Here is a 52179-nt window from a genome sequence, read left to right as displayed (position 1 = left end):
CGATGGCTTTGGTGGGTCGGTCAATGTTACCGCGTCTGTATACAGTTGCAATTCTTTGGGAGCAACGAGCGAGCTGCACTTTGACGGAAATGGGAGTTTTGCAACGTATACCCTTGATACCATAGGCCAGAATGCAACGTTTATGGGGAATGGGACCTATGCCATTGAAAATGGTCAGATTCGACTTAAAAACCCCAATGTCATTTCTTTCGATACCACAGGTGATGGAATTCCAGATCCGTTTGACGAGTTGAGCACGGAAGTCGTTGTGAAACTCGGGATGCTTGCGGGATTTCGTACGGTTCGCGACATTGCTGGACAACAGGTCGTGACTATTGAATGTGGCGCTATTGGTCACACTTTAGATCAAACTCCGCTGCAAGCCCGTTACGGATGTCCTCTCATCAATATTATTACGAATGGAAGAGAGATCGTCTATGATCAGCAGCCGAAGATTGAATTTGCTGCGGTTGATGCTGCAAATGGCAGTCCGACATTTGGTCGTCCGCAACCGGGATATGCCTTTGTCAGTCTTCAGGTGAATCAGAACACCAATAATGACTACCATGGAATTTATCGTCAGTCTGGAAACAATATTTGTATCTATGTTCCAAGTGTCAACACGCAACTCCTGGCTGTTATTTCAAGTGGTCCTCGTTTTCCAAACGAATTTTTAACGATCGACGATCCTGCCTTCCGGACAGGAAGAGCAGGGAATCTTCAATCATGCGTCATTGAATAGGTGAGCGGTCGACTTGTAGTATTCATAAAAAGGGGGAGCGATGATTCCTTTTGTTTCTTTGCGTCTCATTTTTCTTTTTCTTTTGGTTATTTCTTTTTCTCCTCCTGCAGTGGGACAAAACATTCAAGTTCCTCCAGCAGCATCACAATCGTTAACGACTCTTCCCCCTCAAACACTTCCCGGTCAGACGAAACCAGATCTGCTCTTTATTCTCGATTCTTCGGGAAGCATGGCGGAGATGCTGGAAGGTCAAAAGAAAATTGATTGGGCAAAAAAAGCGATTGCTCATGCAGTGGCTGGTCTTCCATCAGAAGCAGAGGTGGGACTGAGAGTCTACGCTCATCGAATTGACAAGGCCAATAGGGTTGAAAGTTGTCGCGATACGGAATTAATTGTTCCTCTTGGAGCAGGAAAGGCGTCGCAAATTTCTACCACCGTGCAACTCATGCAGCCCATGGGATGGACCCCGATTGCTTATTCTCTCCAGCAGGTTGAAAATGATTTTTCTGCTTTTAAAGAGCGCGAACATACTATTATCCTCGTAAGCGACGGAGAAGAAACATGTGGCGGAGATGCCGTCGCTGTCGCTCGGGATTTGCTCAATAAGGGCTACAAGTTCAAGATTTTTACGGTCGGCTTCAATGTTGATGATGTTGCCAGAAAACAGCTTGAGGCTTTGGCTCAACAATTTGGAGGATCGTATACGGATGCGCGCAGTGGCCTTGTGTTGCAACAGGAATTGACAAAACTCACCCAACAAAGTTTTTTGATTCAAAAACAGGAGAGCGATAATCGGATTCGTGGAGGTGACAGTATTGCAACTGCGGTTTCCATTGAACCAAACAAGCGCTATCGTCTGGATCATCATCAACGAAAAGGATACATCGATCACTTTAAGCTGACTCTTTATCCCTCGCAGCAGGTTCAACTCCATCTCACGCCGGTGAAGAAATGTTTGATTATTGCAGGAGAACAAAGTCAGGAAGACAGTAGCAGCAGCTTCTGTAATACGGAGGCGTTTCATCTTGCTTTGGTGGATAGTTCTCAAACAGAATTAATGTCATTGAAGAGTGATAGGGTTTCGGGATCCGATTCCAGCAAGCAGGTAAATATTGCCGGGGATAATCCAAACACATTTTATCTTTTAGTGGGAAGTCTTGTCGGTGATATGCATCGCGATCATGAATTTGTGGTGCAAGTTCAGAGTAATGGAGATGCGAATACGGATTACGATGCCGGGAATACTGCAAGCGCTGCACTCCCCATTACTCCAGGTCTCTATGAGAAAAACTCTCTCTCCATTCAGGACCCCATGGATTATTTCAAGGTACAGGTAACGCAAGGAGCAAGTCTCAAAGTTGTTGTCACCGCTCTTAAATCCGAGCTATGTGATGCTAAAGTAGAAATATTAGGAGAATTGGGAGAAATTATTCCCAAAGTTCCTCAGGCGCAGCCCGGGGTTCTTGAAACAACTTCTTTTTCCTCTCCCCAATCCGTTTATATTCAGACCAAGACGGAATCTTGTCGTGGGAGTCTGCAATATTCATTGGGCATCGCTCTGAGGCAGCCCGAGGGAGCTGTGTCAGGAATTGTCATGCAAGATGTTTCACCACCTCCAATGCCGGAAGAAGAGAAATTAACATTATCATCAACTGAAGATGCTCAAAAAATTCCACTGAAAAATTTCGTGATGGTGAGCGCTCTTCTTCTTTTCATAAGCCTGCTGATTTCCGGAGTCCTGCTTTGGAAAAAAAGAAGTTCGATTTCTTCTTTGGGAAAATCTTTAGGATGGTATCAGATTGTTGGAGGTGTTGTCGGCCTTGGTTTTGGAAATTATCTTGTTCAGTTGATCCCCACGGCATTTTTGCAAATTTTTCTCTATGCTATTTTTGTAATTATGTCTGTGTTGGGAATTGTGGGAGGAGGTCTTCTTCTCTCAGGTCGCTCTGATCGAGTGAGTCTCTGGTGGGGAATTTTACAAATCCCCTGGGTTGCGCTCAATCTGCACTGGGCGCAAGCAAGTTATAGCTGTGCAGTTCTCCTGGGACTGCCTGTTTATTTTATATGGGACGTGGCAGCAAAACTTTTTCGGGTCCACTTTGGATTTAATGTTGGCATCGCCTTTGAGGGAATGGCAACGATTACAACTCCCGGAGAGGGTTTCTCCATCGGAATGGGAATGAACCTGATCGCAGTCATCTTTACAGGACTCATTCTTTATTACAGGCGGAGAAGGGTAAGAATGGTTTAGAGGGAGTCTGCACTTGAACGAACAATTTCGGTTATATCAATATAATACGAACCGAGCTTTGGATGTTTTGTTTCAAACTTTTTGACCACTCCTTTTACATCATAAACATGACCGATAACGCCTGATTCACGAGGAGCGGTTGAATTGGCTTCACTCAAGCTCGAGTACTGCGCATCGATACCGAAAGGCGGACATTCTCGTTTTGCCACATAGATGGAGTTTCTTTCAAGAGCTGTGATGTCAGTGCAGATTAACGGCGTACTATCTTTTATCATCCCCATCCCTTTTCCTTGAGGATCATAAGACCGAAAGTCCGCTGTTCCTTCGTATAGGTTTTCGGTTCCAAGCTCCATGGAGTGCTGCGAAGTATCTGTCAAAAAGAGATAATGATATGCTGTGTCTGGGTTCGTAAGGCCATTCATAACGTGGCCGCCTCGTTCGATTGTAACAGAATAAATCCTAAAACTCATGAGGGCCTTTGTCGTAACTGCTTTATCCAGATACGCTTCGGGATTGCTCAATATTTCACTGATATGTAAAGTTGATTGCGGCGATTCGTCGAGCGTTGCGTTTCTTTTCCCATTTTCAGAAGTTAAAGATTGATCGCATGCAACAATGAAAATTGGCAGAGTGAGCAACAATATTTGTTTTGTTCTTTTTGTTATCATGGGTATTTATAAATACCAAAAGTAATTTTGAGTCAATCTCAATTCTTTCATCCCCCCGTTTACTCCCTTCGAACTTAAAAACGAACTTCGGTTGGAGAAACATGAAAGATCGGTCTCCCATCACCAAGCTCGCCATCATGATTCTCCCCCCAACAAAAGAGAGAACCATTGCTGCGGGTAATACACGTATTATTTTCACCGACTGCGATTGTCTGAATATTTTGAACACTTGAAATGGTAATGGGAGTTAAACTGAAACCACTTGTACTATTTCCAAGTTGCCCAAAGAGATTGCTTCCCCAACATTGGAAAAGATCTCCAGATGTAAGAACACAATTATGACTGACACCAACAGCAACAATTTTAACATCAGTAATTCCTGGAACTGCCGCCGGAATTGAAGAATTGGTGATCGTTCCATTTCCCAAAAACCCGTTGAGACCATTTTCACCCCAACATCGAAGCGTTCGATCTGATAACACAGCACACGTATGATTTCCTCCTGCTTCGATCTCAATAGCATTTATGCCTCCGGCCGTCGGAAGCCCGGCGACAACAACCGGTGTTGTTGAACTTGTTGTTGTCATATCTCCAAGTTGGCCTTCGTTGTTACGACCCCAACAACGAACACCGCCATTTACAAGAACGGCACAACTATGGGCTGCTCCCGCCGCAATGTCACCGACGCTCGTCAGATTCGTGACAAATACCGGCGTCAAACGAACAGTGTTGCGAGATCCGTCACCGATTTGACCATCAAAATTGAGTCCCCAACATTGGACCGTACCGTTGGCAAGCAGAGCACATGCATGGCTTTCTCCAAGAGCAATGTTACTTGCAGTCGAAATGGCGCTCACTGCCCGAGGAACCGTCGAAGATTGAGCTGTCCCGTTCCCGAGCTGTCCTGCATCATTTCTTCCCCAGCACTGTATTTGACCTGTGGTCAGAAGAACACATGTATACTCTTTTTGTGCTTTGAGAAAAAGTGTCCCACTCAATTGACCTGTAGTGTCAACCGGCGTTGTTGACCACTCCTCAGCAGTCCCACTTCTGCCATTTCCAAGTTGGCCATAAGAATTATATCCCCAACAATTGACGATACGACTACTCCCAAAAGAACAGGCATGATTACTGCCTGCAGCAATATGTGTAACACCGATGCCTGACACTTGAAGAGGTACGCTTGCTGCTAAAGGACGCCCATTTCCAAGTTGGCCAAGCTGGTTATATCCCCAACATCGAAGAGTATGGTCTGCGATGAGAGCGCACGCATGTTTATCACCTGCGGCCAAACCTGTTCCGGTAGAAATACCATCCACAAATTGCGGAGACCGCAAGAGTTGTGTTGATCCAATGCCTAACTGGCCATATTCATTCTCGCCCCAACATTGCACCCTGCCTGCAGTAAAGAGAACGCATGTAAACTCCGAACCAACGACTACACTGCGAATCGTTTCGGAACTGAGTCCGGAGACAGGAACGGGAACTGCTGAATCATTCCCCGTTCCATCTCCAAGTTGAGCAGATCCATTATATCCCCAACACCTTACGGAATTATTCGCGAGCACTACACACGTATGAGATTCACTACTCCCAAGAGATAAAGCAACGGCATTGGTGATCCCACTCACATTTACAGGTCGATCAGAATCAGTTGTATTTCCATTCCCTAATTCAGAATTGGTTCCACTTCCCCAACATTGAACAAGTCCGCTTGAAAGCAGAGCGCAGGTATGATTATCGCCGGCAAAAAGCGATACTGCATTTGTAATACCGGTAACTGAAACGGGAATGTCCGAATTATTTCTATTTCCATTGCCAAGATGACCACGACCGTTATACCCCCAACATCGAATCGTACGATCCCTTAAAAGGGCGCAACTGTGGGAGTTCCCCACAACAACGCTTGTTGCAGTCGTAATATTTGAAACTTCGACAGGAGTTGTGGAACGAATATTTGTTCCATTCCCAAGCTGGCCAGAAGCATTCTCTCCCCAACAATTCAGACGACCATTTTCCAAAACAACACAGACATGAAAACCTCTTACCGCAAGAGTAAGAGCTGTCGCAATGCCGGGGATCTCCGTGAATGAACTTGTATTTGTTGTTCCCAGAAACTTTTGTGAAAGAATCGTTTCTCCAGCACATTGCACAGTTCCGTTATTCAGGCGAACACAGGTTCGGTGCCCCCCTGCGGCAACCTGCTCTATCTGCGGTTGTGTTTGACATGCTCCAAAGGCTTGCCATTGGCCACTTGCACAGGCTCGTGTTTGCTGACCAACATTTCCAAAACCACAATTTTGTGTTTCGGTCATTCCATCTCTACAGATATCCGGATCCGTACAGGTACTGAAAGCTCCAAAATTCCCTGTCACACAGGTTCCTGTTTGCTGGCCACGGTTATTCAGACCACACGACACTGTCAGCGTCAGGCCATCTTTACAGAGATCGGGATCGGTGCATGCTCCAAAAACATCGAAAAAACCATTCACACATGATCGTGTTTGTTGGCCGCGATCATTGAGACCACAACTTCGAGTTTCAGATTGTCCTAAAATACAGCTCAGGGAAGGATCTGGAGGAGGTGCATTGTTACTGCTTCCTTCATTATCACAACCATAGAATCCAAAAAGAAGTACGCTCAAAAAAATGATAAGAACGTGAACCATAATCACTCTCTCTTTCTCTTGACGTGGAAAAGATGCATACCACACATCACTCGTCATCTCTACTTTGATTCAATGTCCAAGTGCACTTTTTGAAACCATTCACACCGTCATCGATGGTTATTGTATATCGGCTTTGAGGATGTTCCTCAAAATATTCTTTTGCCCATTTTGCAAACTCGCTAGCGAGCGCTTTGTCCTCTGGAGCATTCGTGAGGCCAGCCTTGAAAGATAGGTAAACAACCTTTCTCGCCATATTCCACTTATAGTTGAGAAGCTTCTCTCGAAAGTCTTTTGTCGTCCGGTCAGCGTCAGCTTGTGAGAGGGGGTCAATCGCGATGATCCCCTGTATCTGATTCAATATCATTTCAATGAATGCAACCTGTTGAGCCTTCTCCAGTTTTTGGAGACGCCCATTTGCTTGTGTTACAGCTTTTGCTCTGGCCCTCTGATATTCATGTCGACCGAGTGTAGTGTAGATCAGCTCACGCAACCGCTGCTGTGCAGCGTTCTTCTCATCACTCTCTTTGATCAGAGAGAAATAGGCGGCCTTCATCTCGTTTTCCGTATAGCCTTTCGGAAGGCTGTGCAAAAGGTTCGATAGTGTTGCCTTGCTCAGTTCCGAGTTATCGACAATACCGAGTGAGACCAATACATATATGCTCTCGGTGATCTTCGCGTTCTCTTCATTCTCAACGATCGTCCCTTTCCAGCAGATGATGTCTTGATAGGCATGAAATGCCTCATGGACGAGTCTGGACCGATGAAAGAGGTTCGTAATGTCAAGTTTTTGATTCAATGCATAAAAGGCGTCCTCCTGATATGCATAAACAGCTTTTCCAACTTCACCGATGTTTGGATCGGAAGAGGGGACTCCGCTCTCAAAATTGAAGGCTCCTGTTTCAATCCCCTTCATAACGCTGGGAAGAAACGATGTTTCGCCTTGGCAGTATTCCTCAGGCATACGCTTGTTCCGAAGTGCATCCAGAAGAACGATATAGAAATTCAGGAGAAACATTTTATCTGAGTTTGAATATACCCGATACTTTTGCTGGTGGAGAAGATCAGCCACATTTTTGAACGGAAGATGATTGTCGTTTGCGAAGTCAACAATGCGATCGAATTCTGACTTTGTCTCTCGATCAGCGTTGGGAAAGGAGAACTCAAAAACCTGTTCTGGTTGAGCAAAGTAGGCTTGAAAGAACATGCTCCGGAATGTTCTCAATGACGGAGCGACCACGACCCTGCCTTGGTTGAGGAGTGCGAGTGCATCTGCGATCTCACCTGGGCTTGTTGTTTTGCAGGCTCTTTCGATCTTCCGCCCCTCTTGTTCAGTGATTTTCCTCGTCTCACCCATTGGAAGCTGCAGTGCTTCGGTGACAACCTGAACGCATTTCATAACATCTCCTCCTTAAACAATCTGTTGTGCAGTTATATGTTGCAACTCATATTTCCTGCTTTGCGCAGAGTGTAGAGGGTTGTGATGCCAAGATCAAGAAAAGGTGAGATCGACTTGTCGGTTAGACTTGACTGTTATTACTGAATTCATGAATAGTACCCGCTTTTAGGGAGATAGAGATGAATGAGCAAAAATTTCCACCGCATGTGGTTGCGGTGATTGGTGGGGCAGTTGCCGGTTCGGAAGCTGCAAAAATATTGGCTGAAAAAGGAATCGGCGTCGTTGTGTTTGATCAGAATGATCGTCCTTATGGAAAGATCGAAGAGGGTCTCCCACGATGGCACGATAAAATGCGTATCGCGGAGTTTCAACGTATTGATGACGCGTATCAACATCCTCTCGTGCAACTTGTTCCTTGCACACGCATTGGACGCGATATCTCTTTTGAAGATCTGAACACTTGGGGATTTAACAGCGTTATTCTTGCGAATGGCGCTTGGCGCGATCGGCCGCTCGGCCTTGAAGGGATTGATGATTACGTCGGCAAGGGATTTTACTACCAAAATCCTTTTATGTATTGGTTTAATCATGCTCCCGAAAAAGATTATCACGGACCACAATGTGAAATTGCAGAAGGGGGCATTGTGATCGGTGGTGGTCTCGCTTCGATTGACGTGGTTAAAGTGCTGATGCTTGAAAATATATATCGTGCACTTAGGAAGCGTGGAATCGATGTCGATATCAATACACTTGAACGACGTGGTGCAGATACGGTGTTGCAAGAGAAGGAACTTACCTTTGAAGCACTCGATATAAAACCATGCACTCTTTTTTACCGTCGCTCGCTTGCGGAGATGCCACTCGTTGCTTATCCTGAGAACGCGACTGATGAAGAAAAACAAAAAACAGAAAAGACGCGCGGCGTCTTACTGAATCGTGCGATGAAAAAATATTTTTTCAATGTTGAAGGAAATGCTCGACCGATAGAAAAACTTGTTGAAGGAGATCGACTGGCTGGGATCCGTTTTCTTCGAACGAAAACTGAAAACGGAAAACTGATTGATATTCCTGGAAGTGAGTTTGATGTTTTCTCAAAAATAACGGTCAGTTCGATTGGAAGTATTCCAGAGCCGATTCCTGGTGTTCCGAGCAAAGGTGAGCTTTATGTATGGCGAAATTCTGATCCTCCTCAACTCGATACGGCATCATCAGTGTATGGACTTGGAAATGTGGTGACTGGAAAAGGGAATATCGCGGTTTCACGAAAACACAGTAAAGAAGTTGCGAGCTATGTCAGTCAGCTTGAACAGACCCCATCACTTTCTGCGGAGAGTTTCCAAAAACTTGATGCACGTATCAAAGCCCGTCAAAAAGAAGTTGGATATGATGGCAATTATCAGGAGTGGATGAAATCCCATCCACCACTTGATCGCTTGTCGTAAGAAGCGCTCATAAACAAGAACAACTTTTTTGCGTTGTATCCGAAAAGAATGATATTCGGAGCAGCTTATGTCATTTACCATTGACGGAAAAATTCTTGGATATGTTGAAGCAGGGACCTTTGGCAAGGCTCTGGATGACGTCACTCCGTTTTTACAGGCGAAGCGAAAGAGTGAACTTGAGGCTTTTGCTTCTCTTTATTCGCAATGTTCTCTTCGTGACGGGGATTATGAGTCAGTTTATGTTGATCTTCAAAACGTTAAAAGTCTTCTACCTCTCTTTCAACGCCTCGACAGCGATCATTTTTCCCAGCAACTTTCTCAGGAGGCAAAAGATCGTATCCATTTTGTTCGAAGTGAACTCGAGTATGCACAGAAAATAGCACGCGGACTGGAAATCAATCGTTTTCCTGGTTTGAAAGGAAAACCACTCAATAACACACCTCTCGTCAAAAAACTTTTGGGGAAATATATTCCAGCGGCCGATGTTATTCGTGCGCAGCGCTTTGGAAAGGGACCTGTCTATCTTGGACGTATTGATATTCATGATTCTCGGGCTGTGCAAGAAGAACATCTCAAGGAGTCGAATCGAAATTATCAGCAAGGTCTTCGTCATTATGCGAAAGAAGGAATCGAATTTGGAACAGACTTTTCTTTGCATTATGCGCAAGTTGGAAATGCTGAATTCGTCGATATTGTTGATGGCGCTCTTTGCATGATCGATCCTGACATGAGCAGGAGGGAGCTTGCACGGAAGACATTGTTCGCACACATGTTCAAATGTCAACATGCTGATATTCATCTGCATGGCATCGAAAAGGAAGGTTTTGTTGCCGAAACGCAGCAATTGCGCCTGGATCAGTTCTATGATGAAGCAGTGCTTTTACAATTGCTGCAACGTAACGATGAGGTAGTGGAACGATTACAACGTCTTCAGATACCAGAAGATGGAATACTTCCCTTTGTGTTTGGAGCAGCTCATTTTAGTGATACAGGAAGTTTGGTGGAAGAATTCGAAAAAAAGAAAATGAATTATGCGGTGATTCGGCCAAAGAGTTACCGTCATGAGGTGCTTCGTATGAACAAGGTTCGTCATCAGCTGACGTTGATGAATGTTGTGTTTCGTTATATCGCGAAACGGGTAGCAGCGAAAAAACCTTTGGACGATGATGATCTCAATGCCATCCTCTTTTTTTTACGGTCTGCGCGTGAATATGAAGCTCGGCAAATATCACAAGATGAGCTGGCAAGAAGTATAACTCAAACGATGTCCACAACGCCTCTCTCTTTTCTTACGCTGTATGTTGCGGCGCGTATTCTGGAATCAGCTGGCATTGAAGGTGCGCAGCGGCTGTATCAGGAGATTGTGAAGGGGGATCCGAGCTTTGTCGAGGCTCATGTTGCATTGGCGAATCACTCTCATGAGCAAAGGAAATATCTTGAAGCGTCGACATCAGCAACAAAAGCGATTGCACTCGATCCTACAACACAACAGGCTTACCTCATTCTTGGAAGCGCTGAAGCGAGCCAAGGAAATGTCCAGAGCGCAATCGATGCGTATGAGAAAGCTCTTGAGCTTGGTGCTGTGCCATTTGAGGTTCCTCTGGCACTTGGTGAACTTTATGAAAAGCAGGGAAAATATTTTGAAGCGAGAAGAGCATTTCAAAAATATGAAGCTCTGATTCGACATAGCGAAGATCCAGCATATACGATTGTTTTCTATGTCGAGGCTTACGATAAAAAAACAAAGATGTTTCTCCGATTTCGGACGACGAAAAACGGGGAATTCATTTTCCTTCGCTATGATCGTACAAACAAGGTTCATCAGCATATTGTTGTCAGCAAAGGTCTGGAACGAATTGAATTACAACGAAGATCAGTTGAACTTAAATCAGCGATGACGCAGATGGCTCCGATTCTTCGAGACTATATTGGAACCAATACTCGTTATGATGTTCTTTTCACGGCGGTCCTTCAAAAGCTCCAAGAGAGGGTTCGATAAAGAGATTGAAAATTGATGTTTAAGGACAATCAACCGTTCCATTGCCAAGACAACGGCAGCTTCCCTTTGGCGGGCCACCGCAGTTTCTACACTCGTATTCCCATGTATAATTTCCGGAACCTGCCACCTGCCTTGTTCCATCTCTGGCAATCAGAACATAATTGGTGCTTCCAGGCGCAGGATCTCGCACACAAAAGAGAGCCGTAAGGGCAGGGCTTGGGCAGTCAAGGTTTGTCGTTCCTGACTGACCATCATTTCGATCCCATCGCCGGGTGTTGCAGTCATAATCGGTTACAATGTGTGAGCTTGTTGGTTGTCCCAGAGAATCGACACTTGAGACATCTATGGTGAGTCTTACGGTGTTTGCCTGAGGATTGTCCTCACGTATGCTTGTCGTCGTCCGGTCAAAAGAACGTGGGGTCCCGTTGATCGTGAGCACCACTTGATCTTTTGTGGTCGCTGTTTCTGTCCATGCTGGGCAACCGGGAAGGCCAACCCAGTAATCAAATGTTCCAGTGCAAACTCCTGACCTTCGCGTTGGACAGAGTCTGCAGAGACTATAATCATTATGCGGAATCGAAACCGGAGCACATCTGATAGCACATGACGGAGCACAATTGGGGTGTCTATTCCAGAGGCTTTGATTTGTATCACAGGGGCGACATTGGGCATCATATTGAAACATAGTATCCGGCGCCCCGGCATATCGATCTTTACAGAGCGCCGGAGGTGTTACTGGTCCGGTTGACCCTTGTTGAGGACAGGCAGTTCCATTGTCACCATCTTGTTGTGGAATCGGATCTGGATCTTTTAATTCACCATCTTGACCTCTTACAAGGGCGGAAGAATTCGAAGGTTCGCCATTTGTGCCAGCTCCTCCAGCTCCGTAAGATTTTGTCTCGCTTACGCCGCCATTACCCGGTGGCGTTCCATCTCCACCTTTTCCGGCTTTAACAGGATTATAAATAAGATTTTGATAAACATGACCGCCATTTCCTGGCGTGCAACCTGCAATAGGACAGTTTCCACCTTTCCCTGCGGTGATATTGAGTTTTCCGCCATTTCCTCCATTACCTCCTTCCGGAAAATCGCCACCGGCATGACATCCACTTCCACCTTTGCCTGCATTTCCAAGACCTGAAATTTGTGTCATTCCTTGTCGCTGGATCGCGCTTATGCCACCGTCGCCGGCTCGAACTTGAGAAGGAGGAAAGATAAAGCTCGGATCAACGACATTGCCTCCATCACCATAACTTATATCAACATCTCCTGATTTTGCTCCTGCTTTTTCTGTCGTAGTCGCTGAAGCATCATCCTTTCCATCTCTTCCTGAAAAACCAGTAACCAAGGCAATACCCCCATGACCTGCGCGTGAAACACGATAATAGGAAGCTGTTGGAAATGGTTGTTGACCAGGTAAATGAACAAGATGCGGGATTTGGTCAGGTGCCTTGAGATTTCCACCATCACCTGCTGCAGCTGAAATAAGAGTTGTCGGCTCACCCAATTTATTGACCGGTTTATCGCTTATATCACAGGTGATATTGCCACCGTCTCCCGCTTCAACACTCCCTTCGCCTCCACGCCCCGCGACAAGGCGTAAAGCGGCAAAGCTTTCGATTTCATGTTCATTTTGAATCGAGCAGAAAATGTCTCCCCCTTTGCCACCTTTTCCACCTTCAATTTTGATCGCCGGTTCTGTCACTCCGGAAAATCGCAGCTCTCTTGAATTCAGTTTCAACTGACCTGCCTTGCTTCCATCCATTGCAACCAGGAGAAGATTTCGTCCTTGGCCTGACAAACCGCTGTCATCAAGACGAATATGGACGCCGTCTGCACCATTCCCAAGTTGTAGGTGCGGTTCTCCAAAAAAGAGAATGTAACCGCCGGGCGCAAAGAGAGAAATGCTTCCTCCCTCGCGAAGCGGGATTCCGGTTGAAAAATCGATATCCTGAAAAAGACCAACCGGTATTTCACTGAGCGGAGCTGGAGGCCCATCTTCTGCTACAATCTTCGCTAACGCCGTAAGTTCAATATTTCCATTCGTGGCAATGAGCGTGATCGAGCGACCGGAGACGAGTTTTGCGACATCGAGAATATTTCTATAGTAAGGTTGCGAGACTGCAGCAGGTTGAGCTATCGCTTCATTCCGAAAAATAAGATGTATCATCTTTTCAAAAAAACGGGACTGTTGAGTTTTTCGGGGTGTAAAGCCGATAAAACCATCAACTTTAATATTCCCGCTCTTCGCCGTGATTTTTACCTCTTTGATTTCAGGATCATCCGGGAGTTGAAAGAGAAGTTTTCCTTTAATTGTAATATCCGAAAGGCTTTGTATCTCTGTGGTTGTGACAATACGTTCCTCATCAGCGCTGACATTGAGTTGAGGAACTGTTTCAATTGATGAGGTAGCTTCCGGTTGACTGTCACAACCAAAAGCTAAAAAAATGAGCAAAATACAAAAAGATCGCAAAAAAGACATAGGGGTATTATAGAGAATGGTCATTCAAGAAGGCAAGCAACTTTTCCTTCATTTTTTCGATAATGACAGTAAGAAGGGATGGGGGACATCGATGGTTCGCATTATAATCAATCCGAATGCCGGTATAACGGTCTTTTATGACGCTGATCTTTCTGCGACCCCTTTATGCGAAGAACCGCTTCTTTCTTTCGATCCACTTATAGATCCGGTTCCAGACGGCATTTTTGATGCTTCTGATCTCCAGAGTTACTTATCCTCAATTTCTCTTGATAAACTCATCGCGGCACCGGTTAACGTCACCAATGAAGTTGACGCTTTGCGTGCTCGTGCTCTTCGATATACTTGTCCACCAGAACAGGCTTTTCGAGAGACGAATGCTCAAGATATTCGAATTGTTGTGAGTGTGAAAGAGTTGGATGATTTTTTGAGAAAGGCGACTGCACTTGAGAAGGGGGCTTTGAATGCTTTCGTTTGTTCTTCTTCCTCTGATCTCGTGATGGAGTATCGTGATGGATCGATGATCCCTTTCAAGGAATTTCCAGGAGTTTCCTTTTTGTGTTCTGAAATAAAATTCATGACATTTGAAGAAGCAATTGACGCCCTCCAAGGTTTAGATCTTCGATCTGCTGAAAGAGACGATATTCGTCATGTGTTCGACACGCTTGAGCAGTACGATCTTACACTTACACGAGATATTTCTTCTCTCGATAAAGCTCTCCAATTTGTTGATGCCATCAGAGGAAAGCTTTTTGGATTGCAAGTGCCAAAGATCAAAGCTGATCTTGCACAAATCCCTGCAGATATTTTGGAAGAGATGGCGTTTGCGGAATTCGATGCGAGAATTGAGGCTAGTATGTATCAAGGGATTAATGAAGACGAACTCTATGGTCGTGCAACAGCTCTTGTCAAAAAGTTTGCGCGTCATGCTTTGAAGCTCGAATCCAATTCTCTTTCCCCCAATTATACAAAAATGGGAAATCTGGTGCGTGACATGGGTGAAGTGCCGGACCCCTATTTTCAAGATGCCATTACACAACTGCTTGCATCAAAGCGTTATGTTGAAGCGCTCTATCTCTGTCAGCATTTCACCAAAAATGATGAACAAGCAGCGGCTCTTCAACGTATTTGCAATGCAATGTCCGAGGCCCAAAGAACTTTCTACTCTCAACTCATTCTCCAGCTTAAAGCAAGGACACCAGAACCTCGCCCTGATTAGGGTCTGTTTGCAAAATTGATTTTATAACCCGTTTGTCATCCTGAACGAAGTGAAGGATCTCCCGTGATCACTGGAGATTCTTCGCTCTGCTCAGAATGACAACAAGAATGATTTTGCACCTTAAGAAAAAAGTAAGGTTTGAAACAAAGTTGTATACACCTTCCACCGCGGAACTTTCATTACGTGATCTGTGTCGGGCCAATTTGAAGATGCCGTCAATTGATCGAGCGTTTGATGACCAAGTCTCATCGGAAGGAGGACTGCTGCACGGAGTCGTCGTTCCTGAGAGGGGAGAAATGCAACATAACGAACACCAGCGCGAAGCATGTCGTGTGTTTGTGCGATATAGGATGCGAGAAATGATTTCATTTTTGGTCTGAGATTGACATCAATAAGATCACGAGGTGCAATTCCATTTTGCGTGAGCGCATCTTCCGGAAGATAGCAACGACCTTGTTCCAGATCGTGTGGAAGATCGCGGAGCACATTCACCATCTGAAGTCCTTTGCCAAATTGTTCGCCGATCTCTTCAACTTCATGAGTCCAGGTTGCTGCAAATGGGTAATGAGCTTTAAGAATACGGGTCCAAAATATTCCGACACAACCTGCAACTGCATACGTGTAACGATCAAGCGTTTCTGCTGTGGGGAGAGCTCTCATTTGATGCTGATTAGTGAAAAAAGTGAGGTCCAGAATCATTCCTTGCGTTAATTCTGGAAGAAGCCATCGGATATGACGTTGGTCTTCAAGTGGCAATGCGTCGAGGGTTATAAAAAGGTCCGGAATAGCATGCAGGAGCTCGCGCTCAGCAACAGAACCACCACGATAGAAGAGATTCACTTCGCCATGAAACGGCAGGCCCCGCAAAAACACATCGCGATAAGTGTGAAGGACCGAGAGACGCTTTTCTACCGGAATAATGTCGGTATCAGCAATCGTATCTGCGGCTTTACAAAAAAGAAAAGCAAGACCGAGAGTTTTTTGTAGGGGCTCCGGGAGAAGAAGAAGGCTCAAATAAAAAGAGCGCGAAACGTTTTTTAAAATCCTTTGAAGTTTTCGATCCATGTGCGCAGGATAATAATGCCTTTTCTCCAGGTTGAAAGTCGAACTTTTCGTTGATAGATGATCGTCGGATTTTTTTCAAGTGTGTGGAGAATCCCTTCATAGGCTCGTGCCATGAGCATAGCTGGAAACCATTTCCCCCTTTCCATTTTATCATCCGGAATATTTTCAAACGCCAGGCGAAAAAAATGACGAGCGCGTTTCATTTCATGACTGAGAAGCATGCAAATGGCCTTGGAATTTCGACGCTGTTGAAAATCTTCTATGCTGACGTGAAAGTGGTGAAAATCTTCCTGTGGAAGATAGATTCGTTGACGATCGAGATCTTCGACCACATCTCGAAGAATGTTGGTGAGCTGAAGTGCTTTCCCAAAAGCGATGGCGATCTCTTCATGGTGTTTTGTCGGTTCAATCCCAAAAATGCGAATACAGACAAGTCCCACACATGAAGCCACCCGGTAACAATAGAGTTCAAGCTCAGCGAACGTGGCATACTCGTTTTTTTCAAGATCCATTTCGCATCCATTCACAATATCCATCAGGTATTGTTGGGGGATCGCATAACGGCGAAGATAGGGAGTAAGCGCCAGTCCAATAGGATGCTGTGGTGTACTGACATACATTCGATCGACTTCCATTCGCCAAAAGCTGAGTTCTGCTCGTGCTGTGGTTTTGTCTTTGGCCTCATCGACACTCGCATCGACACTCGCACAAAAAGCGTAAAAAGCTTCAAGCGCTCGACGTTGATCTTTTTGTTGCAGAAAGGGGAGAGTGTAGAGAAAATTGGAACCACTTTTTTTACACACATCATGACAATATGCTTGTGGATCCATCGGCATCATTTTAAAACCTCTGAGAAATGTCCAAGTAATGTCATCGCGAGGAGGCCAAAGGCCGACGTGGCGATCTCCCGAAAACACTGTTTGCAGGGGATTGCTTCGTCGCTATGCTCCTCGCAATGACTTCTCCATGGTTTTTTCAGAGGGCTCATTTTGTGAGTCGATCTAACGCTTCACGATATTTTTGCTGCGTTTTCTGAACGATTGCTTCAGGAAGTTTTGGCCCTGGTGGTTGTTTATTCCAGGTGAGCGTGTCGAGATAATCGCGCACAAACTGTTTATCAAAACTCGGCTGCGCCGTTCCAATTTTGTATTGATCTTTTGGCCAGAAGCGCGATGAGTCTGGTGTTAACAATTCATCAATGATCATCAATTCGTTATTGTAAATACCGAATTCGAATTTTGTATCAGCAATAATGATTCCTCGTTCAAGAGCATATTTTGCACAGGTGGTGTAGACACGAAGACTGACTTCTTTCACTTTTTCTGCGAGTTCACTTCCAATCAAATTTTTCACTTCATCAAAAGAGATATTTTCATCATGCTTCCCCATTTCCGCTTTGGTTGATGGAGTGAAAAGAGCTTCTGGTAATTTCGCTGATTCTTTTAATCCCGCAGGAAGTTTGACGCCGGACGTTGATCCCCTTTTCTGATATTCGCGCCACCCTGATCCTGTGATGTAGCCTCGAACAACTGCTTCCACGGGAAGGGGCTTCGCTTTTTTTACGATCATCGATCGCTTTTCCAACTGCTCACGTTCTTTTGCGTTCGTGATAACATTTAAAAGGGGAGTAGTTGAAAGATGATTTGAGACAATATTTTTTGTACGTTCAAACCAGAAGCGCGACATCTGCGTCAGCACCTCTCCCTTGCCTGGAATCGGAGTCGGAAGAATGACATCGTAGGCTGAAATGCGATCTGTGGCGATAATCAAGAGCTCGTTCCCGAGATCATAGATGTCACGGACTTTTCCCCGTTTTGGAGGTTGAAGGTCTGAAAGGTTGGTTTCATGAATCGCTGTCATAAGAAATGCTCTATATAATGAAGCATTTCAGAGCTCAATGGGTTTTTCATTCAGATTTTTGTATTGAAATTTCGTAATCGTGTTGAAAAAAATCGATCACGATATTTCCGTTGGCAATGTGCACATCAGAGCGATCCGCAAATCCTTTTTCTGTTTGATACACTTCTATGCCTGAAGCAATGAGTCGATCAATGACAGATGGGTGTGGGTGAAAATATTCATTGTCATTTCCGACCGAGATAAGTGCAATCTCAGGGGTGGTGTGAGCGAGAAAATCGGTGTTAGTACTCGTATGACTTCCGTGATGCGCTACTTTGAGAATATCGATATCGCCAATTTCAGATCCTAATGCTGTTTCAAGATCAAGGGTTTGAAACGGTGGATTTCCCCCTCCGCCTGTAATGTCTCCACTTAAGAAGAGCCGATGATCGCCGATGGTGACGAGAAATGTCAGGCTTCGACTATTTTCATCATCGCTGTCTGTTTCTTCAACAAAAACATGAAATGAACTTTCGCCGAAAGTAAATTGATCTCCTGAGACCAGAGCTGTTCGTTTCTCTTTGGCGATGTTTTCATAAGTTTTATAAGAAGCAGTTATGGGGAGATCATCCCTCCCCCGATCGAAATAGCCATCGCTTGGTTGATACTGGCGTACAATCTCAGCAATTCCGCCGATATGATCTTCATGATAGTGAGTGACAAGAATGCGGCTCAGTAATTGAATCTCTTCTTGATGCAGAACATTTAAAACTCGAGTTCCTCCCAGAAGTGTATTTCCGCTATCAATGAGAATCGCCTCTTTTTGTGGTGTGATCAGAACGATGGCATCGCCTTGTCCAACATCAATGACGATCATGCGAAGAAGCAACTCTTTCGTTTGAGTGTGTGCGGATATGCTTGTATCTGGTGTTGACGATGGGACTGATACGGATGGTCCACAAGCGGCGAAGAAGAAAATGATGAGAGCCAAAAGGTGCCTGACATCTTTTTGGCACGGGTTTTGTGCAAAAAAGTGTCTGGCACTTCTTTTGGCGAATCGATTGCAGACCAAAAGAAAGAGCCAGACGCTTTCTGGCACAACATCATGCCAGAAATTCGTCAGGCTCCTTTTGGTCTGCTTCATATGCGTTATTTCTATTGCAAAGAAAGTGCCGTGAAAAATTCTTGAAATTCAACGCAGGGGTCTTCACAAAGTGGAGCGTTTTTTATCATCTTGTACGTAACCACTACACTTTCATTTTCATCGCCTCTGAAAATCTGTTGCTTTTTCTGGCATAAGTTTTGCTTTTCACAAAAGAATGAAATTGTTTTTTGTTTTTCTTTTTCATCTCCTTTTCCTTTTTTCTGTTCCCCTCGATGCCGCAGAGGAACCCGATATTGTTGCTGTTCAGGATGCAGCGCTTGCGTACGCGCATCTTGCTCCTGATGAAATTGGATCTTGGAAAAAACGCATTCTTCTTTCAGCGCTTCTTCCGCGCTTGCAATTGGAATACGGTCACAATCGTCTCAACGATATTCATGTCGATGTTGAAGATTCAATCTACGTGGGGAGTGCTGGAGTAACGGTTGGTCCAGATGAGTCGACCTATGCACAAAAGGCAGCTGCGCGCGAAAACTATGGAATACGCGCGATTTGGAATCTTCAGGAACTTCTCTTTTCACGAGATCAACTTCAGATTTCTGCTGAAACACGAAAACTTGCTGAAGAGCGTTATGGTCTTCTCAAAGAAGTGAATACCCATTTTTATAAACGACAAAAATTTTTGATGGAGTTGAATGATGCGCAAATCTCAAAAGAGATAAAAAAGATCTCTTTTTTGCAACTGCAGATTGAGGAATCAATAGCGCACATCGATGCTTTTACAGGCGGTTGGTATCGACGCCAATTGGAGAAACCATGAAAATCTTGATGACGAGCACGCTTTTCTTTTTTCTCGCTTGCGGTGTTTCACTTACTCCGCCGAGTGTGAAAAAGAATGACGAACCAGCGGCGAGTTCAGATGTTCTTGGAGTAAATGATGATGCCTTAGACGATACAGAAGAATCAAGCGCAACGAATTCCGAAGGCTCTTCCTCGCAAACATCAACAGAAAATATAACGCGTATTCGACCATCATTTTTGGTGATTCATGAATTTCTTTACGATCTCACAGGCGCTGATGGTGATGGAAAACTTTTTGTCGAACTTTTTGGAACCCCTGGGACAGATGTGAGTGATTATCAAATTCTCTTTATCAATGGAGACGGCGGAACTGTGACGGATACCATCAAAATTCCATTGGATATGCATTTGCGAGACAATGGTCTTTTTGTGATTGCTGACGCGAAAACAGGAACCGAAAATCAAACGTATGTTGAGAATGAAGATTATATCGACAATTTTGATCCACAAAATGGTCCTGAATGTCTTCAACTTCTTGATGATCAAGGAGCGCTTCTTGATGCTGTCGGTTATGGTTCTCCACTTCCTCTTGCGGCTTCAAATGGAGAAATCTGTTTTGAAGGAACTCCTGCAGAAGATGTGAGTGCTGATCAAAGTTTGTCACGTCGTGATGGAATTGATACCGATGACAATGCCGCAGATTTTCTTTCTCTCGACACTCCCTCTCCTGGTTTCCTCTAGGAAGATAATTGACAAAATGCAGTGCTCCACATAGCGTCCGCGACCATGTTCATTTTTACAAGGGGGGTACATGGTGGTATCGATGATGCATGCAAACAACAAAGAAATGGTCTCTGTTGCGTCGAGGAGAATTGAAATGGAAACTGATGTCCTGCAGCGAATGAGTGAACACGATCATGAACAAGTTGTGTTTTGTCAGGACAAACAGTCTGGCCTGAAAGCGATCATTGCAATTCATAGCACGCTTCTTGGGCCAGCTCTTGGCGGTGTTCGTATGTGGCCTTATGAAACTGAAAACGATGCTTTGCGTGATGTTCTCCGACTTTCACGAGGCATGACCTATAAAGCTGCCGTAACAGGCCTTGAACTTGGTGGTGGAAAGGCAGTTATTATTGCAGATCCCAAAAAAGATAAGAGTCCTGAACTTTTTGAAGCTTTTGGTCGTTTTGTTCATACCTTGGGGGGGCGTTATATCACCGCAGAAGATGTCGGCATTAATGTTGAAGATGTCAATGTGATCCATACCCAGACAAAGTATGTGGTCGGAACTGGGAAAAACGAAGGTGGAAGCGGGGATCCTTCTCCTTATACGGCTCTTGGAGTTTTTCAGGGGATCAAGGCTTCGCTTGAAAAAACATTTGGTAATAATAATCTTTCAGGAAGAGTTATTGCAATTCAAGGTGTCGGCGCTGTCGGAGCAAAACTTGCAAAACTTTTGGTCGCTGAGGGTGCACGAGTACTTGTGTCAGATATTGATCTTGAAAAAATTCGTCGACTTGAAAACGAGATTGCTCTTGAAGCGGTCGATGACAGCTCTATTTATGATTTGGACTGTGATGTTTTCGCTCCCTGTGCCCTCGGAAGTATTCTGAATGATAAAACCATTCCGCGCCTCAAATGTCGGGTGATTGCAGGGGGGGCAAATAATCAGCTCGAACGACGTGAACATGCCGAGGTCTTGAAAAAACGTGGCATTCTTTATGCTCCTGATTATGTCATTAATGCAGGAGGACTGATCAGCGTGTTTCAAGAGATTCAGGGTTATGATGAAAAAGAGTGTCGTGAAAGAGTTAAAGCTGTTTATCAAACATTATCTCAAGTTTTTGATATTGCTAAAGAAAATAATATAACGACCGCCATTGCGGCTGACCGTTTGGTGGAAATGAAACTTGCCGATGCGCGCAAAGCAAAAAATCCATTGAGTTAAGAAAAGCTTGCCAAAGCTGCGTTTTTTCTATAGGTGGAAAAAGCTTTCGTGAATGGAGAGTATCTGAGAAGTGGGCCGGTGGCCCACTTTTTTTTCACCCCTATTTATGTATGAATCATTATTACAGCGAATTGAAGAGATCATTACTCCGATTTTAGGCCAACTTGGGCTTCATCTTGTGGAGCGAGAGTTTTTGCAAGAATACGGAAGATGGATTTTGCGTCTCTATATCGATAAACCAGAAGGGGGCGTCACCATCGATCATTGTCAAGAAGCTTCGAGAGTTCTTGGAAGCGCTATCGATGTCGAAGGAATGATAGATCGGACATATACGTTAGAGGTTTCTTCTCCTGGCATTGACCGTCCACTTCGCACGGAAGAAGATTTTTGTCGATTTGTGGGATCGAATATTCGACTGAAAACAAAATATCCTCTTGAAGGACGAAGTCATTACAAAGGAATTCTGAAAAGATTTGAAAATGGGAATATTTATATGGAAATTGATGAGAAAGAATACTGCATTCCTCATCAATCATTGCACCGAGCACGTCTCATTGGAGAAGTGACTTTTGGAGGAAAACATTAAATATAATTGAAATCAGGCTGTTCAAAAAGGCCCAGATGCAAGGCAGGCAGAGGAAGCCGACTGAAGCGTACTTGAAGGTACGCTGCAAGGAGCGCTGACGATGCCAACGCAGCAGATGGAACTTTTTCAACGAACTGTAAAAGGAGAGAGTATGGCGCAGGGAATGTTTCAAGATCTAGGAAGAGTCCTCGAAATGGTCAGTCGTGATAAAAGTATTCCGAAGGAATATTTGGTTCAGGCTATTGAGTCAGCTTTTTTGACTGCGGCTCGCAAAAAGTGGGGTCATTTAGGAGAGCTTGAGGCTCAATACAATGATGAAACAGGAGAGATTGAACTCTTTCAATTTAAAACCGTGGTTGAAACGATTACGGATGACAACATCGAGATGACAATTCCTGAAGCACATAAGCTCGATCCTGATGCGCAGGTCGGAGATAGTCTCGGAGTCAAGATGGATCCCAGTATGTTTGGTCGCATTGCAGCGCAAACAGCGAAGCAGGTGATCATTCAAAAAGTTCGTGAAGCAGAACGTTCTATTGTCTATGAAGAATTTAAGGGACGTATTGGAGAAATTATCACCGGTATCGTGCGTCGCTTTGAGCGAGGCGACATGGTGATTGATCTGGGCCGTACAGAAGCAGTGATTCCTCGCACGGAGCAGGTTTCAAGTGAACATTATCGTACAGGAGAGCGGATCCAAGGACTTTTTGTTCGCGCCGATCGCGAAGGTCGTGGTCCTGTGCTGATCTTGTCACGACGCGATCCTAATTTTGTCCGTGAACTTTTCGCCGTTGAAGTTCCCGAAATCTCGGAAGCGATTGTCGAAATTCGAGCCGTTGCGCGAGAACCAGGTGTGCGTTCCAAAATTGCTGTTTACTCTCGCGATCATGATGTCGATCCGGTTGGAGCGTGTGTTGGAATTAAAGGATCGCGCGTGCAAAGCGTTGTCGGAGAACTGAAAGGTGAAAAGATTGATATCGTTAACTGGGACGAAGACCCAGCTCGTTTTGTTTGTAATGCGATTGCACCTGCTGAAGTTTCCAAAGTTATTATTCGTGAACATGAAAAGGTGATGGAAGTTGTGGTTCCTGATGATCAGCTTTCTCTTGCGATCGGTCGTCGTGGACAAAATGTTCGTCTTGCCGCTCTTTTGACAGGTTGGAATATTGATGTTTATAGTGAAACAAAAATTGAACAGGTTGCAAAGAGAGCGCGCCGTGTCTTGGTTGAAATTTTTGGTATTGAAGAGGGAACAGCTCTTGTTCTTTATTCGCATTCCTATCGAAGCTTTGAAGACATTGCGAAATCTTCCGTGGAAGACTTTTTAAAAGTACCTGGCCTTGGAGAAGAACAGCTTCGACTTATGCATAAAAATGCGATGAATGCGGTGAAGGAAGGCAAGTCGACAAATATATTGATCGCAAAAATTATTGAACAAGAGGACCGCGAAGCAAAGCAAAAGGCGCAGGAAGAAGCTTTGAAGAAACAAGAACTTGAAAATATGCAGGAAGAAAAAAATGAAGAAGAAATAAAAGAAGCAGAAGAGGGTGTGCATGACCACAAATAGTGAAAAAGAAACACATGATGTAAAAACAGAAGTGGTAGAAAAGCGATTAAAGCCAACGCTTATTCGCCGTCGAGCATCTGCTCTTCCTCCGCCATCTGAGGCAGAACAAAGCGCTGAAACGACTTCAGTTCCAAAACAAGAACAAACCGTAGTTTCGTCTGCTTCCGCTCTTTCTTCACCAGAACAGCGTGCAACAACGACTCCTTCGTCAACTCCAGCTAAAACAGGGGAACCAAAGATTGGTCTTGTTGGTCACATCAATTTAGTTTCGACAGATGCAACGCGCGAAGATTGGAAAGAAAAGTTGCAGCGAGGACCGAAGCGTCGTCGAAGTCGTGATGAGCTGGAAATGGAAAATATTCTTCGTGCTGGCGGTCTAAAACAGTATGCGACCATTAATGTGGTTGAAGAAGATCCATCTTCTGAAGTTGTAGAGGAGGCTGTCGTCGTTCCCGAAGAAGTGGTGGAAACAGCTCCTTCCGTTGAGCGTGTTTTTCAACCCATCGCTCGTCGAAAAAAATCAACGCGTAAGGGATTTAAGAAAACAGAAATTACAGAACCAAAAGCGATTAAAAAAGTAATTCGTATTGCAGAAGCCATGTCAGTTTCAGAACTTTCACAAGCAACAGGGAAAAAGGTTTCGGAATTGATGAAACGTCTCGTGGATTTAGGCATTATGGTGACCGTGAATCAGCGAATCGAATTTGAAGTCGCTTCTATGATTGCAGAAGAATTGGGGTATAAAATCGAGCAGACAGCGTTAAAAGAAGAAGACCTTCTGACGTTGCCACTTGAGAAGATTTTACAAGAAAATATAAAACCTCGTGCGCCAGTGGTGACGGTCATGGGACATGTCGATCATGGAAAAACATCGCTCCTTGATGCCATTCGGAAAACAAATGTTGTAGAAGGGGAAGCAGGCGGGATTACACAGCACATTGGCGCCTACGAAGTTTCCATTCCTAAAGGGAAACTCACCTTTTTAGATACACCAGGCCATGAAGCCTTTACCAGCATGCGAGCTCGCGGCGCAAAAGTAACTGATATTGTGGTTCTGGTTGTTGCCGCAGATGATGGAATCATGCCGCAAACGGTTGAAGCGATTCATCATGCAAAAGCCGCAGAGGTTCCGATTATTGTCGCGATCAATAAAATTGATAAGCCAGGAGCACAGCCTGAACGCGTGAAGCAAGCGCTTACAGAACACGAACTTGTTCCAGAAGAATGGGGCGGGGATGTGATCTGCATTCCAACATCTGCAAAAACCAAAGAAGGAGTCGAGAAACTTTTGGAGATGATTTTGCTTCAAGCAGAAGTGTTAGAATTAAAAGCAGATCCAACGATTCGTCCAAAAGGTGTGGTTGTTGAAGCCCGACTTGATAAAGGTCGCGGACCTGTTGCAACCCTTATTGTGCAAGAAGGGACATTGAGAGTTGGAGACTTCATTGTCTGCGGTTTTGCTTATGGAAAAATTCGTGCGATGACCGATGCCACGGGAAAAGTCATGAAAGAAGCTCTCCCTTCTCAGCCGGTTGAAATTCAGGGTCTTTCTTCAGTCCCTGATGCAGGAGATGAGTTTGTAGGTGTTCTCGGAGAAAAAGAGGCGAGACAGATTATTGATGTACGCGAAGTAAAAGAGAGAAAGAAATCCAGTGGTGATCTCTCCACCACATCGCTTGAAGACTTACAGCGGGAACTCGCTGCTGGAGAGACAAAAGAACTTGTTCTTGTCATCAAAGCTGATGTTCACGGCAGTGCTGAAGCAGTTGCCGATTCCCTTTTAAAACTCCAAACAGACATCGTGAAAGTGAAAGTGCTCCATAAAGGTGTTGGCGGGATCACCGAAAATGATGTCATGTTGGCTTCTGCTTCCAATGCGATTGTGCTCGGTTTTAATGTCAAGCCTGATAGCAAAGCAAAAGCAGCAGCAGAGCGAGAACGGGTCGAAATTCGCTCCTATCGCATTATCTATGAAATGATTGATGACATTCGTAAGGCCATGGAAGGTCTTTTGGCGCCTGAAGAGTCTGAAAAATCACTCGGAACCATTGAGGTGCGCGAGGTTTTCAAAATTACCAAGGTGGGTCAAATTGCGGGATGTTATGTGACGAGCGGAAAAATCACTCGTAACGCACTTGTACGGCTTCTGCGCGATCAGGTTGTTGTCTATGAAGGAAAAATTTCTTCGCTCAAACGATTTAAAGATGATGCTCGTGAAGTCACTGAAGGATATGAGTGTGGTATTGGCATTGAAAATTTTAACGATATTAAAGTCGGGGATATCATCGAAGCTTATGTGATCGAGAAGAAAGCAGCTTCTTTGTAAAAAAAACGTGAAACAATCAAAACAACTTCCATTTGATCGAGCTGAGCGTGTCGCAGAACAAGTCTTTCATGTTGTGACAACGGCGTGTCAATATGAACTGAGTGACCCGCGCATTGATGGAGTTCGAATTACACGCGTGAAGATGACGAAAGATCTTCGCATTGTGCGGATTTATTTTTATGTTCTGCAGGAGCAGCAACATCGTCGCGATGAAATTGAAAGTGGACTCAAAAATGCCTCTGGTTTTCTAAAGCATCTTATTAACAATTCCGTAAAATTAAAATTCGTTCCCGAAGTAGAAATATTTTTTGATGACATCCTTGCACAAGAAGAGCGCGTTCATCACCTCTTGGATGCTGCCGAAGGAGTTTAAACAGATGAAGGGGACGAACGACGTTATTGAACTCTTATGTCAATCAAAGAACGTTCTTGTTGGCTCACATTATAATCCCGATGGAGATGCCATTGGTTCTCAGTTAGCGCTTGGGGTTGCGCTTGAACGAATGGGGAAGAACGTCACCTTCTTTAATCGCGATGTGGTTCCTTTTAATTTAACTTTTTTGCCAGAGAGTCACCGCATTGTTCAAAAGCTTCCACAAGGAGCTTTGTTTGATACGGCTATTATGGTTGATGTCGCTCAACCCGATCGCGTGGGAGAGGCCTTTGAAAAAATTATTGGCAATGCGAAGCTTATTTGTATTGATCATCATATTCTCAAAGAGATCAAAGCAGATGCTTCTGTTGTCGATGCAGAGGCTTGTGCAACCGGTGAGATCTTAATCGGACTTTTTAAAAAAATGAACGTCAAACTCGATCAGCAACTTGCACTTTATCTTTATACGACACTTGTCGTTGATACCGGTTTTTTTTGTTACTCGAATACGTCAGAACGAGTATTGCGTCATGCTGCAGATTTAGTTGCGTGTGGAGTTGACCCTTCGGCAGTTGCAACGGAACTTGAACAAAATTATCCACACGAGCGATTTGCTCTTCTTGCACAATCACTTCAGACACTTGATATCGATGTGGACCTTGAATACGCTTCCATGACCGTGACGCAAGCCATGTTTAAAAACACCGGAGCTACTGCTGAACTGTCAGAAGAATTTGGAAATATTCCTCGTTCTCTGAAGGGGATCGAAATTGCCGCTCTTTTTCGTGAACTTCCAGATGGACGTGTCAAAGTTAGCTTACGATCAAAAAAAGAATTCGATGTCGCGGCAATTGCCAGACATTTTCATGGAGGCGGACATCTTCATGCGGCTGGATGTACCATAGAAGGCCCCATTGAAGCTGCGCGAGCGCAGATAAAGGCTCAAATAAAGCAAAAAAAGAGATAGTTTTTTCTCCTTTACAAGCAAATAAACCCCATGTTAGGAGCACGAGCACTTATGGTTCTTGCAGCAAAACAAAAACAGGAAGTGATTGGTAAATTTCAGGATCACACATCCGATACCGGTTCGGCGGATGTGCAAATCGCGCTTTTAACCGCTCGTATTGAACAGCTCAATCAACATTTCGATAAACATTCAAAAGATTTTACCAGTCGTCAGGGACTCCTGAAGCTCGTTGGTCGGCGACGTAAACTTTTAGCTTATGTGAAACGAACTGAGCCAGAACAATACAAAAAGCTTCTTGAGACGTTGAATTTACGAAAATAGGAGAAGAAGAGAGACTGATAATTTAGATGGAGTCTTGTGCCACAAGATTTGTTTTAAGTTATCACTCCTTTCTTTAACTCCACAAAAATATTGTTAAACAATGTCGTTTTCAAACTGTCATCGCATTTTCTCTCGGGGTACGGCTGCTCGGTTATGCTCCTCGCAGCCTCTGTTTCCGTCGGCGCATTTTTTCATAGAGCATAGATGCGCCTCCCTCAAAGGCCCCCTGCGAGAAAATCCTCGACAGTTTGAAGAAACACTCAAAAGATAAAGGAGAAAAAATGACACATTACATTGTAGAAACAGAAATTGGTGGACGTAAACTACGTCTTGAAACCGGAAAACTTGCAAGACAAGCTGGTGGTGCGGTGACGGTTCATTATGGAGATTCAGTTGTTTTGGTAACTGCAACGGTGAAAAATGAAGAATCTCTGAATAAAAGTTTTCTTCCTCTTTCTGTCGATTTCATCGAAAAAACATTTGCTGCAGGAAAAATTCCAGGCGGTTTTTTTAAGCGCGAAGGTCGACCTTCTGAGCATGCTACATTGACGAGTCGCTTTATCGATCGACCCATTCGACCACTTTTCCCAGATGGATTTTATCAGGAGACCCAAGTTTTAGCGACGGTTCTCTCTGTTGATGAACAAAATGATGCTGATGTCATGTCCATGATTGGGGCCTCTGCTGCACTTTCAATTTCGAATGCCCCTTTTCTCGGCCCCATTGCCGGTGTTCGGGTCGGTCGCGTGAATGGAAAACTGATCGTAAATCCGACTCCAGCAGAAGATGAAATAGCTGATCTCGATATTATTGTGGCGGGGACAAAAGATGCGGTGGTGATGGTTGAAGGAGGAGCAAGTCAGGTGAGCGAAGCAGATATGATTGCCGCTATTATTTTTGCGCATGAACACATGCAACCGCTTATTGCTCTTCAAGAGGAACTCGTCAGAAAAGTAAAACCAAAGAAACTCGAAGTTGTTCCTCCAGTGCAAGAAAAAGACCTCGAGATGAAAGTAGAAGAGTTTTTACAAGGGAAATTGGAACGAGCGGTGACGATTCCGGTGAAGCAGGAACGCTATGCAGCGCTTGATCTTTTAAAGAGCGATCTGGTGGCGACACTTGTTCCTGTAGATGATGATGGAGCCATCACAGAAAAAGTAAAAAATATTTATTCTGAAGTGAAGAAAACATTTGTTCGTTCGATGATCCTTTCAAAACATAAACGTATTGACGGTCGTGGATTGCAAGATGTTCGAGCGATTTCATCTGAGGTAGGTTTGTTACCACGAACTCATGGTTCAGCGCTTTTTACGCGAGGAGAAACACAAGCGCTGGCAGTTGCGACCTTAGGAACAAAAGAAGATCAGCAGATTATTGATAGTATTGAAGGCGAATATGAAAAACGCTTTATGCTTCATTATAATTTCCCTCCCTTTAGTGTCGGAGAGGTGAAATTTATTCGAAGTCCAGGACGACGAGAAATTGGTCATGGAGCATTAGCTGAACGAGCCATGTCTCGAGTTCTTCCTTCTGAAGAAATTTTTCCTTATACAATTCGAGTTGTTTCTGAAGTTCTTGAATCAAATGGTTCATCATCGATGGCGACCGTGTGTGGTTCGACACTTGCTCTGATGGATGCTGGAGTTCCGATTACTGCTCCTGTTGCAGGGGTCGCCATGGGGCTTATCAAAGAGGGGAATCAGACAGCTATTCTGACAGATATTCTCGGTGATGAAGATCACCTTGGTGACATGGACTTTAAAGTGACCGGAACGCAAAAAGGGATCACTGCTCTTCAGATGGATATGAAAATCAAGGGGATTACAAAAGAACTTCTTGAACAAGCCCTTTCTCAGGCGCTTCAAGCGCGCATGTTGATTCTGGAGAAGATGGAGGAAACGCTTTCGGCGCCTCGTGCAGATCTTTCTCCTTATGCGCCAAAGTTAACGCGATTGATGATCCCACGAGAGAAGATTGGGAGTCTTATTGGGCCAGGTGGAAAAACCATTCGTATGATTTGTGAAGAGACAGGCGCTACGGTGAGCGTGGATGATGACGGCACCGTTCTTATTGCTGCGGTGGATCAAGAACAAGGTAAGCGTGCAGTACAATTGGTGAAACGTTACACGCTCACTCCTGAAGTCGGCAAATATTATTTGGGCCGAGTTCAAAAGACAGTTGATTTTGGCGCTTTTGTAGAAGTGATTCCCGGGACCGATGGCCTCATTCATATTTCGCAGATGGATTCCACGCGCGTCAATAAAGTCGAAGATATTCTCAAAGAAGGTGATGAAGTTGTCGTGAAGGTGATCGAAATCGATGAGAAGAGCGGAAAGATTCGTCTCTCGCGCAAAGATGCTTTTGGGCATGAGGGAGAAGTGGAATCCGTATAATATGGTTTTAATTTTTTTTCCTTAAGGAAAAAAAGATTGATATTTTTTTTGCCTTGAGGCAAAATTCTCACATGCATTCTAAGCGCCTCCTCCAGTCATTTATAGAAGAAGACCTCTCTAAAAAGATGGTTTTTGTCGCTGGTCCACGCCAAGTTGGAAAAACGACACTCGCAAAAAAAATCCTCAAGACGAAGGAAGAAGGCATCTATCTTCTCTGGGATAACCGTGATGATCGAAAAAAGATATTGCGAGCTGAATGGCCTGCTGAAAAAGCGACGATTGTTTTTGACGAACTTCACAAGTATCGAAAATGGAAAGGGTGGCTCAAAGGAGAATTTGATAAACATCGTGATCATCTGAACTTCCTTGTCACCGGAAGCGCTCGCATGGATATTTATCGGCGCGGTGGTGATTCATTGCAGGGGCGATATCATCATTATCGACTGCATCCTTTGAGCATCAACGAACTTTTGTCGATCATCCCTTCAATCACTCCTGGGAAAAAACTCGTGTTTTCAAAATCTTCTTCACGGAGTGATTTAGCAGATCTCCTTTGCTTCAGTGGTTTCCCTGAACCACTGTTTTCGGGATCGAAAAAGGAACATCGGCGTTGGCAAAAAGAACGGTTGGATTTGTTTTTTCGCGAGGATGTCCGCGATTTAGAAAATATTCGCGATCTCTCGTCGATGCAGATTGCTGCCGACCTTCTGCCGTTTCGAGTGGGATCGAAACTTTCGCTGAATGCCTTGCGCGAAGATCTTGAAGTCAGCCACAAGGCCATCAACCACTGGATGGATATTCTTGAACGACTCTATTTTATGTTTCGTCTTCGACCGTTTACAAATAAAACCGTTCGAGGTTTGAAGAAGGAAGCGAAACCTTATCTGTGGGATTGGTCGCTGGTGAGCGATCCGGGGGGTCGATTTGAAAATCTGATCGCATCTCACTTGCTCAAGTTCTGTCATTTTTTGGAAGACACCGAAGGTTATGCAGTTGAACTTTTTTATCTGCGCGATGCACAAAAGCGAGAGGTTGATTTTGTGGTGACCTTCAATCGCCAACCGTGGTTTGCGGTTGAGGCAAAATTGAGTGATACTGCGGTTTCGCCGCATCTTCGCTATTTTGGCGATCGCCTTCGGACGCCTTTTTTGTATCAGGTCGTGCTCGAAACCAAGGAGGATGTGTTGAAAGATGGCGTGCGCGTGATGCCGGCGACAACTTTTTTAAGTGCACTTGTGTAGTCGAGACAATCTAACGGTTTTCGAAAAATCTCCTTTTTCCCAAGCGCGATAGAGGCGTTCGACTTGTACTCGTGTTTCTTCAAGACTTCCTGTGTTCTCAATCACGATATCAGCTCGCTTCACTTTTTCTTCGATCGGCATTTGCGCTTTCCAGCGAAGCTGCGCTTCTTCCTGAGAACAGCCATGTTTTTTACATGCGCGTGAGATGGCTATCTCTTGGGGAGTGTGAACTACGACAATGAGATCAAACATCGATTCCATGTTTGTTTCATAAAGAAGTGGAATCTCAATCACACAAAAGGATGCCCCCATTTTTTCCAAAGTGATGAGTTGTTTGGAAATTTCTTCTTTTACTTTGGGATGAATGATCTCTTCGAGTTTTCTTTGTTTTGTTTCATCATGAAAAATGAGAGTAGCGAGTTTTTTGCGATCAAGAGAATGATCAGACAGAAGAATGTCATTCCCAAAAAAATCAACGATCTCTTTCCATGCCGGGGTTTGGGGAAGAGTGATGTCATGAACTATCTTATCAGCATCGAGAAGCTTCGCTCCCATCTCTTCAAACATTGAGGCCGCTGTTGACTTTCCAGTTCCAAAATTTCCGGTAAGCCCAATTTTTTTCATTCTTTTCTCAAATGGAGCTCCAAGTTTTTGATGAAGTTCACGAATGGCAGGATTTTCAAATTCCTGTTGTTTCATCACTTCTTCAACAGAAGCTACAAAATCGTCCACGGTCCATTCGTCTTCTTTGCGCTTTCGCCATCGCCGCCAGAAGAAAAGTTTTTCAAGGATGTTTTTCATGAGTGATTCTTTTTACTTCTTCGAGAAGCAGGTCCTTCTGATTTTTTTCAGGATGATCAAGGACCATCTCGACGAGGTGGGTAATGATGTTTCCAAGGAGTGGGCCAGCAGGAATGCCAAGCTCCATCAGATCGTGACCATTGACCGTAAGGTCTTTTGCGCCAAAAGGAGGTTTTTTTGCGAGCTCTTCTTGAATGCGCTTTTTCAGACGAAGCACTCCTTTGACGCCTTGCGGATATTTTCCACCGCGATTATCTGCAAATCGTAAATCGAGAAGTTTTAAGATAATATCTTTTCCAATCTTTGCAATGAATCGTCGAATTGCTCGTTCGGTAAAATGAGCTTTTGTTTCAAACATGTGTTGTTCGACAAGTTTGCAGACAAGAGATGGATCAACGCCAATGGTTTCTACTTTCATCTCCCTCATCCATTTTCGCGCCATACGAGCTGAAACAATTTGATGACCAAAAAAAACTGTTCGCTGAGAAGCCTCATGATAGCGCTCTGTTTTTGCTTTCCCCACATCGTGAAAAAGAGCAGCGAACATTAAATTGATTTCACCTGGTTCCAAAAGTTCTGGATCATTTCGAGCTGCATCGAGAACTCGCATGGTATGAGCAAAGACATCATCGCCCGGTTGTTTGTCTTGTTTTAAATCGATGAGGATTGCAAGATCAGGAAAGACGTAACGGAGAAGGTCGGTCTCCTTCATGAGATAAAATCCACGAGAGGGTTTTGGCGCTTTCATCAGTTTACGGATTTCGTCGATCACCCGCTCCGCAGAAATAGTGCTGATAAGTTTTGCATTCGTTCTGATCGATTCTTTTGTCGCTGGCTCGATTTCAAAATCAAAGCGCGCCGCAAATTGGATGGCTCGAAGCATGCGAAGTGGATCTTCTTCAAAAGCTTTTGGAAAAACGATACGAAGGAGCTTGTGCTCCAGGTCCTCTTTTCCGTGAAAGGGATCGATGATGTGTCCGGTCTTGATATCCTGAGCCATGGCATTGATGGTGAAATCGCGTCGACCTAAATCTTCTTCGAGTGGAAGGGAAGGATCAAAGGAGACTTCAAAATCACGATGACCAACTCCAGTTGAATATTCTTGTCGTGGAAGGACGAAATCGATCGCTGCGCGATCTTCCTTGGGGGTAAATTTGATCACACCGAAAGATTGACCTACAAGCTGCACTTTTCCAAAGCGCTGCAATATTTTGGTGATCTGTTCGATTTCAAGAAGTCTTACTAAATAGTCATGATCATCACGAGTTCGATTGAGAAGTCGATCTCGTACTGCTCCTCCGACTTCATAAACCTGCGCGCCTGCTTCGAGGAGAGCTTGCAGATATGGCAACATATAAATCACTTCGTGTCTACAAAGGAACGGACTTCAGCAGTCGCAAGTTTTTGCGAGATCCATTGTTCAAAAAAATCGACATCCGGTGTCGCTGGGGATTTGATGTTTTTTGTTGGTACTTTCATTTCTCGATGGACAAGACGCGCGACGCAGAAAGTTTTCTCCTTCACAATCGGTTTTTCAAGGAGGGGTTTCTCTTTCCTCAGAGCAAAAAGACGTTGTTGATCTTCAAAAGAAAACGTTGTTGGGATTTGGTGACGCTCTGTCAAAGAAACAGGTCCTATTTTTTTTATCGTAAGTTGATAGTGACGAATGAGATCTTCCCATTTTTGTTTTTTATCCTGAGTCAAAAAAAGTTTCGCTATGGCTTCGACTTCAGACTCGTTCGTCACCAATTTTTTCTCAAGGAGTGTTGGAACGCTGAGTTCAACCATTTCAAATGTCCACTGTTCGTTTTGGAAAGAATTGTATGCTTCAGAAGAATAAAGCGAAAGCTTTGCATGCTCAAAAAGTTTTTGCGTCAGGGCAAGTCGCAGATCATCTCTGACCACGGTTTCATATTGAAAACCATAACGTTGTGAAAAGAACGGAAGATATTGATGTCGATAAAAAATGGGATCAAAAGATCCTTGCTGAGTTTTCTGCGTGTTGACAATATAATCTGCGAGTTCTGCATCAGGAATAAAAACACCGAGTCGATCTGCTTCCTGAAGTGCTAATGTGCGAAACATGAGTTGACGTAGAGCATTTGATTCTGCGAATTTTTTTGCAAAATCGGGAACGGCCTGATTTGAAAAAGATTGTTTGAGCGATTCTAAATTCCGTTCCGTATAGAAACGATACAGACTTTCCGGAATAGGAATATTATTCACCATGGCAGCCGGTTTATCTTCACTCAAACCAAAGTTTTGGAGCCCGGCGTAACCAAAAAAGAGAACAAAGGTGAGGATAATGGCACCGAGCGTTACTTTGATGACCCACGAAGAGGCATGTTTGCGAAGAAGATCAAGCATCGGCGTTTTGATAGTGAAATAAGCCAAATAAATCAATAATTTTTGTTGATCTCCTCAAGGCGCTTTGATATTTACGAAAAACTATTTAGAAGCCTTTTTAACGGAGTGAATGAATGTTTCTTGATCCTCTCCTTGGTCTTTTTTCCAATGATCTTGCGATCGACCTTGGGACCGCCAACACTCTTGTCTATGTCAAAGGGAAGGGAATTATTGCAGCGGAACCATCGGTGGTTGCGATTCAACGCGATGCGCGTGGCATTAAGCGCGTGTTAGCGGTTGGGCGCGAAGCAAAAGAGATGCTCGGAAGAACAGCAGGGACAGTTGAAGCCATTCGTCCGATGAAAGACGGCGTGATTGCTGACTTTGAAGTGACCGAAGCAATGCTCCGCTATTTTATTCGAAAAGCTCATAATCGAAAAGCTCTCATTCGCCCTCGGATTATTATCTGTATTCCTTTTGGGGTGACGGAAGTGGAAAAACGCGCTGTACGCGAGTCTGCGGAATCCGCTGGCGCTCGAGAAGTCTATCTTATTGAAGAACCGATGGCAGCTGCGATCGGAGCTGGACTCCCGATTACAGAACCGACCGGGAATATGGTGGTGGATATTGGGGGAGGAACAACAGAAGTGGCAGTGATTTCACTCGCAGGAATTGTTTTTTCGAAATCGATTCGTGTTGCAGGCGACAAAATGGATGAAGCCATTATCCAATACTTAAAACGAAAATATAATATGCTTATTGGTGAGAGAACCGCAGAAGCTGTTAAAATGGCGATTGGAACGGCATATCCAGATAATGAAATTCGGACAATGGAAATTAAAGGACGCGATCTTGTGGGAGGAGTTCCTCGAACACTTGAGGTCAACTCAGAAGAGATTCGGGAAGCGATTATGGAGCCGATCAACGCTATTGTCGAAGCGGTGAAGGTAACGCTTGAACGCACACCTCCGGAACTTTCAGCCGATATTTATGATAAAGGCATTGTTCTTACCGGTGGCGGAGCGCTGTTGCGTAATCTGGATATTTTGCTTCGAGAGGAGACAGGCCTTCCGGTTATTATTGCTGATGATCCTTTAAGCTGTGTTGTCATTGGTTCTGGTCGTGCCCTTGATCGCCTGGATCTCTTTCGCAGTGTGACCGTTGCGTAAGGAGTTGCTGAAAGAGTCTCTGGTGCGATGAAAAAACTTCGTCTCCTCACATATACGATTCCTGCACTTCTTCTCCTTATTTTTCTTTCGCTCGCAAAATATAATGCTCGTCGTGCTCCGTGGTATGAGCGAGCTTTATGGAATTTGGTAGAGCCACCTTCTCGTTTTCTCAACGCGTTTCAAACAAGCATGGTTCGGGTGTGGAATGAATATATTTCTCTTGTGGACGTGGAAAAAGAAAATCAAGATCTCCTGAAATTTGTGCAAACGCTGCAAGGTCAACTTGTGCTCCAAGAGGAGCTCAAGCTTGAAAACCAACGGTTGAAGGCGCTTCTGAATTATCACGAACAAACATCAACACCATCGCTTTTTGCAAAGGTTATTTCCAATGATCCTCGAGGAGAATTTAAAAGTATGACGATAGATCGTGGATTAAAAGATGGAGTCGACATTCTCATGCCCGTTCTTGGAGCGCGTGGTCTTTTGGGACGCATTGCAAAAGTTTCATCTCAAAATGCCGTCGTTCTTCTTCTTGATGATTCGAATAGCGCTGTGGATGTTCTCATTCAGCGTTCGCGTGAGCGTGCCCTTCTTGTGGGTGGTTCGTATCGTCCGGAACTCATGCGAGGCTCTTCCTTAACGCGTATGGAGTATTTGGGAAATAAAAGCGATATTCAAGAAGGGGATGTCGTGGTGACTTCCGGATTTGACGGCGTTTTCCCCGAGGGACTTCCTGTAGGAACAATCACTCATCTTGAAACTTCTTCTTTAGGAATTTTTCGAAAAGCAGATATTGTCCCCTTTGAAAATTTTGCAGAAGTGCAAGAGGTTCTTGTTTTGCAACGAGTTCACGTTTTGGAGGAAATGAAGTGAGATTTTTTTTGCTCTATCTTTTCTACGGTATTGTTGCCCTTGCATTGCAAGGAACTTTTTTTGCTTCTTTTCCATATCCGTCAGTCCGTTTTGATTTCATGCTGATGGCGATCATTACCTTGGCGTTTACAGAACCGACGAAATATGCGCTCCCGATCGTCATTTTGTTAGGAGCACTGACCGATGCTGTCTCTGTCGCTCCTTTTGGAATGAGTATTCTTTCGTATAGCGCTCTTTATGCAGCCATGCGCGCCATCATTTCTCAAATTTCATTTCATGCAGGCATTGGAAGATTTTTTTGGGCAGCTCTTATGAGTTTTGGCGATAAATGTATTTCCGGTTTTCTCCTTTTGTTGTGGACGCATAAAGTTTCTGTCTTTACGGCGTGGCTTGCAGGGGCTCTCCCTCAGGCACTTTGCGATGCTCTGCTTGCGCTTTTCTTTATTCCGTTTCTGAAATGGTATGGAAAGCTCAGTTTAGAGAAACTGCGGAGATCGCGCGCATTGGTGATGAAATAACATGCAACTGGCGCACGAATATACTCAAGATATTGAACATCGTTTTCCGTATGTCATCGGCGTGATTGCTCTCTTTTTTCTTCTGGTGCTTGCGCGACTTTATTATCTTCAAGTTCTTCGGGGTGAATTTTATCGTCTCTTTTCGACTGAAAACAGTATTAAAGAAATGACCATTGAAACTCCGCGCGGCGTTATTTTTGATCGACGAGGAAATGTTTTAGTCGAGAATCGACCTGTTTTTGATGTTGTGGTGATTCCGCAATATGTGTTGAATCCCAAAAAAACATTACAAAGTCTTGCCTCGCTTCTGAATCTTCCTCTGCATGAAGTAGAAACGATTTGGACAAAAAGATTGAATCAACCACGTTATCAATCTTTAACGATGAAGCAAGATGTCACGCGCGAAGAAGTCTCGATGATCAGAGCGCGACATGAGCCTTGGTATGATGAACGACATCTCTTTGATTTGCGCGGTGTCGAAGTTCAGATGCGTTATGAACGTTTGTATCCATACGGTTTTGCGGCCTCTCATCTTTTAGGATACGTGCGAGAAATTGATCAAAAGCGTCTTGAAGCATATGAAAAAAAATATCCAGGACGATATGTCAAAGGAGATAACGTTGGCATGCGCGGTGTGGAAGAGACATGGGATCTTTTTCTTCGCGGACAGGATGGATATGAACAACGTGTCGTGAACGCGATTGGTCGAGAGGTCGATTATGCCGGTATTGCGCAACAGCTTGAACATCGAACAGCTCTTCCCGGCGCCAATATACGCTTGACGGTGGATCGCGACCTTCAAGGTCTTGCTGCAAGCTCATTTGCGGGTCGTCGTGGCGCGGCGGTGATGGTGAAGGTGGAGACAGGGGAAGTCCTTTTGCTCTATAGTTCTCCTTCGTACGATCTCAATACATTAGCAAGTCGTGAAGGGAGTCGTTATTGGCAAGAGCTCTCTTTTGATCCTTCAAAGCCGCTTCTCAATCGTCCCATTCAGGGCGCTTATCCTCCGGCATCGACGTATAAGATTGTGACCGCGCTCGCTGCTCGAAGTGAAGAAGTTATAAAATCTGAGGAGACAATTTTTTGTCCTGGCGCATTTCGTTTTGGAGGAAGAGATTATCATTGTTGGCATCGATCAGGACACGGCGCGGTGAATCTTCATCGTTCTCTCGTTCAATCGTGTGATGTCTATTATTATCGCGTAGGACTTCGACTTGGAGTGGATCGTATTGCAAAATTTGCAAAACTTTTAGGATATGGAACTCCTACCGGCATTGAAATTTCCGATGAACGAAGTGGACTTATTCCGACAGCAGCATGGAAAGAAGAACGCATCGGCGTTCCCTGGCAGGAAGGGGAAACGCTCTCAATTGCGGTCGGCCAAGGGTATGATCTCGTGACTCCGCTCCAAAGCGCTATGATGATGGCTCGCGTTGTGAATGGAGGGAAAATAGTTTCTCCTCATCTTCTTCTCTCAGTGCATTATCCTGATGGTCGAGAAGAATCTTTTGAAAGCGAAAAGAATGAGGTCAAAAAACTCGATCTTTCTCCGGAAATTTTAAAGGAGATACGTGATGCCTTAGTGGGAGTTGTTGAGGAAGTTGGTGGCACCGCCGGACGTCTTCGCTCGCACAAAGCAAGTATGGGAGGGAAAACGGGAACAGCACAAGTTATCCGGCTTGAAGCGGCGGGGTCATGTAAAGGTGAGAGTTGCCGTGATCATGCTTGGTTTGTCGGATTTTCTCCCACTGAAAAGCCGGAAGTCGCTATTGCGGTGATTGTGGAACATGGCGGTTTTGGATCAAGCGCTGCTGCACCTATTGCGGGTGAGCTCATGCAACGTTACGCTGACATTACTCATTCAACACAATGACATAAAAAAATCGCTGTTGCGTGAGTTTTCGTTTTGAAAGCACGTCACGAATCGCAATCGTCACGGTATATCTTCCCGGCGGCGCCGTTTTTGGAAGCACGAGTTTATTTGAAAATTCAATCGGCTCTGCTTTTTCAATCGGTTTGTGAAAATCGATAATCTCCTCGAGTTTAAGAGCAACTGAAGCATCTGGATAACGAATGGTGACATCTTCCTTGAGCCAGACTTGATTTTCTTCAAGCGCATATCCGTCCACTTCAAAGACAAGATAAATGATTTCGCCTGGATAAAAATTTGCCGACGTGCGCTGAGGCGAATGAGGCGAGCCTTCATAAAAGCGGACATTTTGAATGCGCATAACGCTTAAGGATTGGTTTTGTCGTTGACGTTGAATGCCCTGTTCTTTGGTCAGATCAAGGGAAGGAAGAAAGTTGATACGAAAACTCGGACTTAAAAAATTGTCTCGATTTTCTTGGCCGGTCAAAACAATCACCCCAGAGAGCACCAGCATGACTACAAGGCCAATAAGACCACGGAGTTTTCTTTTATCAACCACAATCATCGTGGATGCTGCTGTATCCCCAAAGCGTTGGTGACGAGGGGAGATCAGCAGACACAGAAGACCAAAGGGATTAAAGTCGATGAGGAGATAGAGCGTGCGCGTGAAAGCGCTTGCCAGGTTTATGCGACTTCCATCTTCATGCGTGACGATATATCCAAAAAGCCATTTTCCCGGAGAACTATGTGAAAGCCACAACGGAAGCATGAAAAAAAGAAGCGCGAGAAGAGGTCCGAGCAAGAGAAGAAACTGACTTGTCAGGGGAGCTTCGGGACTGAGAAGGAGACTGTAGCCAAAAGCAAAAGCGCCAAAGAGAAGAAAATCAAAAAGAAAGGCTCCAGTTCTTCCAGACGCTGACGCAGAGTGAGGATGTTGCACGAGAACTCTTGGATCTTGGGCAAGTTGGATGACCACTGTTTGTGCAGCGAGATCACCGAAGCGTTGATGCCACGACATTTTTTCAAGAAGGACAACCCCAAAAAAAAGAGGGATGAGAAGAAGATCGAGCGGACGTAAAAGATTTCGAAGAAAAATTGCTCGAAATGGCGGAACTCCTCCGCTCAGATGTTGAACGCGCAACCGACAGAGCCATTTTCCCGGCGTGGTCAAAAGAACACCTTCAAAAAGAACATAGCCCAGAAGAGTCAACAGCAAGAAAAGAGAGTGAAGTAAGATGCCATGAAAACCCCACACCGGAATGGGACCAAACGCAGTTCCCATAGCAATGCCTCGATAAAGAGCTCCCAAAATAAAATAGAAAAGAAGGAAAAGATAGCCATCGATAAAAGCAGCGACAAAGCGATCTTTTAAGGGAGCGATGGACTGAGGTCGTGGTCTTGGTGTCGATTTTATTTCGCGTTTGGGTGGCGCTTCTTCGAACGATGTCGGAGTTCCTTCATCGATATCGAGAAGATCTGTGCGATCAAATTCCTCAGCCATAAAGAGCCTTTATCATAGGTTTTTTTGAATGTCTATTCACTCGCGCGGGGGTGAAGACGTGATCTCTTCGAAGCTTCTTGCATTTTTTTTCGATTCCTTGCTAGTTGAAAGAACGCTGCGCCAGAAAGAACATCAGCATGTCAAAGAAAACAAAATCAAAACAGACTGACACACCATCACTTGTTGAAGAACAAAGATTTACGTCGATTCTGATTGAAGATTTGAAAGGCGAATTTCGCGCTGTTGCTGAAGGACTGTCAGTATTAAATGTGCGACAGGATCGTGTCGAGCAGAAACTTGAGAGTTTAGAGCAAAAGACGGAATCACATTATGTAGAATTGAAATCGAACTATGTTGAATTAAAAAAGGAAATCGCATTTACACATCAAGCACTTCGAGCAACCAAGGACGAACTTAAAACAGATATCAGCAACTTGAAAAATGAATTCAAAACAGACATTGGAAACTTGAAAATCGACATGGGTGATCTCAGAACAGAGTTGAAAACAGATATGCAGTCTCTTCGAAATGAAGTTAAAAAGGATATACAAATTCTGCGAGAGGGGGTTCAGACAGATATACGAACCCTCAAAGATGATTTAAAAGGAGATATGCAGGCTCTGAAAAATGAATTAAAAAAAGACATTAGAGAAGTATCAACAAAGCTTGATCCTCTTATCGAAAAACTTGATCAACACGATGAAGATATTATTTTTTTGAAAGCCGCGGTTTCCAAACCATAAATCCAGTCCCAATGATTAGAGTGAAAGATTTCCAAGTGTATATTGGCAAACAGAAAGAGCAGTGATGGCGGCGGTTTCGACGCGTAAGATTTGGGGACCAAGGCTTAAGGAAGTTGCGCCAGCATCACGTGCACGGCGTGCTTCTTCAGATGAAAATCCTCCCTCGGGACCAATGACCATCAAAACAGGGTGCTTGAATTGATGTAATGCAAGAGAAGAAAAATCGTTTTTTTCTTCTCCCTCCCAAAAAAAGAGAATGGTGTGAAAGGAAGAAAATTTTTTCAGAAGTTGATCAAAGGAAAGTGGCGCTTCAATGCTCGGAAGAAAGGGGAGCCCAGATTGTTTTGCAGCTTCTCGGGCAATGTGATTCCAGCGTTGTAATTTTTTTTCTTGAATTCCTTCGACCATACGACTCACCGAGCGAGAGGAGCTAAAAGGAAGAATGGTAGGGACTCCCAACTCAACTGCTTTTTGAAAAATCCATTCGGTTTTCTCATATTGAATAATGGCTTGCGCTAATGTTGGGCTTTTTTGCTTGTCACGATAAGGTCGTTCAAAAAGAATTTTAGCTTCAATATGACGCGGTGTAACGTTGATCAATTCAGACATATAGGAACGACCATTCCCTGATGAAAGGAGAAGCTTTTCTCCTTCATGAAGGCGTAAAACAGAAGCAATATGTTTTGCATCAGGCCCTTCGAGATGAATGTTTTCGCCGACAACAACATCTTTTTCGATAAAAAATTGCGGCATATTGAACCTTTCAGTGCAGAAACAATTTCAAAACATTTGCTGTTATGCGAATCAAAAGGTGCCTGACATCTTTTTGGCACGATGTTGGTGCAAAAAAGTGTCTGGCACTTCTTTTGATTCGAGACCATCGCCAAAAGAAGTGTCAGGCACTTTCTGGTCTAACCCCATGACCAGAAAAATGCCCGACACCTTTTGGCTCCTTTGCAAACACAAGAGCAGCCCACTCTCCTTTAAAAGTTTCATTGATTACTTTTAGTGATAAAAATCCTGCTTTCAATTCATCGACTTGATCTTTTGTCACGCCAGAAAGAATCAGAGAGCCTCCAGGAGCCAAATATTTTACAAGCTCTTCTTTCATCATCAATAAAGTCACTAAAAGAATATTTGCGACAATGACAGAAAAAGTTCCTTCGACGCTTCCCAAGTCTGAAAAAGAATGAACGTTGTTGAGATTATTCTTTTCAAAGTTGTGTTGTGCGATCTCTAAAGCAACAGGATCAATTTCAACGACACTTAACGGTGAAAATCCGAGACGATTTGCAATCAAGGTTAAGATTCCGCTTCCACACCCAACATCCAGGACTGCGCCGGTTGCGAACTTTTCTAAACCAGCATTTTTCGAAAGATCAAAAAGCGCTTGAGCGCACAACTTCGTTGTCTCATGAAGCCCAGTTCCAAATGCCATTCCAGGATCGAGTTTGATCGTCTTCTCCCACGAAGGAATGACGACGATACCGGGAACGATTTCGTGAGGAGGAAAATGTTGTTTCCAATCTTCTTGTTGAGGATCAAAATATTCCTCGACACAAGAAATAAGTTTTAATTTTGTTTCAAGGAATGACTGGAGCTCAGAGAGAGAAAAACGTGTTCCGTCAAAAGAGGCTTTGAGATAACATTTCTTTTCTTTTTCTTCTTCCAAAATTCCCGACGCCCCATGTTCGAAAAAAAGAAGTGAAGCGAACTCAGCCGCATTCGGTTCTACTTCAGCCGTCACTGTATACCATGATTGCTTTTTCATTTGGGAGTAATTATCATACGCCCTTCTTTTGGTGCAACAAGCTTCGCTTGATTTCTGAAAGGAGTTCATCATGGACGAAAGAGAGACTTCTCCAATAATGCCGCATCTTGAGTGGGAAGAAGAAAAGCCGAATGATTGGTTTCATGCCTTTTGGATGGTAGTGAAAACTTCTCTTACAGATCCCACCACATTTTTTATACATGTTCGCGAAGGACGTGGGATTTTACGTCCTTGGCTCTATGCGTTCATTCTTTCTTTTCTGGCGATGTTCATGACGATTGCATGGCAATTGGGATTTCACATTTCAAGTCTAGGACTTATGAGTCGATTTGCTTCAAGGTTTGATATCGCTCTGCCTTCTTTTCCAACGGAAGTGTACAGTCTTACGATTCCCATTTCAGGGGCACTCGCTCCTTTTGTGACCGCCGCACTCATCCATCTTTTTCTGATGATTGTGGGGGGTGCGAAACGAACCTATATCGATACCTTTCGCGTGGTCTGTTATTCTTCACTCCCTTCTGTGTTCGGCGCTATTCCTTTAGGGGGAAGTGTTATTGCGTGGATCTGGATGACCGTTTTGCACATCATTGGGATTAAAGAAGTCCATGAAACAACCACAGGGAAAAGCGTCATGGCCGTCTTTCTCTTACCGATGCTGATCTGTTGTCTGTTTCTTGGAGTTATTGGAATGATAGTAGCTATTGTTGGTTTTACATTTGTACGTTAGTGTTGAAAACGTCTCTCAGAGGCGTTGTCTCACTACGGCAAAAATCCTCAGACGCCGGATTTTTGCCTGCGCTTCAGCCTGCTGTGTATTGAGGCTTCGTTTCCAGCGTCTGAAGACGCCGCTCAACAATCGCCTCCTACGGCCGTTTTCAAGAAAGAGTGCATGAAGAAAAGAGCAATTGGTATTGATCTTGGAGGAACGACATTATCTGTAGGCTTGGTGACTTCAGATGGCACTGTCGAGAAGATACGCAAACAAAGTTTGATTCACAAAGATGTTTCATCGATTGTCAATTTTATCACTACAGAAGTGCAGGTACTTCTTGCTGAAACAAGCAGTGACCTTGAAGGTGTTGGCATTGGCGTTCCTGGCATTGTGAATTCCGAACAAGGGATTGTCTTTCAATCTCCTCATTTTCCTACGTGGAGAGATATTCCGATCAAGCGACTCTTGTCAGAGAAAATTCAATGTCCCATAACTCTTGATAACGATGCCAATATGTTTGCTCTGGGAGAGCAGCGCTTTGGTGCAGGTAGAGCATGCCGCAATTTTATTATGCTTACTCTTGGGTCTGGCATCGGTTGCGGTCTGGTGCTTGAGGGGAAACTTTTTCGTGGAGATCGTGGTTTTGCCGGCGAGGTGGGACATATGGTGATTGAGCCCGATGGTCCTCCTTGTCATTGTGGGAGTCGAGGTTGTTGGGAACTGTATGCGGCGAGCCATGCTTTTCGACATCTCTCCGGAGAAAAAAATCTGACACCTGAAAATATGGCTCTTCTTGCAGAAAAAGGAGACAAAGTGGCGCTCAAGCTCTGGGAAGAATTTGGACGTTATCTCGGCATGGGCATTCATTCGCTTATCAGTGTTTTGGGAGTAACACGCATCATTATCGCCGGCGGTATTTTAGGGGGCTGGGATTATTTTTTTGATGCTGCAAAAAAGGAAATGGTGTCGAGAGCCTATGCAGAAAATGCAAAACAACTTGTCCTTCAAAAATCAGAACTCGGAAATAACGGCGGTGTGATTGGAGCCGCCTCTTCAGTTTTAATAACTAGACTTCTTGCATAACCTCAATAGAATCAAGCCTATAAAGTTTTTGTTTTCAAAGAGATACACTTGGATGTCATCGCGAGCGAAGCGTGGCGATCTCCCGAGTAAACAGAGGAGATTGCCACGCCCTTCGGGCTCGCAATGACAACGAGTGTCACCCAGGGTTACGCAAGAGATCTACTGAATAAAACATTGAAGATTGATTCTCGAGCGGCTTGTGCAGGAGTCGTGCTCAGAAGCCTTCGAATAAAACGACGACTAAACGCCGGTGGCGAGCGGCGTCTGAGCGAGCCGACGAAAGCGAGAGAACCATCTTCAATGTTTTTTTAAGGAAAAGAGAAACCTACAAGTCGCATCTCTTCTAAGATTTCTTTTGCTGCAGGATCTCGCTGCATCTCCACGAGAATTTTTTGAAGACGATTTTTTTGAGGAAGGTCTGGTGAAAAAAGAATCACACGCGCTGTAGGAATTGGTTGAGACGTTTGAATCTTGTGAAGATTCTGACTCCACGGTGTTTTGAGGTGCTCAAGGGTTCTTACTTCAAGAGGGTTTAAGAGGATGTATGCCTTTATCTCTTTTTGACCAATCCGTTTGAGAGAGTTGAAGGTGTCAGGAGTTTTTTGTATTTTTATTTTATTTTTGAGCGAAGGGAAAAGATAATGTTGAATAAATTCAGAGGTTAAGGTTTCGTCGCTATACACTGTAGCTCCAGCAACGAGTGTCGATTGGTTTCCCACTAACGTATAAACTTCCGTCGATTTTCCATGAGGAAAGGGGAGCGCTGAAAGCCAAGGTTCTGCTCCTGCCATGCGATTTTTGTAGGTCACCCAGGTTGGATAACTGACAATCGCAATATCAGGAAGTTCACGTTTAATGGAGACAATGCCATCATTAACCGTATTGATGTACACCCCTGTCACCTGATCTGAGGTTAATTTTTTGGAAAGATAGTGAAAGAAAAGGTCTAAAACAGGTTTCGCTTCTTGTGGAGTTCCAGCTTCTCCGGGGTACCAAAAGAGCATTTTGATTTCCTTTGTTTCACCAGAAATCGAAAAGAGGAACAGAGAAAGGAAAAGAAAAAAGAAAATCCGCTTCATGTTATTGGCATAGGAGAGTTTGCGTTTACGAACAAGTTCTTTTTTGGAACTTGACGACAAGATTCTGAATAGCTAAGTGAATTTTCTCTTGAGTGATCCCATTGTGGGAGAGAGGGAAGTCGGTGAAAATCCGACACGGACGCGCCACTGTGAGAAGAAATTCCTTGTTGCGATAAAGAGTCACTGCTGATCTTTCAGCGGGAAGGCGAGCAACGGGGGAGGAATTCTTCAAGTCAGGAAACCTGCTCAGAGCGTTTTTTATCCACTCGCGACGTGGTGGAAGAGCTTGTCTCTTTTTATTTCCCCACCATTTTTGTCGCGACAACCGAGGAGGTTGTCATGGCAGTTTCACGTATTTCAAGTTCACAAAAAATTGATATGTATCATAGGGCGCTGACAGCAGCAGAAAAAGGAAGTTTTGAAACAGCCTATGAGCTTTGTCATCAAACTGATTCCTGTTCTCTGATTACGAATACGTTTATAGCGCGAGCTCAATATTATCAGGCCAATGGTTTTCTCATTGAAGCGATGAGCAATTATGAAAGCGCTCACTTCATGCTCATGGAAAATTGCGCTGATCTTACTTGTTACACTCAGCAAGGGGGAAGCGCACTTCGGGAAGGTTTGCTTCATATTGATCATCCCGATGCTTTTCAACTCTATTTGCTTATTGGAGGAGATCTCCGAAACCTCTCTCATTGAAAGCATGAACGAACTTGCATTTCATCAGGACGAATTTTAAAGATATTGTCTTATGACCGAGAAATATCATCCTGAAATCATTGAGCCAAAGTGGCAAAAAACATGGGAAGAGGCTCGCCTGTTTGAAGTCAATGAAAACAAGAAACAGGAAAAGTTTTATGTCGTTGAAATGCTTCCCTATCCTTCTGGCAGAATCCACATGGGGCATGTTCGCAACTATTCCATCGGCGATGTGGCGTCTCGTTATTATCGAATGAAAGGAAAGGCAGTTCTCCATCCCATGGGCTGGGATGCTTTTGGTCTCCCTGCAGAAAATGCGGCGATCAAACGTGGCATTCCTCCGGCAAGTTGGACCTATGACAATATCGCGTACATGCGGTCGCAACTGAAAGCGCTCGGATTTTCGTATGATTGGCGTCGTGAATTTGCAACGTGTGATCCTGAATATTATCGCTGGGAACAACTTCTTTTTTTGAAAATGTTTGAAAAGGGATGGGCGTATCAAAAAACCTCTACAGTGAATTGGTGTCCTGGCTGTCAAACTGTTTTGGCAAATGAGCAAGTGGTTGCTGGATTCTGCTGGCAATGCGATGCGCGAGTTGAACAGAAATCGATGACGCAGTGGTATTTTCGATTGACCGATTATGCGGAAGAATTACTCGAGGACCTCGAAAAACTTCAGGGGTGGCCTGAACGCGTGCGTAATATGCAAAGAGAATGGATTGGAAAAAGTAAAGGAGCTCGTGTTGATTTTGCGGTGAAAGAAAAACATCTTCGTCTTTCTGTTTTTACCACTCGTCCTGACACGCTTTTTGGAGTGACTTTTTTAAGTCTTGCGCCTGAACATCCTCTTCTTGCCGATCTTATTGAAGGAACAAAGTATGAAAAAGAGGTGAAAGCCTTTCAAGAGGCTTCCGCAAAGATCGATCATCAAGCACGTCTTGAAGATACGTATGAAAAAAATGGTATCTTCACAGGCGCTTACTGTTTGCATCCGGTGACAGGTGAAGAGATTCCGATCTATGTCGCGAATTTTGTGCTCATGGAATATGGGACAGGCGCTGTCATGGCCGTTCCTGCGCATGATCAGCGGGACTTCGAATTTGCAAAAAAATATAATCTTCCTCTGAAGATCGTGATTCAACCCAAAGAGCGGGAGTTGAGTATATCGAAAATGAAAGAAGCATATACAGGAGAAGGGATTCTTCATCATTCAGGAGAATTTTCCGGACTTTTCTCTTCGGATGCGATGGATCATATCACCGCTCATCTCCAAAGTATCGGGTTTGGTGGACCAAAGACCCATTTCAAGATTCGCGATTGGGGCGTTTCACGGCAACGATATTGGGGAACACCGATTCCGATTATTCATTGTTCTGAGTGTGGCGCGATTGCGGTTCCAGAAAAAGATCTTCCGGTCACGCTTCCCAAAGAGGTGATTTTCAGTGGCAAAGGAGGTTCGCCTCTTGAACGTGTCGAATCCTTTGTAAAAACCATTTGTCCAAAATGTTCTCAGCCTGCAAAACGAGAGACCGATACCATGGATACTTTTGTCGAGTCGTCCTGGTATCTTTTTCGGTACACGTCACCTCATTGTAATCAAGGTCCCTTTGAGACAAATAAAGTTCACTACTGGCTTCCGGTCGATCATTATATAGGTGGCGTGGAGCATGCTGTGATGCACCTGATCTATGTTCGTTATTTTACAAAAGTTCTTCGTGATCTTGGATATTTCAAACTCGATGAGCCCGTCACTAATCTTTTAACGCAAGGGATGGTTCTTCTGGGCGGAACAAAAATGAGCAAGTCTCGGGGAAATATTGTGGATCCTGATGAGATGATTCAACGTTATGGAGCTGATACCTGTCGGCTCTTCACGCTTTTTGCAGCGCCTCCTGAAAAAGATCTGGAGTGGAGTGATGCGGGCATTGAAGGTTCTTATCGTTTTCTTCAAAAGGTGTGGCGTTTTGTGCATGAGTGGAGAGAGAAAAGACCCAAAGAGATCATTCATAAAGAGCTGACGCAGTGGCAACATAAAACTATTAAACGTGTGACACACGATATTGAACGGTGGCATTTGAATACTGCCATCGCCGCGCTTATGGAATATGTGCACGTGCTTACCAAGTATCCTTTAGATGAAGTTTCACCGGAAGCAGTTGAAACGCTTCTTCTTCTCCTTTCTCCTTTTGCGCCGCATATGTGTGATGAAATTTGGCAACGTTTTGGAAAAAAAGAGTTTCTCATGCAGGTTCCCTGGCCAACCTATGATGAAGAGGCGCTTCTGACAGATGAAATCCAAATTATCATTCAGGTGAATGGAAAACTGCGGGATCGTATTCGCGTTCCAGCCGATGCCGATGAAGATCACGTGAAAGCAATGGCCTTTGCCTCAGAAAAAGTAAGTCCCTACATCAAAGAAAATCCAAAACGAGTTATTTATATTCCAAAAAAATTAATGAATATCGTGACCGACGTATGAATGTTCAAGAACTTGCCTCTGAGCTTGCAACAAAAAACTTTCGACCGCTCTATGCCATTGTCGGAGAAGAATCCTTTATGGCAGAGCGAGCATCTGCACTGCTTCTTCAGGCCCTTCAAGCGAATGCCTCGGACGGTACTTCTACGCATCGTTACAATGGGAATGAAATCAAAACAGGGGATGAAGTTATCGATACGCTTTCCACGATGTCACTGTTGGGAGGAAGACCGACGGTGCTTATTCGTGTTGCGGAAAAATTAAAAAAGGGAGTTCAAGAGAGACTTGCAGCCTACGCTGAGCATCCGGTGCAAAGTGCGACCTTAATTCTTGTGGCGACGAAACTCGATGGTCGTTCGAAGTTGATGACCGGTTTCAAAAAACATGGGGTCATGGTGGAATGTAAACCGCTCTATGCGAATCAAGTTCCGCCCTGGATTTCGCTTGAAGTAAGGCGTCACGAAAAACGAATATCCCAGGAAGCAGCGCGATATCTGGCTGATCTGGTCGGCGTTGACATGGGACAAATTGCAGATGCGGTTGAGCGATTGATTCTCTATGTTGGAGATCGCAAGCTCATTGAACTGCCGGATGTGGAAGTTGCGATTGCAGAGACAGCCCAGCGAACTATTTTTGAATTTACCGATGCCGTTGGACAGCGCGATCGCGCCAAAGCGATCGGTATTTTAAAAAATCTTCTGGAGCATGGCGAAGCTCCTGTCGGGATTCTGGCAATGCTCACTCGACACATGAGACTTCTGTTGAAAGCGAAAGAGGTGGATGGTCGGCTTCCTTCAGAATCAGATATTGCGCGTTATTTAAGTGTGCATCCATTTTTTGCGAAAAATTATCTTCAACAATCACGTATTTTTTCGGAAAAGGAACTTCGACAAAGCTTTCGCTCTCTGTCGGAAACCGATCGAGAACTGAAGTCGAGCAGAATTCCTCGTCATCTTCTTCTCGAAAATCTTCTTTTGAAAATTGTCTAGAATGTCATTCCCGCGAAAGCGGGAATCCAGAAAACATTGAAAACACTGGATCCCTGCCTTCGCAGGGATGACATAGAGGAAATAAGATTTTGCAGATATGCTCTATTATGCTGGTATCTTTTGAACAAGCTGTGTCAAACGAGAAACGATACGCGCGGCTGTTCGGTGATGGATTAATTTCGTGGAAGCAGCTTTATCGACCAGTGGAATAACTTTTTTCAAAAGTTCTTTGGTGGGGTGTTGTCGGAGTTCTTTCATGGCGGTGCGCAAACGCGTCCTTGCTCCTTTATTGCGGAGACGACGCTGCTCATTTTGGCGACTTCGTTTGATCGCTGAAAGATGGCGACCTTTGCCCAGTTTACTTTTTTCTTTTTGTGCTTTTTCGTCTGCCATGCGAAGCTCCAATTTCGTCTAAAGTTCTAAAGTGAAGCGTGGCTGCTACCATGCATAAGGAGATGTTGTCAATATGAAGGAAGTTATGAGTCATATTAGCCGGCGAACCGGGATCATCGGTTTTTTCACCCTTCTGAGTCGTATTCTCGGCCTTCTTCGTGACAGTGTTTTGGCGTATGCTTTTGGAGCAACGGCGATGGCCGATGCGTTTTATGTCGCTTTTCGCATTCCAAATCTTCTTCGGCGCCTTGTTGCAGAAGGGTCCCTCACGGTTGCTTTTGTTCCGATTTATACCGAGTGGCTTCGCAAATCGCGAGAGAGTGGAAGAGAGGCAGCATCGGTCGTTTTTTCGGTCTTAACTCTTTTTCTCACCCTTCTTGTCATTTTTGGAATTCTCTTTGCACCGTGGATCGTCCAGCTCATTGCTCGCGGATTTTCTGACGATCCGCAAACATTTACGCTGACGGTCTACCTTACCCGTCTCATGTTCCCCTACATTTTTTTTATTAGTCTCGTTGCTCTTGCTATGGGAGTTCTTAATTCACTCAAACGTTTTGTTGCTACCTCAGCTTCTCCTATTGTGCTCAATGTCGGAATCATTTTTGGCGCACTCTTACTTCGTCATTTTTTTGATCTTCCTGTTGTCGGGGTTGCTGTTGGAGTTCTCCTGGGAGGTGTATTGCAACTTGCAATGCAGATTCCTTCACTTCGAAAAGAAGGAATGCTCCCGCGCTTTGATGTTCGTCTTCGCCATCCAGCGCTGAAAGGTCTCTTGTTGCTGATGATTCCTTCGGCTATTGGGGCTGCTGTCTATCAAATCAATGTCTTGGTCATTACGCGATTTGCATCCTATCTTCCAGAAGGAAGTGTCTCTTATCTTTGGTATGCAGATCGTGTGGCCGAGTTTCCGCTCGGTGTTTTTGGCCTTGCTCTTGCGACTGCCATCTTGCCTACACTTTCAGATCATGCGGTTGATCAGGATCGAGAGGCATTTGTCGAGACGATGAACTATGGATTGCGTCTGACTTTTTTGATTACGATTCCAGCTTCGGTTGGTCTCTATATCTTGGCTGAACCGATTGTGGCTCTTCTTTTTGAGCGCGGAGTTTTTGATGTGACTGCGACCAAAGCCACTGCTGCGGCATTACTCTTTTTCGCCATCAAGATTCCATTTCTTTCAGCCGTACGAAATATTGCCGGAGGTTTTTTTGCATTAAAAGATGCGAAAACTCCGGTCGTGGTTTCGGTATTTGCGGTTGCCGTCAATGCACTTGCGGCACTATGGTTGATGAAAACTTTTGCGCATGTAGGTCTCGCAGCTGCGCTTGCGATTTCGAGCGCTTTTAATTTCTTTCTTCTGCTTTATCTTTTTCGTCGCAAGATGGGACTTATTGGAGGGAGGAAATTACTTTCATCTCTTGGGAAAACGTTGCTCGCTTCTTTCATCATGGGAAGTGTGCTTCTTCTCGGAGAGAAATTTTTCGGAACGCCTTACGGTATTTCTTTAATCCTCTTTATTCTTGTTGGAATGGGAGTATTTTTTGTCGCTGCCAAACTCATTCATCCCGAAGAGTTTTCAGCACTTATGGCGATTATCAGGAGAAAGCAAAAGATGCATGTTTGAGTCACGTATTTAAAAAACAACAATTTGTGATATCTGCCGATGATTATAGGGCACCTCTAAAAACCTATTTGTTTCTTTCTTGATAGAACGAGATGCATAAAAATCTTTCATCCCGAAGTTTTTCTTGCGATG

General features: G+C 44.4%; 43 protein-coding genes, 1 pseudogene and 1 other annotated feature. Of the genes and pseudogenes, 27 read left to right on the top strand and 17 right to left on the bottom strand.

The genetic code is table 11. The annotated features are described in order from the left end of the window. Positions 1–742 (top strand): annotated as a pseudogene (locus A3C46_08995) (hypothetical protein). Positions 743–782: 40 nt separating this feature from the next. Beyond that, complete coding sequence (locus A3C46_08990; protein ID OGQ22404.1) at positions 783–2993, top strand: hypothetical protein; 2211 nt, start codon at positions 783–785, stop codon at positions 2991–2993. On the opposite strand, the gene A3C46_08985 is transcribed toward A3C46_08990, so the two are convergent. From A3C46_08985 to A3C46_08975, 3 genes are all read right to left on the bottom strand, one after another. Then, positions 2990–3631, bottom strand: a complete 642-nt coding sequence (locus A3C46_08985; protein ID OGQ22403.1) for a hypothetical protein — start codon at positions 3629–3631, stop codon at positions 2990–2992. The genes A3C46_08990 and A3C46_08985 overlap by 4 nt on opposite strands. 104 nt (positions 3632–3735) lie before the next feature. Further along, positions 3736–5667, bottom strand: a complete 1932-nt coding sequence (locus A3C46_08980) for a hypothetical protein (GenBank protein ID OGQ22512.1) — start codon at positions 5665–5667, stop codon at positions 3736–3738. A gap of 709 nt (positions 5668–6376) precedes the next feature. After that, the gene (locus A3C46_08975) at positions 6377–7726 is read right to left on the bottom strand and encodes a hypothetical protein (protein ID OGQ22402.1); all 1350 of its coding nucleotides are present in this window, start codon (positions 7724–7726) and stop codon (positions 6377–6379) included. Positions 7727–7905: 179 nt separating this feature from the next. On the opposite strand from A3C46_08975, the gene A3C46_08970 reads away from it, so the two are divergent. Further along, positions 7906–9168 carry a hypothetical protein gene (locus A3C46_08970; protein OGQ22401.1) on the top strand — a complete coding sequence of 421 codons (1263 nt, stop codon included), beginning with the start codon at positions 7906–7908 and terminating at the stop codon, positions 9166–9168. 67 nt (positions 9169–9235) lie between these two features. After that, positions 9236–11167 carry a hypothetical protein gene (locus tag A3C46_08965; GenBank protein ID OGQ22400.1) on the top strand — a complete coding sequence of 644 codons (1932 nt, stop codon included), beginning with the start codon at positions 9236–9238 and terminating at the stop codon, positions 11165–11167. A 19-nt stretch (positions 11168–11186) separates the two neighbouring features. Here A3C46_08965 and A3C46_08960 read toward each other — a convergent pair whose 3' ends face one another. Continuing rightward, on the bottom strand, positions 11187–13673 hold the full coding sequence (locus tag A3C46_08960) for a hypothetical protein (GenBank protein ID OGQ22399.1): 2487 nt from the start codon (positions 13671–13673) through the stop codon (positions 11187–11189). Here A3C46_08960 and A3C46_08955 point away from each other — a divergent pair. After that, positions 13666–14865, top strand: coding sequence for a hypothetical protein (locus tag A3C46_08955; GenBank protein OGQ22398.1), 1200 nt, complete (start codon positions 13666–13668; stop codon positions 14863–14865). The genes A3C46_08960 and A3C46_08955 overlap by 8 nt on opposite strands. Positions 14866–14985: 120 nt before the next feature. On the opposite strand, the gene A3C46_08950 is transcribed toward A3C46_08955, so the two are convergent. The 5 genes from A3C46_08950 to A3C46_08930 form a co-directional block, all read right to left on the bottom strand. Continuing rightward, positions 14986–15930, bottom strand: coding sequence for a hypothetical protein (locus tag A3C46_08950; GenBank protein OGQ22397.1), 945 nt, complete (start codon positions 15928–15930; stop codon positions 14986–14988). Continuing rightward, positions 15903–16760 carry a hypothetical protein gene (locus A3C46_08945; protein ID OGQ22511.1) on the bottom strand — a complete coding sequence of 286 codons (858 nt, stop codon included), beginning with the start codon at positions 16758–16760 and terminating at the stop codon, positions 15903–15905. Before A3C46_08945 ends, A3C46_08950 begins: the two co-directional genes overlap by 28 nt. Positions 16761–16914: 154 nt before the next feature. Next, positions 16915–17790 (bottom strand): phosphoribosylaminoimidazolesuccinocarboxamide synthase, encoded by an 876-nt coding sequence (locus A3C46_08940; GenBank protein ID OGQ22396.1) that lies wholly within the window; start codon positions 17788–17790, stop codon positions 16915–16917. A 46-nt stretch (positions 17791–17836) separates the two neighbouring features. Beyond that, entirely contained in the window at positions 17837–18646 is an 810-nt protein-coding gene (locus A3C46_08935) for a hypothetical protein (GenBank protein OGQ22395.1), read from the bottom strand. Next, the gene (locus tag A3C46_08930) at positions 18643–18873 is read right to left on the bottom strand and encodes a hypothetical protein (GenBank protein ID OGQ22394.1); all 231 of its coding nucleotides are present in this window, start codon (positions 18871–18873) and stop codon (positions 18643–18645) included. Before A3C46_08930 ends, A3C46_08935 begins: the two co-directional genes overlap by 4 nt. Before the next feature lie 221 nt (positions 18874–19094). Between A3C46_08930 and A3C46_08925 the strand changes: the two genes are divergently transcribed. The 11 genes from A3C46_08925 to A3C46_08875 all read left to right on the top strand — a co-directional run bounded on the left by A3C46_08925 (position 19095) and on the right by A3C46_08875 (position 31394). Then, positions 19095–19691 carry a hypothetical protein gene (locus A3C46_08925; protein OGQ22393.1) on the top strand — a complete coding sequence of 199 codons (597 nt, stop codon included), beginning with the start codon at positions 19095–19097 and terminating at the stop codon, positions 19689–19691. Further along, positions 19688–20413, top strand: coding sequence for a hypothetical protein (locus A3C46_08920; GenBank protein ID OGQ22392.1), 726 nt, complete (start codon positions 19688–19690; stop codon positions 20411–20413). Before A3C46_08925 ends, A3C46_08920 begins: the two co-directional genes overlap by 4 nt. A 136-nt stretch (positions 20414–20549) precedes the next feature. After that, on the top strand, positions 20550–21620 hold the full coding sequence (locus A3C46_08915) for a leucine dehydrogenase (protein ID OGQ22510.1): 1071 nt from the start codon (positions 20550–20552) through the stop codon (positions 21618–21620). A gap of 106 nt (positions 21621–21726) precedes the next feature. Beyond that, on the top strand, positions 21727–22206 hold the full coding sequence (locus A3C46_08910; GenBank protein ID OGQ22391.1) for a hypothetical protein: 480 nt from the start codon (positions 21727–21729) through the stop codon (positions 22204–22206). A 151-nt stretch (positions 22207–22357) separates the two neighbouring features. Then, positions 22358–23773, top strand: coding sequence for a hypothetical protein (locus A3C46_08905; GenBank protein OGQ22509.1), 1416 nt, complete (start codon positions 22358–22360; stop codon positions 23771–23773). Next, positions 23760–26099, top strand: coding sequence for a translation initiation factor IF-2 (locus A3C46_08900; protein ID OGQ22390.1), 2340 nt, complete (start codon positions 23760–23762; stop codon positions 26097–26099). The genes A3C46_08905 and A3C46_08900 overlap by 14 nt, the downstream gene beginning before the upstream one ends. Positions 26100–26106: 7 nt before the next feature. Continuing rightward, the gene (locus A3C46_08895) at positions 26107–26472 is read left to right on the top strand and encodes a ribosome-binding factor A (protein ID OGQ22389.1); all 366 of its coding nucleotides are present in this window, start codon (positions 26107–26109) and stop codon (positions 26470–26472) included. A 4-nt stretch (positions 26473–26476) separates the two neighbouring features. Further along, positions 26477–27439 (top strand): hypothetical protein, encoded by a 963-nt coding sequence (locus A3C46_08890; GenBank protein OGQ22388.1) that lies wholly within the window; start codon positions 26477–26479, stop codon positions 27437–27439. Positions 27440–27490: 51 nt separating this feature from the next. After that, complete coding sequence (locus A3C46_08885) at positions 27491–27760, top strand: 30S ribosomal protein S15 (GenBank protein OGQ22508.1); 270 nt, start codon at positions 27491–27493, stop codon at positions 27758–27760. Between the two features lie 281 nt (positions 27761–28041). Beyond that, complete coding sequence (locus A3C46_08880) at positions 28042–30153, top strand: polyribonucleotide nucleotidyltransferase (protein ID OGQ22387.1); 2112 nt, start codon at positions 28042–28044, stop codon at positions 30151–30153. 71 nt (positions 30154–30224) lie between these two features. After that, positions 30225–31394, top strand: coding sequence for a hypothetical protein (locus A3C46_08875; protein ID OGQ22386.1), 1170 nt, complete (start codon positions 30225–30227; stop codon positions 31392–31394). On the opposite strand, the gene A3C46_08870 is transcribed toward A3C46_08875, so the two are convergent. From A3C46_08870 to A3C46_08860, 3 genes are all read right to left on the bottom strand, one after another. Continuing rightward, positions 31377–32018 (bottom strand): dephospho-CoA kinase, encoded by a 642-nt coding sequence (locus tag A3C46_08870; protein OGQ22507.1) that lies wholly within the window; start codon positions 32016–32018, stop codon positions 31377–31379. The genes A3C46_08875 and A3C46_08870 overlap by 18 nt on opposite strands. Positions 32019–32178: 160 nt before the next feature. Continuing rightward, the gene (locus tag A3C46_08865) at positions 32179–33549 is read right to left on the bottom strand and encodes a hypothetical protein (protein OGQ22385.1); all 1371 of its coding nucleotides are present in this window, start codon (positions 33547–33549) and stop codon (positions 32179–32181) included. 5 nt (positions 33550–33554) lie between these two features. Next, on the bottom strand, positions 33555–34598 hold the full coding sequence (locus A3C46_08860) for a hypothetical protein (GenBank protein ID OGQ22384.1): 1044 nt from the start codon (positions 34596–34598) through the stop codon (positions 33555–33557). A 77-nt stretch (positions 34599–34675) separates the two neighbouring features. On the opposite strand from A3C46_08860, the gene A3C46_08855 reads away from it, so the two are divergent. The 4 genes from A3C46_08855 to A3C46_08840 are packed head-to-tail and all read left to right on the top strand — an operon-like array spanning position 34676 to position 38974. Beyond that, a complete protein-coding gene (locus tag A3C46_08855; GenBank protein ID OGQ22383.1) occupies positions 34676–35710 on the top strand; it encodes a rod shape-determining protein in 1035 nt (344 codons plus the stop codon). Positions 35711–35737: 27 nt separating this feature from the next. Next, positions 35738–36583 (top strand): rod shape-determining protein MreC, encoded by an 846-nt coding sequence (locus A3C46_08850; GenBank protein ID OGQ22382.1) that lies wholly within the window; start codon positions 35738–35740, stop codon positions 36581–36583. Then, positions 36580–37101 (top strand): hypothetical protein, encoded by a 522-nt coding sequence (locus A3C46_08845; protein OGQ22381.1) that lies wholly within the window; start codon positions 36580–36582, stop codon positions 37099–37101. Before A3C46_08850 ends, A3C46_08845 begins: the two co-directional genes overlap by 4 nt. Position 37102: 1 nt before the next feature. Beyond that, the gene (locus A3C46_08840; GenBank protein OGQ22380.1) at positions 37103–38974 is read left to right on the top strand and encodes a penicillin-binding protein 2; all 1872 of its coding nucleotides are present in this window, start codon (positions 37103–37105) and stop codon (positions 38972–38974) included. Here A3C46_08840 and A3C46_08835 read toward each other — a convergent pair. Then, the gene (locus A3C46_08835; GenBank protein ID OGQ22379.1) at positions 38955–40472 is read right to left on the bottom strand and encodes a hypothetical protein; all 1518 of its coding nucleotides are present in this window, start codon (positions 40470–40472) and stop codon (positions 38955–38957) included. The genes A3C46_08840 and A3C46_08835 overlap by 20 nt on opposite strands. Positions 40473–40609: 137 nt before the next feature. On the opposite strand from A3C46_08835, the gene A3C46_08830 reads away from it, so the two are divergent. Then, the gene (locus tag A3C46_08830) at positions 40610–41215 is read left to right on the top strand and encodes a hypothetical protein (GenBank protein OGQ22378.1); all 606 of its coding nucleotides are present in this window, start codon (positions 40610–40612) and stop codon (positions 41213–41215) included. A 15-nt stretch (positions 41216–41230) separates the two neighbouring features. On the opposite strand, the gene A3C46_08825 is transcribed toward A3C46_08830, so the two are convergent. Both A3C46_08825 and A3C46_08820 read right to left on the bottom strand, forming a co-directional pair. Next, a complete protein-coding gene (locus tag A3C46_08825; GenBank protein ID OGQ22377.1) occupies positions 41231–41968 on the bottom strand; it encodes a hypothetical protein in 738 nt (245 codons plus the stop codon). A gap of 142 nt (positions 41969–42110) precedes the next feature. Next, positions 42111–42986, bottom strand: a complete 876-nt coding sequence (locus A3C46_08820; GenBank protein ID OGQ22376.1) for a hypothetical protein — start codon at positions 42984–42986, stop codon at positions 42111–42113. 70 nt (positions 42987–43056) lie between these two features. Between A3C46_08820 and A3C46_08815 the strand changes: the two genes are divergently transcribed. From A3C46_08815 to A3C46_08805, 3 genes are all read left to right on the top strand, one after another. After that, positions 43057–43713 carry a hypothetical protein gene (locus A3C46_08815; GenBank protein OGQ22375.1) on the top strand — a complete coding sequence of 219 codons (657 nt, stop codon included), beginning with the start codon at positions 43057–43059 and terminating at the stop codon, positions 43711–43713. A gap of 162 nt (positions 43714–43875) precedes the next feature. Beyond that, positions 43876–44781: a hypothetical protein gene (locus A3C46_08810; protein ID OGQ22374.1), complete on the top strand. Its 906-nt coding sequence runs from the start codon at positions 43876–43878 to the stop codon at positions 44779–44781. Positions 44782–44904: 123 nt separating this feature from the next. Continuing rightward, complete coding sequence (locus A3C46_08805) at positions 44905–45093, top strand: hypothetical protein (protein ID OGQ22373.1); 189 nt, start codon at positions 44905–44907, stop codon at positions 45091–45093. Here A3C46_08805 and A3C46_08800 read toward each other — a convergent pair. Next, positions 45090–45920 (bottom strand): hypothetical protein, encoded by an 831-nt coding sequence (locus A3C46_08800; protein OGQ22372.1) that lies wholly within the window; start codon positions 45918–45920, stop codon positions 45090–45092. The genes A3C46_08805 and A3C46_08800 overlap by 4 nt on opposite strands. 13 nt (positions 45921–45933) lie before the next feature. Next, positions 45934–46125: a binding site (cobalamin riboswitch), on the top strand. A gap of 489 nt (positions 46126–46614) precedes the next feature. Here A3C46_08800 and A3C46_08795 point away from each other — a divergent pair. Continuing rightward, on the top strand, positions 46615–49044 hold the full coding sequence (locus A3C46_08795) for a leucine--tRNA ligase (GenBank protein ID OGQ22371.1): 2430 nt from the start codon (positions 46615–46617) through the stop codon (positions 49042–49044). Next, complete coding sequence (locus A3C46_08790; GenBank protein OGQ22370.1) at positions 49041–50030, top strand: DNA polymerase III subunit delta; 990 nt, start codon at positions 49041–49043, stop codon at positions 50028–50030. Before A3C46_08795 ends, A3C46_08790 begins: the two co-directional genes overlap by 4 nt. A gap of 105 nt (positions 50031–50135) precedes the next feature. On the opposite strand, the gene A3C46_08785 is transcribed toward A3C46_08790, so the two are convergent. Next, the gene (locus A3C46_08785) at positions 50136–50423 is read right to left on the bottom strand and encodes a 30S ribosomal protein S20 (protein ID OGQ22369.1); all 288 of its coding nucleotides are present in this window, start codon (positions 50421–50423) and stop codon (positions 50136–50138) included. 73 nt (positions 50424–50496) lie between these two features. On the opposite strand from A3C46_08785, the gene A3C46_08780 reads away from it, so the two are divergent. Next, positions 50497–52047, top strand: a complete 1551-nt coding sequence (locus tag A3C46_08780) for a murein biosynthesis integral membrane protein MurJ (GenBank protein OGQ22368.1) — start codon at positions 50497–50499, stop codon at positions 52045–52047. The last annotated feature ends 132 nt before the right edge of the window (positions 52048–52179 follow it).

It is taken from the genome of Deltaproteobacteria bacterium RIFCSPHIGHO2_02_FULL_44_16, from assembly GCA_001798185.1.
Lineage (GTDB): Bacteria > UBA10199 > UBA10199 > 2-02-FULL-44-16 > 2-02-FULL-44-16 > 2-02-FULL-44-16.
The sequence above is the reverse complement of the archived record's forward strand: the minus strand, read 5'-3'. Positions and strand labels throughout refer to the sequence as shown.

Bases quoted from the DNA above. Each gene is read 5' to 3' on its own strand.
- A3C46_08945 (OGQ22511.1), bottom strand. From the start codon at position 16,760: ATGGATCCACAAGCATATTGTCATGATGTGTGTAAAAAAAGTGGTTCC.
- A3C46_08855 (OGQ22383.1), top strand. From the start codon at position 34,676: ATGTTTCTTGATCCTCTCCTTGGTCTTTTTTCCAATGATCTTGCGATC.
- A3C46_08870 (OGQ22507.1), bottom strand. From the start codon at position 32,018: ATGAAAAAAATTGGGCTTACCGGAAATTTTGGAACTGGAAAGTCAACA.
- A3C46_08975 (OGQ22402.1), bottom strand. From the start codon at position 7,726: ATGAAATGCGTTCAGGTTGTCACCGAAGCACTGCAGCTTCCAATGGGT.
- A3C46_08890 (OGQ22388.1), top strand. From the start codon at position 26,477: ATGAAGGGGACGAACGACGTTATTGAACTCTTATGTCAATCAAAGAAC.
- A3C46_08900 (OGQ22390.1), top strand. From the start codon at position 23,760: ATGACCACAAATAGTGAAAAAGAAACACATGATGTAAAAACAGAAGTG.
- A3C46_08965 (OGQ22400.1), top strand. From the start codon at position 9,236: ATGTCATTTACCATTGACGGAAAAATTCTTGGATATGTTGAAGCAGGG.
- A3C46_08940 (OGQ22396.1), bottom strand. From the start codon at position 17,790: ATGACAGCGATTCATGAAACCAACCTTTCAGACCTTCAACCTCCAAAA.
- A3C46_08815 (OGQ22375.1), top strand. From the start codon at position 43,057: ATGGACGAAAGAGAGACTTCTCCAATAATGCCGCATCTTGAGTGGGAA.
- A3C46_08930 (OGQ22394.1), bottom strand. From the start codon at position 18,873: ATGTTGTGCCAGAAAGCGTCTGGCTCTTTCTTTTGGTCTGCAATCGAT.
- A3C46_08950 (OGQ22397.1), bottom strand. From the start codon at position 15,930: ATGGATCGAAAACTTCAAAGGATTTTAAAAAACGTTTCGCGCTCTTTT.
- A3C46_08790 (OGQ22370.1), top strand. From the start codon at position 49,041: ATGAATGTTCAAGAACTTGCCTCTGAGCTTGCAACAAAAAACTTTCGA.
- A3C46_08810 (OGQ22374.1), top strand. From the start codon at position 43,876: ATGAAGAAAAGAGCAATTGGTATTGATCTTGGAGGAACGACATTATCT.
- A3C46_08875 (OGQ22386.1), top strand. From the start codon at position 30,225: ATGCATTCTAAGCGCCTCCTCCAGTCATTTATAGAAGAAGACCTCTCT.
- A3C46_08910 (OGQ22391.1), top strand. From the start codon at position 21,727: ATGTATGAATCATTATTACAGCGAATTGAAGAGATCATTACTCCGATT.
- A3C46_08960 (OGQ22399.1), bottom strand. From the start codon at position 13,673: ATGACCATTCTCTATAATACCCCTATGTCTTTTTTGCGATCTTTTTGT.
- A3C46_08880 (OGQ22387.1), top strand. From the start codon at position 28,042: ATGACACATTACATTGTAGAAACAGAAATTGGTGGACGTAAACTACGT.
- A3C46_08850 (OGQ22382.1), top strand. From the start codon at position 35,738: ATGAAAAAACTTCGTCTCCTCACATATACGATTCCTGCACTTCTTCTC.
- A3C46_08920 (OGQ22392.1), top strand. From the start codon at position 19,688: ATGAAAATCTTGATGACGAGCACGCTTTTCTTTTTTCTCGCTTGCGGT.
- A3C46_08785 (OGQ22369.1), bottom strand. From the start codon at position 50,423: ATGGCAGACGAAAAAGCACAAAAAGAAAAAAGTAAACTGGGCAAAGGT.
- A3C46_08955 (OGQ22398.1), top strand. From the start codon at position 13,666: ATGGTCATTCAAGAAGGCAAGCAACTTTTCCTTCATTTTTTCGATAAT.
- A3C46_08805 (OGQ22373.1), top strand. From the start codon at position 44,905: ATGACAACGAGTGTCACCCAGGGTTACGCAAGAGATCTACTGAATAAA.
- A3C46_08885 (OGQ22508.1), top strand. From the start codon at position 27,491: ATGGTTCTTGCAGCAAAACAAAAACAGGAAGTGATTGGTAAATTTCAG.
- A3C46_08795 (OGQ22371.1), top strand. From the start codon at position 46,615: ATGACCGAGAAATATCATCCTGAAATCATTGAGCCAAAGTGGCAAAAA.
- A3C46_08970 (OGQ22401.1), top strand. From the start codon at position 7,906: ATGAATGAGCAAAAATTTCCACCGCATGTGGTTGCGGTGATTGGTGGG.
- A3C46_08840 (OGQ22380.1), top strand. From the start codon at position 37,103: ATGCAACTGGCGCACGAATATACTCAAGATATTGAACATCGTTTTCCG.
- A3C46_08780 (OGQ22368.1), top strand. From the start codon at position 50,497: ATGAAGGAAGTTATGAGTCATATTAGCCGGCGAACCGGGATCATCGGT.
- A3C46_08830 (OGQ22378.1), top strand. From the start codon at position 40,610: ATGTCAAAGAAAACAAAATCAAAACAGACTGACACACCATCACTTGTT.
- A3C46_08915 (OGQ22510.1), top strand. From the start codon at position 20,550: ATGGAAACTGATGTCCTGCAGCGAATGAGTGAACACGATCATGAACAA.
- A3C46_08865 (OGQ22385.1), bottom strand. From the start codon at position 33,549: ATGTTGCCATATCTGCAAGCTCTCCTCGAAGCAGGCGCGCAGGTTTAT.
- A3C46_08820 (OGQ22376.1), bottom strand. From the start codon at position 42,986: ATGAAAAAGCAATCATGGTATACAGTGACGGCTGAAGTAGAACCGAAT.
- A3C46_08825 (OGQ22377.1), bottom strand. From the start codon at position 41,968: ATGCCGCAATTTTTTATCGAAAAAGATGTTGTTGTCGGCGAAAACATT.
- A3C46_08905 (OGQ22509.1), top strand. From the start codon at position 22,358: ATGGCGCAGGGAATGTTTCAAGATCTAGGAAGAGTCCTCGAAATGGTC.
- A3C46_08835 (OGQ22379.1), bottom strand. From the start codon at position 40,472: ATGGCTGAGGAATTTGATCGCACAGATCTTCTCGATATCGATGAAGGA.
- A3C46_08990 (OGQ22404.1), top strand. From the start codon at position 783: ATGATTCCTTTTGTTTCTTTGCGTCTCATTTTTCTTTTTCTTTTGGTT.
- A3C46_08935 (OGQ22395.1), bottom strand. From the start codon at position 18,646: ATGATCGTCATTGATGTTGGACAAGGCGATGCCATCGTTCTGATCACA.